This is a genomic window from Maledivibacter halophilus (assembly GCF_900167445.1).
Taxonomy (GTDB): Bacteria; Bacillota; Clostridia; order Peptostreptococcales; family Caminicellaceae; genus Maledivibacter; species Maledivibacter halophilus.
Window position 1 is genome coordinate 160,677 of the sequence record NZ_FUZT01000010.1, and the last position, 57,671, is coordinate 218,347.

The window sequence follows — 57,671 nt, forward strand, 5'->3', positions numbered from 1 at the left end:
TTTATTTCTTTTGATGGTTTCTCTTTGTATTTATACTTACTACTTAACTCATTCCCATGTTTTTCTATAGGTTCTGTAAATCCTTTTTCTTCCTCTTCTTCATCTTCTTTATATATCTCTTTTGAACTTTTCTCTATAACATTTATAATTTCTTCATACTTTTCTTTGTATTCTTTATCAATCTTATCATTCTCTTTCATAACATTTTCTTCATACATTAATATATTCTTCCAGTCAACCTTTTCTTTATCCATATACCCAATTAAAGGTCCGTATACTTCATTTTCATCTGAAGATCTTTCAATAGGCTTAGCTATTACTGCTACTACATTAAAATCTTCAATAGACATTTGACTTCCTTCAACATTATCTGGATTAAATTTTACTCTAAGCTCTCCTTTACCTTTTTCATCTATCATGAATGCACCTGTATCAACATATTTACCCTTTTGACCTTTAGTGCTTATCAGATAATTTCTGTAAATATATTTGGCATCCTTAAAGTATTTTAAATCTTGCACATAAACGTTTAGCAATCCCTTTCCATTTCTTACTTCTATTTTTGCATATCCTTTAGGCATTCTTTTATCAGTTTTTGCAAAGCCTCTATCTTCATTTTCTAATATAATAAAGTATCTTTTGTACCTCCTATCGCTAACCATTTATAGCCCCCCTTCAACAACTCATTTACTACTAATATATGTATTAAAGTTCAAATAGTTCACTACTTAATCTAAAAAACTTGTATGAATAGGGAAACTTACTAAAAAAATTAATTGAAATAAATTGAAGGGCGGTTTTTTATGCACTATATATATCTGAAAATTCTATTGAAATTCTTTCTATCAAAGTTTGATTTATAGAAAAATTATTATCTTTTTCTATTTCTTTTTCTGGAATAATTTGAACTGGTAATTTAATTATAAATTCTGTACCTTTTAACAATTCACTTTCTACGGATATTGTTCCACCATGCATCTCTACCAGAGACTTAACAAGAGACAATCCTATTCCACTTCCTTCACAGCTTCGTGATAATGTATTTTCTACTTGTTTGAATCTTTCAAAGACAATTTCCTTTTTTTCTTCTGGTATTCCTATTCCATTGTCCTTAACAATAATAGTAATATTATCTATGTCATCCTTTATCTTAACTAGTATACTGCCTTTTTCCCTAGTAAATTTTATAGCATTAGATAATAGATTCATCATTATCCTCTCTATCTTATCTAAATCACAAGCTATAATTTTTTCTTCAATATCAGTATCAAAAACTAGGGAAATATCTTTATTTTTTGTATAATCAACTACTGATAGAGTAATATTTTCAATAACATTCACTATATTACAATTTTGGAGATTTGTTTTATAAAATCCTGCATCAATTTTAGTAATGTCAATTAAATTGTTAACAAGTCTTAAAAGCCTGTAACAGTTTTGCTTAATAGTTTTTATACGTTTTTTCTCCTTTAAATATTTATTTTCAACTGATATATTAGTATTGTTCATTTCTATAAGCTGTATTGTTCCAAGTATAATATTTAATGGAGTTCTTAAGTCATGGGATATATTTGCAAAAAATTCATTTCTCAATTTTTCAAGTTCCTCTATTTTCTCTAATAATATTGTCTTTTCCTCAATACGTTTTTTAAGACTTTCTGATTTTTTGCGTTCAGCAATATCCCTTGCAACAAATAATACCCCCCTTCTATTATTATATGCAATAGGTGCTATAGCACTTTCAACTTCTATTTCTATACCTTCTAAAGTCTTAAGTTTTATTTCTTTAGGCTTTAGAGCTTCACTAGTTACAAATAATTTTTCAAATCTTTCTTCTTCATTTTTTAGAAAATCAGGATGTAAAAATTTCTTTATTTTATGTCCTTTTACTTGTTCCATATTATCAGCCTTCAAAAGTCTTAATGATGCGTTATTAGCAAAAACAATTTCATTATTCATTACAACGCCAATTGCATCGGGACAAATCTCTACCAACATCTTATATCTTTCTTCACTCTTTTCCAATCTCTTTAAAATTGTTTCAAAATATGAAATTAGAATCCCAAAGGCAAGGACATTAAAGATCAATGGATAAATAAACTTTGCTATTGTAATAAACCAAACTTTATTTTTAAAAAAAGAGAAAAAAATTAATTGTATTCCCCAAAAAATAAAATCTCCTCCAACTATATGCCTACCTATCCCCATATATTTCTTTGATTTAATGACATTAATACCATTCCATACAAGAATAATACTGGGAAATATGTATATTATGTCTCCTATAATATTTGGTAAGTTTATAATATTATCTAAGCTTTTATATACTATACATATTCCTAAAACTACTACCCACCATTTTTTTACTGGTTTTCGAATAAATAAATGTATGCCATAGATAAATAGAAATATCAAAACTAAATATAATACATAGGCCGAAAAAGAAAATGTTTCAATAGACTTTAGTATGCCCAAAAATCTTAATAACCTTTGAATAATAAATACTCCCCATCCTAATGCAATGATCCCTAGATATTTCTCCTTATCTTTATGAAATAAAAAAATGAATACGAAAAATATAATGAGTCCACTGCCAATACTGGAAATAACCATCAAAGATTTAGAATTCATAACATCCCCCCATAAAACTCCTTAAAAATCCAATATTTATTAATTCTGTGAAATATATATAAATTCCTTCTATTTTTTCTAAGAGATAGTTTTTTTCCAAAAATAAAATCACATTTCATGATAAAATCATATATCATGAAACGTGATTTTGTTTTTTATAAGCTTTAACCTAAATTATTCAGGGAAAGTTTAAAAGGGTACAAGTAGTTTTGAATTTTCTATGAATAATCTGGATTTAACTATACAGTTTCTTCATCTGATGCATAGGCAGGTTCTAATAATAATGAATTTCCTGTCATTTCCTCTGGTTTTGGTAGATTCATAAGATGGAGCAAAGTCGGTGCTATATCTGCTAATTTCCCTTCCATCAGTTCATACTCCTTTTCAGCATTAATTAGTATAAGGGGTACCGGATTTGTTGAATGTTTGGTAATGGGATTACCGGCTTCATCCAGCATCTCATCAGAGTTTCCATGATCTGCCGTAATAAGAAGCTGTCCATCCTTATTTACTAACAGCTCTACTACCCTTCCCACACATTCATCAACCACCTCTATTGCTTTTACAGCAGCCTCAAAATCTCCTGTATGTCCTACCATATCGGGATTAGCATAATTGACTATTATAACATCATATATCTCCCCATTTATTGCTTTGATTAATTCATCAGTTACTTCATAGGCACTCATTTCTGGTTTCATATCATAGGTTGCCACCTTTGGCGAAGGAATAAGAATCCTATTTTCTCCTTCATTTGGCTCTTCTACTCCCCCATTAAAAAAGAAAGTTACATGGGCATATTTTTCAGTTTCAGCAATACGAAGCTGCTTTAATTCTTTATTTGAAATATATTCTCCAAACGTATTAATAAGACTTTGTGGCCCATAGGCTAAATTAACATTTGGAAGGGTCGCATCATATTGAGTCATACAAACATAGTGAACAGGAAAATATCCATTGGCCCTTTCAAAACCTTCAAACTCTGGGTCTACAAAAGCTCTAGTTATTTCCCTAGCCCTATCAGGTCTAAAATTGAACATTATTATAGAATCATTTTCTGACACTATTCCTACTGGATTATTATTTTCATAAATAACAGTGGGTTTAACAAATTCGTCAACTACATTATTTGCATAGGATTTTTCTAATGCTTCTGTTGATGAAGTAACCTTTTCTCCTTCTCCTAAAACAATAGCATCATAGGCAAGCTTTACTCTATCCCATCTCTTATCACGATCCATTGCATAATATCGTCCAGATATTGTGGCAATCTTTCCTACTCCTATTTCCTTTATCTTTTTCTCTAACTCATCGATATATTTAACAGCACTTGATGGTGGTACATCCCTACCATCTAAAAAGCAGTGTACATAAGCCTTTGAAATATTTTGTTTTTTGGCAAGCTCCAAAAGCGCATATAAATGGGTATTATGACTATGAACGCCTCCGTCAGACAATAACCCAAATATATGTAGAGCTGAGTCATGTTTTTTTGCATTATCCATGGCTTCAATAAAAGCTTTATTTTCAAAGAAATCTTTGTCTTCAATAGATTTTGTTATACGTGTAAAGTCCTGATATACTATTCTACCTGATCCTATATTAAGATGTCCAACCTCAGAATTTCCCATTTGCCCTTCAGGAAGTCCAACAGCTAATCCACTGGCCTTTAGCTGAGTATTTTGATATTTTTCAAAATAACTATCTATATTTGGTGTATTAGCATTTTTTATTGCGTTCCCGTAACTATCATTATTTATACCGAATCCATCTAAAATCATTAGTACCGTTGGCTTTTTCATTTTGTCCTCCTTTATCTATATATCCTAATAGTATTTATTTTTAATTTATACTACTATTATATTTCAAAATATACAATAGGGCAAATTTTGTTCCTCGGGGTCGAATTGCGTCCATGAGAAGTGTTGCTTCATCCCAGAACAAAAGCGTCTTCGACGCGTTTTAAGTTCCAAGTTGCAAGTACTAGGGTCTTTCTAGTAAGTTTTAAGAGAAAATAATTCGAACCAATATTTTACTGGTAATAGTTTGTAATTTCTTGTACCACTTGAAATCACTTTGTCTAACACATAAAATTTCTTTAAAAAATGTTTGAGTTCCTATACAATAAAAAAGCTTAGAGTTCTACTCTAAGCTAAAATCAAACTAATTTTATACTATCTTACTAATATAATTTGAAAGGACAGCAAATTCTTCAATATCCAAGCTCTCTCCCCTTCTTTTAGGATCTATATTACAGCATGCTAAAATTTCTTTAATTTGATCCTTATTTAAACCTAGATTACTAAAAGATAGAGAATTTAATAATGTTTTTCTTCTTTTAGCAAAGGAAGCTCTTACAACTCTATGGAAAACTTTTCTGTCAATAACCTCTACCTGTGGATTGTCTAAGACTTTTAAACGGATAACTGTAGATTCTACATTAGGATTGGGTATAAATACTGATTTGGGTACTTTAGTCACTATTTCAGGCTTGCAGTAGTACTGAACCGCCACAGAAAGAGAGCCATAATCCTTTGTATTAGGTTTTGCTTTAATTCTATCAGCAACTTCCTTCTGTACCATTACAACTATATCCTTAACAGGTACTTCTTCCTCTAAAAACTTCATTATAATAGGAGTAGTAACATAATAGGGTAAATTGGCAACAACCTTAACTTTTTCACCGCAAAATTTATCTAAAACCATTTTTTTTAAATCCAGGTCTAAAACATCTGAATTAATAATTTCCACATTGCTATAACTCCCTAGGGTTTCATCTAGAACTGGTATGAGCTTCTTATCTATTTCTATTGCCAGTACTTTCTTTGCTGCTTCAGCTAAATACTGGGTAAGGGTTCCTATTCCTGGTCCAACCTCAATAATGAAATCATCCTTTTTAATTTCAGAACCCTCGATTATTTTTAGTATTATATTTTCATCAATCAAAAAATTTTGCCCTAAGCTTTTAGAAAATCTGAATCCATATTTATTTACAATTTCTTTAGTTCTTCTTGGGGACGACAATTTTTCCATAGTATACCTGCTCCTATTTTCTATATTTTTTTTAGAGCATTTTCAAACTCTTGACGAGTAACACCATAATTGTTTAACCTACTTAAAAACTGTTTTGAATTTCCATAGCCTATACCAAGGATTTTCCCGAGCTTATCACGTCTTTTAGAGGCATTTTGACATCCTTCTAAATCATTCATAATTAGATCAATTTTTTTGAACTCTTTTTCTTTATTATCCTCTACTACAGTTCTTACTTTTGAAAGGGCTGATCTTATGCTTTCAGGAGTGGCATTTTCTATTCCAATATCATCATCCTTAATGGCCTCTTCCCTAGGTAAAAAAGCATGTTTGCAGCCCTTTATTTGACTAGAAATAGTCTTTCTAATTCTTTCACCTGCAAAGTCAGGGTCTGTAAATATTATTACACCCTTCCTCTCTCTAGCAAACTTAATTTTTTTTAAGGTTTCTTTGGTAATACCAAATCCATGGGTAATAATTATTTCTGCATCTACTGCCCTTTTTACGGCAGCAACATCATCTCTTCCTTCTACAACTATTACTTCTTTTATGATCATATAGGTAACCTCTAATCTAATATGTATACTCTAACTTTTCTTCTACCGTATCTTCTTACATCTTTTGGATCTTCCATAAATAGATCTATTTTATTTCCCTTTATTGCTCCACCTGTATCTTCTGCTGAAGCAAAACCATAATCCTCAGTTCCATCTAATGATTCTACATATAGCTTTGCGCCTAAGGGTATAACTTTTGGATCAACAGCCACAACTCCTGGTCTGGCTCTAGTTCCACTACGGGTAATCCCATATTGAGGATGGTCTGGAGTTTTTCCGCAGCTCTCAACGGAAAGATCATATGCAGTGGCAGACATTGTTAATACTTTTCTATATCTAACCATCTTTCCCCTTGACGCCACAAGATACTTTTCAGATCCCTTTTCTACCAATTCATCTACTGGTTCTTCTATTATATTTTCATTAATTACTTCTCTAATGGCTTCGACTCCATTTTCATAAACTATTCTGTACTCTATTTCCTTTTTACCATTTTTTCCATCTCTTTTTTTCTCGATTTTTCCAGGGCCCAATTCATCATTATATGTTATTATAGATTTATAGGGAATATCGACTTCTTCATTCACCATTTTCTCTTCAACTCTGATTATATTTATTACATCCTTTGGAGAAATTACTGCATCAAGAGACGGATTGGTTTTATCCTTTTCACCTAATTCAATATTATATTCCTTCAATATATCTTCTATTTTTGTGTTTGCAGTTAATATGTCTAAGCTTTTCCCATCCACATTTACTTTTACATCAAATGCTCTTTTAACTTCTATTACCATTTTATCCTTTAATTTTGTGTTTCTATCTACACTTAGCTGATCATGTTCATTTAAGCCAACCTTTGCTTTTTTAAGTACATAGTCAACATTAGATGACAATGTTTCAACTGCAATTTTTTTGTCTTCATCCTTTATTGTTATTTCCTTGCTAAATAATATTTCAATAGAAATCACTGTCAACAAAAACATAATGGTTATGATAATAATCGTATTTTTTTTGTTAAATAGATTTTGAAGCTTTTTAAATGGCTCCATAAAAATACCTCCTTAACATATTAGGTAACTTTTATCTCAGTGAAACAAATTAGAGTTTAACATTGTTTCACTCTATAGATAACCAGCTCTAAAGTATTATAAATTCCAATATTGGTTATCCGTAAAAGGTTTTATTTGTATAAACTTTTGGTAATTTTATGAAATATTATTATAACTCACATTAGTCTATAACAAATAAAACTCTATGTCAAATACTATATAAATCTATAGTATCAAAACCTTTCAATATCAATATTAGAAAGACTTTGCCGAAGATTTTAGTAATAAAAGTTACCCCAGGAAATTTAAAACTTATCATCTACATTATGCTATTATTGACATAAATATTACATCCTATTCTATTCCTAAAGTCTTTGATGCTATGAGACAAATATTTACTTTATCTTTGTAAAATACAAGGATTGACACAGCTATTATATTTTTTATCCTAACATACTATTTATTTCCCAGGAAATTTTACATTTCCGACAATTTATTATATCTATTTTGAAATTCCAAAATATTTTTTAGCGTTCTCTGTAGTTTTCTCTGCAACCTCTTCAAAGGAAATTTCTTTTATCTGTGCAATTTTTTCTGCTACATATTTAACATAGCTTGATTCATTTCTTTTACCTCTATATGGCTCAGGAGTCAAGTATGGAGAATCTGTTTCCACCATTAAATATTCTATTGGTATTGTTTTTACAACCTCTACAGCTTTCCTGGCATTTTTAAATGTAAGTGGTCCGGCTATAGAAATATACGCTCCCAGCTTTATATATTGCCTAGCTAATTGGGCACTTCCAGAGTAACAGTGCATCAAAACACCATTGTCAAAGGCTTTTTCTTCTTTTAATATATTCATAACTTCGTTATTTGCTTCTCTATCATGAATAATAATTGGTAAATTAACATTTTTTGCAAGCCTAATCTGTTTTCTAAACCACTCCTTCTGAACATCCCTTGGAGAATTATCATAATAAAAATCCAAGCCTATTTCTCCAATTGCCATAACCTTTGGCTTTTTTGCTAAGCCTTTTATTAGCTCCAACATTATATCATCCATATCTTTAGTATCATGGGGATGAACCCCTACAGCTGCATAAATCATATCATATTTACTGGCAAGCTCTACAGCTTTTACTGAGCTTTCAAAATCTGCTCCTGGATTCATTATATAAGATATTCCACTTGCTTTAGCCCTTTCTACTACTTTATCCCTATCCTTATCAAATCTTTCTCCATCTAAATGGGCATGGGAATCAAATAACATTTTTATTCTCCTTTCATAAAAAATTATAGCTAGCAGCTTATAGAGTTTATATAAATCTCTATAAGCTGCTAGCTATATATTATATTAACATACTTTTGTTTTCAATATTTAGTATAGGAATTTAAATAAAAACTGTAATTTATACATGTCCAAAACTCCAAGAAATCTTAAGTATTTGTACATATATAAATTAACCTGTTGTACTAGTAAACTAAATATTTAATTTTAAATGTGATTTAAGGGATTTTAATATTTAATTTGAGTGATTTTAATAAAACTGTTTTTTTCCTTTAAGTTTATATAAAAGAACGGATTTATTACATGAACGAAAAGGAAATATTAAAATCCCTGATATGGGAACTAGCACAACAAATTTAATTAAGCTTTACTATATAAACCCTATATAAAAAATCATTTTTTATCTATGACCATCCAATTGCTATTCCAACAGCTATTGCTATAGTACCTATTAAAACCCATAGACCGAACAGCGGAATCATGTATCTAAACCATTTTTCATAGGGCACCTTTGCTACACCTAATGCTGCCATTAAAACTCCTGAAGTAGGTATTATAGTATTGGAAAATCCATCGCCATATTGATATGCAGAAACTGCAACCTGTCTAGATACATTAACCACATCTGCCATTGGAGCCATTAGAGGCATAACTACCATGGCTTGTCCTGAACCGGAAGGCACAAAGAAATTGAATATTAAATTAATATAGAACATTAAAACTCCAGAAATCATAGGAGCTACTTTGCTTAAAGGAAGGGACATATAATAAATTATAGAATGAATTATTTTACCATCTGTAAGCAATATTGTAATTGACTTGGCAAATCCTATTATTAGGGCTCCATAAACCATGCTTTTACATCCTGCAATGAATGATTTTGCCATATCATCGGGATGCATTTTAGCTATTAAGCCGCTTACCAATGCAACAGCCAGCATCATCGCACTTAAATAGCTTAGATTCCAATGTAATTTAAATGAACCATATGCATATGTTACAAAGCCTATTATAAGGGCAAGTAAAATAAGTCCATGTCTAAAATTAAAATCTGTTACTTCCTTTGCCGTTTCTGATTTTTCTATCCACTCTATTTTATCTAAAACACTATTATTAATATCACTTTTTACTTTTTTAGCATAACGCATTGTATACCATACAGAAACAATAAATACAAATGTCCACACTATGGTCCTAAATCCAAAACCCGACATTAAAGGAAGTCCTGCTATAGTTTGTCCTAATATCGTATTAAAGGGTCCCATGGGAGATGCACAAAATCCTGAATAGGCACCTATATACATTATTGATATACCGGCAATAGGATCGAGCTTCAATTTTTTAGCTAAGGCCACCCCAATGGGAATAAAGGCAATTGCAGCATTAACAACAATTCCCAAAGCTCCTAATATTGACATAAGTGCCATTACCATAGGTATAACTAAAAGAGCTTTATCTTGAAGCTTATTTATTGATGCATTTATGGTTGCATCAATTGTTCCTGTATCATTAATTATTTGAAAGAATCCACCTACTAAAAACGTAAGAAAAATAATTGCGGCTGCTCCATTCATACCATTAGGTATTGACAATAAGAAATCACCTATACTAACAGGATTCCTTTCTATAAACTGAAATGAATCCGGGTTGATTAAAGTTTTACCTGTGACTTCATCCTTAATCATTTCATATTCTCCAGCTGGTATTATATAGGTTAAGAGTGCTGCAACAATAACAAACATCATTATCAGGGTATAGGTATTTGGAACTTTAAACTTCTTTTTACTATTCGGATTTTTTACAGGTTTAGAATTGGCCATTTAAATTCCTCCTTTATTTTATTGTGAGACTTACTATCCTACCCTTTTAAGAACTATTCTTTTTAGAATTTCCTTTCCGTATTCTAATGCCTTTAAATCGAATTCCATTTCTGGGCTGTGCAATCCAGGCACTAGATTAGCACCTAATCCTATATAAGCTGATTTGATATCGAGAAATTTTGTGTAAAAGTGGAAGTCTTCTCCACCAGGTGTAACAATAGGACTCAGAGAACCTCCTAACACTTCCGTTATTGCTTCCCTTGCAAGATTAACAGTATCTTCATTATATTCTGCTGCGGGAACTCCAGTGCTAACTTCAATTTCTGCATCTGCACCAATTGCTTTAACACTATTATTAATAGCTTCCTTGATTTTTTCTACTAATTTTTCCATGACATCATTTGTTTGTGCCCTTAAATCCAGAGCCAAAGTTGCACTGCTTGGAATAATATTATAAGCAGAATCTCCTGTATTTATACTAGTCACTTTAGCAGAGTGGGGAACCCTAGGATCAACTTTAACAGCATTAATTGCATTAATGGCTAATGCTGATGCATCTATTACATTTACTCCCAAATGGGGTCTTGCTCCGTGGGCTGCTATTCCATTTATTTTCACTTTCATCATTTGAGACGAACCATGGCATAATGCTGGAGTAGCTTCTCCCAGCTTCGCTTCCTGAATTGGTCTTAAATGAATACCTATAATTTCATCTGCTTCATCCAAAACCCCAGATTTAGCAATTTCTTTAGCTCCACCCAAAATTTCCTCGGCAGGCTGAAATACAAACATAATCTTTCCTCTATTTATTCCTTTTTCAGCTATTTCCCTGGCTGTAGCTAAAACCATAGATGAATTTGCATCATGTCCACAGGCATGTATATTAACCTTTTCTCCATCCAATTCAAATTGCAAAGCATCCATATCTGCCCTAACAGCCAAAACCGGACCTTTAACCCCACTATCCAATGTTGCAACTAGACCAGTAACAGCAAAACCTTCCATAACATTATAGCCAAATTTCTTTAATTCTCCCGATATGAACTTTGAAGTCTTAAATTCATTGCATCCTATTTCTGGAATTGAGTGAAGATAGTTAAAAACTTCTTCTACATATTTTTTTTCTGTCATTTTTCTACCCTCCTTTTATGTTTTCTATATTTCTTCCGCTCTCAATATTAAATAAGCAATTTTTATGCCAAATTATTAAATCTTCTACTTAGTATTCCTATTCCCGTAAAATTCTATTACATTTAGTTAATAATTAATAAATATGCGGGAGATTTAAGGGTTATTCACCCTAAAGCTCCCGCATATCATCCCGCAAATTTATTTTCTTTGAAATTATATCATTACCGAATTTTGTCAGCTTAGCTCCTGTTCTCCCTTCACCATACTTTATAATTCCTTTTCCAAGTAAAAATTCCATTATTTTTCTTACCTTATGTTCTGATACATCAAAACCTTCCTGAATTGCATATTTATAAATAGTTCTCCTGCCTGCTGGTTTATATCTCAAAATATTTAGAATATACAATGCCAATTTATTTTCCTGTAGAGTCAATTCTAGAAATAGTTTATTTTCTTTTTTATCCTTAAAATGATTTTCTTCATTTTTAAAATCTGGAGGTAAATCATTAACTGTTAATCTATCACTGCCTAAATATATCATATATTCTATACAGTTTTTTAATTCTCTAATATTTCCATCCCAATAATGATTTATTAAAGCTTCTTTAAGGCTTTCATCAATTTTTTTTCTCTTGGTGCCGGTCTTTTTAAAAATATCTTTTATTAAATACGGAATATCCTTTTTTCTTTCTCTAAGAGGCGATAAATTTAAGGTTAAAACATTTAATCTATAATATAAATCCTTTCTGAATTTACCTTCCTGTACTAATTTTTTTAAATCCCTATTTGTTGCTGCTATAATTCTTACATCAATAGGTATTATTCTCATACCTCCAATTCTCATAACTTCCTTTTCCTGGAGCACCCTGAGAAGCTTGGCTTGCATATACATTGGAAGCTCACTTATTTCATCTAGAAATAGACTTCCTAAATGAGCAAGCTCAAAAAGCCCTTTCTTTCCACCTTTCCTAGCACCGGTAAAAGCTCCTTCCTCATAACCAAAAAGTTCACTTTCCAATAAGTCAGAGGAAAGGGATGCACAATTTATTCCTAAAAAAGGTTTATTCATCCTTTTGGAATTATTATGAATAGCCTGGGCAAATAATTCCTTACCGGTTCCACTTTCTCCCGTTATTATTACCGGAGCCTCTATCCCACTAATTTTTTTTGCTTTATTCTTGCTCTCAATTATGTTGTCACTAACTCCTACTATATCTTCAAATCTATACTTTGCTATATACCCTCTATCAACAAGCTGTCTTCTCAATTCATTCTCTAAATTCTCTATTTCTGTTTTATCTTTAATGATAAGGACATATCCATAAATTCTATTATCATCCATTATAGGCCTTTTAGTTATAATTAAGCTCTTATTAGTTTTATCATGCTTTAAAATTAAATCCTCTACATATTTTTCTTCTAGCACTTCATTCATTGTTGGATGAGAAGATATTATTTCTCTTACATTTTTATTCATAATGCTTTCTTCATTAATACCTAATATTTTTTCAATTGATCTATTATAATGTATAACTTTGTAGTCCTCATCTATGACTATGACACCATCATCAATTACATCTAGAATAATATTCAGCTTATTTTTTATTTCATGGGAGCTTTTAAAAATGTAATGTAATCCATGGCTGATTGGAACTATCGTATTTAAATAATTCTCTAATTTCTTATCAAGCTCCTCATCCAATATATCAAGTTTTGAAATTATACTCATTAATGTAGATACATCGAGAACTCTCCAGTCAATATTTATTATTTTTTCTACATTTTTGGGGACATGATGGGTTTGACCAGGGGTAACAGCACATTTCAAATCAGGTATATCTCGCATATTGGGGTATACCGGAATAAAATCCACATGTTTTATTCCCATTTCATATAAAAGAGATATGGTATCAAAGGCACCGATCTTACTATTATTTACAAGCATTGCCTTGGTTCCACTGGGTAAATCATATAATTGTTGAAAGCTTCCCTTTTTAAAAGTTCTATTGAAATAAATAATCTCCATTTCATCGGGAAGATATTCCTTTGCAATATTAGTCAGTCCCGAAAGACTTATTAATGCAAGATCTCCTTGAATAATTTTATTTATTCCTTCCTTTATACTATATCCTTCGATTTCTATATATTCACCAAAAAAATCTTTTAAATCCTTTAGGTATCTCTCCTTGGGAGCAACTTCAAAAGTAATAAGTATAAGCTTCTTTTTCAAATAATCACCCTTCTTTTAAATAACAGCTTTTGATATAAATATTTTGTATTTTAATTTTTTATTGTAACATTTTTTTGTATATGGAAGAAGACAATTTATGCGAAATATATTACTAAATAAATATAAAATTATTAATATAGTATTCTTGCTACATACTATTATATCAATAACTAATTACATAAACATGCTGTAAAAATCAGGTAATACCTTTAGAAGATGATTCTGAATCATTTTGTCTATTGGTTCAATTATTTTTTTCTAATAATTGAATAATTTTAAGATGCAAAATGTAGTAGAGAGGATCAGATAAGTTATCTACATATTCCATTTTAAAATTAATATCTAATTTATTTTCTTATTTATCTTTCCACAATCTTCTTTATAATATAAAAAATCCCCCTTTTGAATATTAATACTTCAAAAGGGGGATAAGGAAAGGATTAATTTGTTAACCAGTTTAAAAGATTTGTCCACAATGAATTATAGTATTTCCAATTTACAAATTCTTGTGGTCCCCAGTGAGGTGCACAATCCGATGTAAATGCTGCTGTTTTTCCATCTCCATATTCTCTAATGGCAATAAATGGATCATTGTTGATTCTTGCCAATACTGTACCTTCAGGTATTTCCATCGTTTTGTTATATCCTAAGAAAAATGGCCACTGCTTTGGAATATCTGATAAAATTTCGTGCTCTTTAATAATTTCTGGAACAATACCTTCTGGTGATTCAACACGGTCATCCTTTTCTAACATTTTCACTGGTAAAATATCGGCAATGGCTGTTTCGCCGTAACGGGTTTTTGCATCAATTCCAGTGAAGGACATATATCCACCAATCATACAAAAACCGCCACCTTGTGCAACATATTCTTTAATAAGTTCACAACGATTTGGCCTTTTTTCACTTTTTGTAAATGTAGCATGGGGTAAAAGTAAAGTATTTGAACCTATATCAGATAAAATAACTGCATCATATTCCTTAATTTCTTCAAGGGTAAAGGGAAATTTTTCTGGAGCAAGATGATTGGGTAAAAAGGTTACATCATAACCTCCCTGCTCTAAGGCTTCCTTAAGCCATTTTACCCCCTCTTCATAGGTTGAAGTATAAAAGGTGTCAAATCCTTTAATATGTGTTGTATAACTTACCCATGATTCACCGGCAATTAGCACTTTTTTTGTCATTAGTAATTCCTCCTTTTACTGGTTTTTACACCAATTTAATATAAGTTTTGCATAAATCAATATAAATTGTAGATAATCTTCAACTTTAACATATTCATTGACAACATGGCATTGTTCTAAGGATCCGGGTCCCATTACAACTGTAGGCATTTTGCCAATATTTTTTAAAAGTCTTGCATCGTTTCCGCCATTTGAACCATTTAAAATAGGTGGATTTCCCATAACATCTCCCATAACCTTCTTAGCTGTCTTAACAAAGGAATCCTCTGAGCTGATTTCAAATGCTCCTCCTGCTTGATAAATAGATATTTCAGGTGGATGCTTCATCAGCCATGAATCCCCCTGGGATCGCAGCATTAACGAATCAGTTACCTCTTTCACTACAGACTCATAGGTCATCAAATTAGGTAAATAATGGAGGCACAGCTTAAAGGTACATTTGTCAGGAACGGTAGAACCTGCTGTTCCACCTTCAATAACACCAATATTTAATGTGGGAGAAGGTAAAAATGGATGTTTATATAGCATCAGCCACCTATGCTCTAGTTCTTGAAGGGCATCAATTAAGAAAATGGCCTTTTCAATGGCGTTAACGCCCTTCCACTTTGTACCGGAATGAAGGGCTACACCTGTTACATCTACCTTGAAAAATATAAAGCCCATGTGCCCTATGGTCAAATTGTAATCAGTAGGTTCACATACCACAGCAGCATCTGCCCTATGGCCATTTAACATGGCCGCTAAACTACCATTTCCTCCTCCTTCTTCATCAACAACAGAGGTAATTTTAACATCTCCGGGAAGATCAATATTAGCATCCTGCAAAAGCTTTACTGCCATAATAGAAGCCATAAGTCCTGCCTTCATATCACATGCACCTAAGCCAAATAATTTTCCATCCTTTATTGTAGGCTGCCACGGGTTCTTATCCCAAAGACTCATATCTCCAGGAGGCATGGTATCCACATGACCATTAAATAAAATACTTCTGCCCTTTTTATCTCCTTCAAAGCATGCTGTAAGATTATATCTGTCTGCATAATTATGTCCTGGATTCCCTTCATTAAATAGTTTAATACCCTTTTGGATGAGTTTTTCATTTAAAAGTTCTCTTTTTACCTTGGCACCCATTTCAAGTAATATTTTTTCAAGAAACATTTGTCCATTTTTTTCGTATCCTCCATCGATTCCATGGCCTATTACTTGTGTGTCAAGGGCAACTAACTCCTCCAGATAGTGGATATATACTTCCTTATTTTTTTCAAGAACCTTTGTTAATATTTTATCCATATGATTGTTCACCTCCCTTTGAAGGTATTTTATGAATATAATTTAAGTGTTTCATATACAATATTCCAAAACTTATCAAAATCTAATTTTAAAGCTACTTCTGTATTTGCTTGTTTTCCTGATATATTAAAATAATCACAAAGAGTCCTTCCATAGCTTTTATCACTTCTTATATCTACTTCTACATACATGGGCTTAGTTTGTATTACACTAGGATCAATTAGCCATGCAATGGTTGTGGGATCATGTACAGGTGGACTGCTCCATCCAAAGACTTCCCTTTGTGTTTTTGTAAAAAACTCCATAAGCTCTACAAATAGTTTAGAGGCCTTATTGCCTATAGGCTTCATTTTTTTAATAACCTCTGGTGTAGCCAAGGCTTGACGTGTCAGATCCAGCCCCATCATAACAATAGGTCTTCCACAGCTAAATACTACATGGGCTGCCTCAGGGTCTGCATATATATTAAACTCCGCTGCCGGTGTTACATTTCCCAGCTGATATGCCCCACCCATTAAAACAATTCTTTCAATTTTTGGAACTATTCTAGGTTCCTTTCTAATAGCCATTGCAATATTAGTTAATGGCCCCGTTGGAACTAAAGTAATATCTCCATCTGATTTCATTAATACTTCTATAATCAAATCTACACCATGTCTATTGTCTAATTGAATTGAAGGCTTATCAAAACGTGGACCATCTAAGCCCGTTTCTCCATGAATATCATCGGCAATAACCTGTTCTCTTACCATTGGATTAGCCATACCTGCTGCAATAGGAACATCTGTGATTCCAACGGCAGAACATATATTTAAAGCATTTTTTGCTGTTTTTTCAAGGGTCTGATTACCTGCTACAACAGTAATTGCCTGTAGATCAATATGAGGACTTCTTCCTGCCAACAAAATACTGATGGCATCATCATGACCTGGATCGCAGTCCAATATAATTTTTTTCTCTTTATTGGCTCTGACACATATCTCATCCCCTTTATATACAAATTTTATACTATAATGAACTCTTCATTTTTTCTTCTGACCGAAGCTTTCGAGCTAAGGATATAGCTAAGATTGCAACAGTGGCTATATAGGGGATCATTAAAATAAACTGTGAAGGTAATCCATAGGACTGGAGCCTGGATCCAATGGAATCAGTAAGTCCGAAGATTAAACATCCAATCCAAGATAGTATAGGGTTTCCTCCTCCAAAAAACATAGCGGCAACCCCCATAAAACCTCTTCCATTCGTCATATTTTCAGCAAAAAGATTAGAATATCCTAAAGACAAATGAGCTCCAGCTAATCCTCCTAAAAGTCCTGAATAAAGCATTACCTCAAATTTTCTTTTGTAAACATTAATACCAGCCGTCTCAGCCGCCATAGGAAATAGTCCTACACTTCTTAATCTTAATCCCCATACAGTTTTGTATAATATGTACCATAGTACAACGACCATGATGATTCCTACAATTTCAAAGAGAGAATAATTGTTAAAAAGGCTGTTAATCACAGGATTCTTGCTTAAGAAATCAAATTTCAGCTTTGGAAAAGCTATAATTTGATCTGAATAAAAGCTTCCTGATGTATTTAAAAACTCGTTTAGCAAAAATCTTGTTAAGGCCAGTGCAAGCATATTAATTGCCATACCTACAACCATAATATCTGCTTTATATTTCAAATGGGCAAATCCCATAATAGCAGCGATTATAAGGCCTACAACCATTGACATAATCAAGGCAAGTATCCAACTTCCCGTAAAATAACTAACTGTAACCGCAGTAAAGGCTCCAAAGAGCATAATTCCCTCTGTTCCGATGTTTAATATATCCGCCTGCTGTGTAATAATAGCAGCTAGGGCCGCAAATAATATGGGGGTAGAAGCCCTTATGGTAGCATGAATCAAAGTATAATCAAATATCAAGGATAGATTATCTAACATAGTATCGCCTCACTTTTCTATATGTCAGCTTTGGCAGCATCTATTTTGGATGACTTATTCTTTTTCCATTTTTTTATCATAAATAATCCCTCCATAGCTGCAAGCAAAATAAACATTGCAATAATTGCATCCACTAGGGATTTAGGAACTCCTGTAAATCTTTCCATGCCTAGTGCTCCCGATTTCAAAACAGCTAAAAACAAAGCTAAAACTGGGATCATTTTTATATTATTTCTTGCTATTAATGAAGCCAGCATACCATCAAAGGCAATCCCCGGTGAAAAATTATCTAAAAAGTGACCATAGATTCCCATTACTTCAATGGCTCCTGCTAATCCACCAATAGCTCCACTCATCATCATCCCTATTACCATCGTCCTCTTTGCATTAAAGCCCATATAATCTGAATAATTTGGATTCAATCCAACACTTCTAAGCTTATATCCTATAGTTGTATGCTGAACTAGCCAGTAAACAAGTATAAGTACAGCAATTGCAATAAACAAACCTGTATTAGCTCGGCTTGGCTTTAATATTTTTGATAGTAAAGCTGTAGACTCCATATTAGGTGTTTGAGGAACCCCTGTTTTTGCAGATAGGGGATTATTTACAAGATAAGATGTAAAAAATATGGCTACATAATTTAGTAAAATAGTTGTACATACTTCATTTACCTTGTAATATGCCTTAAGTAATCCTGGAATAGCTGCCCATAGACTTCCAACCACCATAGCAAAACCAATACATATTATAATATGAACCCCTTTAGGAAGTCCTACAATTGAATAGCCTGCCCATGCTGCAGCAATAGCACCTAGATATAATTCTCCTTCAACTCCTACGTTAAAGACTGCAACCTTAGCTGACACTGCAAAAGCCAAGGCCGTTAACAGCAAGGGTACAAAGCGCTCTAGGGTTCCACCAAAATTAAATTTCCCAGCAAAGGCCCCTTTAAATAGCTGAATATATGCTTCAATGGGATTAAATCCCATAAAGATAATTACAACACCCCCAACTAGAAGTGAAATTATAATGGTAAACAATGTATTAAGATATTGATTTTTTGTCATCTAATTCCCCTCCAGTCATTAATAACCCTACCCGTTCCTCTGTTGCTTCAGAAGCTTGGAGGATTCCTGTTATTTTTCCTTCATACATGACAACAATACGATCAGATAAGGATAGGATTTCTTCTAAATCGGCTGATACTAATAAAATAGCCGTCCCTGCTTCCTTTGCTTGATTTAAGGTTTTCCGAATAGCTTCAATAGCTCCAATATCTACACCTCTAGTAGGCTGGGCTGCAATCAATAGATCGGTATGCATATCTACTTCCCTTGCCACAACAATCTTCTGGGCATTACCTCCCGATAAGTTCTTTGCTGAAATATCTTTATTAGAAGGACGTATATCAAAATCCTTAATCAATTTTTCTGCATATTTACCTATTTCTTTTTCATTCATCTTTATCCAAGTAGCATAAGGATTTTCATTTAGTCGATTGCCAATTAAGTTTTCTTGTATACTAAAATCTCTATTTAGCCCTCTTACATTTCTATCCTCTGGAATATGGGCAATTCCTGCTTGTCTAATCTTAAGGGGTGGTAAATTTTTAATGGATTTTCCTTTAAGAAGAATATCTCCCTTTTCCACCCCACGTAATCCTGTTATTGCTTCCACAAGTCCACTTTGTCCATTGCCATCTACTCCTGCAATCCCTACAATTTCTCCACTTCTAACTTCAAAGGATACATCCCTTAATTTTGAAATTTCCTTTTCTCCAGAAACATAAATATTCTTTACCGATAAAACTGTATCTCCTATCTTTGGTGCTTCTCTTTTTATATTTAAAAACACTGCTCTCCCTACCATCATCTTTGCAAGCTCTGGAATAGAAGTATCTTTTTTATTTACAGTGTCAATATATTCTCCATGTCGCATGACCGTTATACGGTCACTTATCTCCATAACTTCATTTAGTTTGTGGGAAATAAATACAATGGATTTACCGTCATTCTTTAATGAATTTAATATTTCAAAGAGCTTTACAGTTTCCTGGGGAGTTAAAACTGCTGTGGGCTCATCTAATATAAGAATATCTGCTCCCCTATATAGAGTTTTAATTATCTCTACTCTTTGAGCCTCTCCTACGGAAATATCTATTACCTTTTTATTGGGTTGAATCTCAAGTCCATAGCTTTCTATGTAATATTGAATTTTTTCACGGGCCTTTGCAAAATCGATCCTATTGTTTTTTTGTGGTTCAAAGCCTAAAATAATGTTTTCTAAAACAGTCAATTCCTTTACCAGCATAAATTCTTGATGAACCATTCCTATACCGTAATTAATTGCCTGCTTTGGATTTAATTCTTCTAACACATTTCCCTTTACTTTAATAGTTCCTGAGTCCGGTGCATACATTCCATATAAAATTTTCATCATAGTTGATTTCCCCGCACCATTTTCTCCAATAAGGGAGTGAATTTCCCCTGGATAAAGGTCAAATTTACCGTTGTCAATTGCTTTTACATTGGGGAAGCTTTTGTTTATTCCATTCATTTCAACTAATTTAGCTGCCAATTTAGTCCCTCCAACTCTATTCGCTCCTTTTAAAAGAGAACGAAGATATGAAATTTATAATACTTTAGAGTTGTTACCTTAGGATTGAAGTGATTCTTAGGAAAATTATGTCCTTAGAATCACTTCAATTATTTTAGAAATTTGCATAATTAATATTATGTAATTTCCTCATTTAGTCCTTATAAAAAGTTTATTTACTTCTTCTCAAAACCTGGATAAGATTCTACTTCAATTTCTCCGCTTTTTACTTCTTCTGTTAATTCCTTTATCTTGTCAAGAATATCCTGAGGAAACTTATCTCCTAAGGCTTCCTTCATAACAGACATATCTGTTAATCCAACACCACCATTAGATATGTCCATATTTACTACTTCTCCACCTTTGAATGAATCCTTTGCAATAGATTCAACCATTAAATAACTAGCTCTATCCACACGCTTTAACATAGAAGTAAGTATACTTCCCGGATAAACATTATCCTGATTTAAGTCAACACCTATTGCATAATTTCCTGTTTCCTTAGCTGCTTCTAAAATACCATTTCCAGTATTTGAAGCAACATTCATAACAATATCTGCCCCTTGGCTGTATTGTGCTAGGGTTAATTCTTTTCCCTTTAATGGGTCATTAAAGGTTCCTGCAAAGGAGGTTAAAATTTTCATTTCTGGATCTATATGCTTTGCACCTTGCTTATAGCCTACTAGGAAATCATGAAGTACAGGAATATCCATTCCTCCAACCCATCCTATTATCTTTTCAGAGTTCACATTTGGTATATCGGTTTTTTGTGTGAACATTGCTGCTGCAGCACCTGCTAGGAAGGATCCTTCATTTTGGGCAAATGTTGCTGACATAACATTAGGCTCATCTACTACGGCGTCAATAATACCAAATTTTACATCGGAAAATTCTGAAGCATGCTTTTTAATAATGTCCTGAAGCTGTGTAGAAACTCCAATAACAATGTCATAATCGGCTGCTGCCATGGCCACCAAATTAGATTCCCAATCGGAAGGCACTTTAGATTCCATAACCTTTACTTCAAGATTAAAATCCTCCTGGGCCTTTTTAATTCCTTCATATGCAGAATCATTAAAGGATTTATCCCCTAAAAAGCCTGCTAAAACCAATGCTACCTTAATAGGTTCCCCTGACTCCTTAGCTTGTCCATTTTCCTGGGATGTATTTGCTTCTTCTGTTTTTCCACTACATCCTGCCATCATAGATACTACTAATAAAACTGCCATTAACAATGCAATACCTTTAATTTTTTTCATTTTTCTTCCCCCTCTTCTTAATTACTAAAGATATTCTTAGACTTATTTAAAATTTCTATTGAAATTTCACCTCCTTATAAATATTAGCTGAGTCAAATATTCATTAATAAAACCTTTTCCTGCTTTATAATATTTTCTTGTTTTTGATAAACTATAAATCAATCTTTGTATCGCTCTTGTTCATAATTTCTTCAACTTCTTTTCTCATAGGTAATGATGTTTGGGCACCTTCCTTTGTCACTGTAATGGCTGCTACATGGGTAGCAAAATTTATAGCCTCACCTATCTCTTTTTCTTCGGCCAAAGCAACAGCTAAAGCCCCTGTAAAAGAATCTCCAGCAGCGGTTGTATCAATAGAATCAACCTTTATTGCTTCATGGAGCTGCTTTATACCCTTATTGACAAAGAAGCTTCCCTTGTCTCCAATGGTTGTAATTATATTTTCTACACCCCTTTCCATCATTTTGTAGGATGCAGATTCAATATTGGAAATGGTATCTGTTTTTTGACCAGTTAAAATTGCCAATTCTGTTTCATTAGGCGTTAATATATATGTATTCTTTAAAACATCCTCTGATAAGTCACATGCAGGAGCAGGGTTAAATATAACCTTAACCCCCTTTTTATTACATAAATTGATCACAAATTCTACTACATTTAAGGGGATTTCAAGTTGAATTACACAAAACTCAGCAGAATCAAACAAATAATTGAATCTTTTTACCTGCTCTACACTTAATTTTTCATTGGCCCCTGCATATACTACAATATTATTTTCTCCCTTATCACTCACATATATATAGGCTGTACCCGTTTGGGTATTATCATCAATCTCAATTCCCTCTACATTTACCCCACTACTTTTTAAATTTTCAAGGGACTGCTTTCCATATTCATCATTTCCTACTCTGCCTATCATAGAAACATTTCCATCTAAACGAGCAGCAGCTATTGCCTGATTTGCACCTTTTCCTCCACCAAAGCTTTTAACATCCTTTGCCAATATAGTTTCTCCAACTGCCGGTATATGGGAAACCCTAATTACCATATCCATGTTTATGCTGCCAATAACTAAAATGTTTTTCAAATTATCACCTCCTATCAATAGCACATGTGCTTTGACGTATAATTAACTGAGGCTTAAAGCTAACTATTTTTTTCCTTACCTTTTTTCCTTCAATCATATCTATCAGCATTTTAGCTGCTGTAGCTCCCATATCATAGGTAGGCTGTTTAATTGTTGTTAGCTGAGTCTCTAGCATCTGGGATATAAGTATATCATCAAAGCCTACAATAGAAATATCCTGTGGTATTTTATATTCACAAGCCTTTATAACCTTGTAGGCCCCATAGGCCATTAGGTCATTACATGCAAATATACTAGTAATCTTTTTTTCTCTTAGCAGTTCTTCTGCGGCTTTCATTCCACCATCCATTTTGTAATTGCTTTCAACAACGAAGCTTTTATCTAGTGTAATATTGGCATCCATCAAAGCTTTTTGGTATCCTTCATATCTCTCAATTGATGTTTTAGTATGTAAAGGACCTGTTATACAACCAATTTTTCTATGGCCTAAATCAATCAAATGCTTAGTTGCAATATATCCGCCCTCAAGATTATCTAAAAATACACCCTTAATATCCTTTGACTCTATAAATCTATCCATCATAACTACAGGAATACCACTTTTTATTAAATCAAGTATATGTTCATACTTAGGAATAGAAGCAAGTGTAAATATAATTCCATCTACATATTTTTCTTTTAAAGCATTAATATATTCACTTTCTTTATGCAAATCCTCATCGGTATTACATAGAAAAACATTATAACCATAATCATTAGCACTATCCTCTACTCCTCTAGCAATGTCGGGGAAAAAAGGGTTTGATATATCTGGAATAATGAGTCCAATAGTTTTAGTCTTTTTAGTAACAAGGCCTCTAGCTAGGGCATTGGGTTGATAATTAAACTCCTTTACCAAATCTAAAATTTTCTTCCTTGTACTCTCACTTACACCTTCGCTTTTATTGTTAATAACACGTGATACTGTAGTAGTAGAAACGTTTGCCATTCGAGCAATATCTTTAATTGTAACTCCCATATTTATTCTCCTCACTAGATTAAACGTTTTAGTTAAACGTTTTCGTAAAACCTTTAACTAAATGATAATTAATTTTTTAGTTTTTGTCAATAGTCATTTATACATTTTATTAAAAATATCGACAAAAACTTATATATCTAGACATTTATCATTATATAAGATCTTAAAAAACTATGGCTAGCAGCCTTTAATAGCTGCCAGCCATATATATTAGCTTACAGTACTTCCACTTTCGATATCTGCTGTAACAAGCTTCAACTTTCTTCCTGCAGTTGCTGCTAAAATCATTCCCTGGGATTTTATTCCTCTAAGCTTTACAGGTTTTAAGTTGGCTACAAGAATTACCTTCATACCTACTAAATCCTCTGGAGTATAATTTTGTGCTATTCCTGATACTACCTGTCTAGTTTCATCCCCTACTTTAATCTTTAACACCAGCAATTTATCTGCCTTTGGATGCTTTTCGGCTTCTATAACCTCAGCAACCTTTAAATCTACCTTATCAAAATCATCAATTGTGATTTCTGGTTTAACTTCTTTTTCTATCTTTTCCTCTTTCTTTTCATTCTTTTGTTTTTTTGATGCTTCGGCTTCAATTTCTTTTAATTTCTTTTGTATATCTATACGGGCAAATAAAATTTCCTGCTTGCCTACCTTAGACCCAATTTCTATGCCATTAAACTCAGAAAGACTTTCAAGGCTAGTTTTTGTAGTATTTAATTGTTTAAATATTTTTTCTGAGGTCTCAGGTAAGAAGGATTTAAGCATTACCCCTGAGAATCTTATGGATTCCAATAGGTTATATAGTACTGCTGCCAATCTATCCTTTTTATCTGGGTCTTTACCTAAAATCCAAGGCATTGTTTCATCTATATATTTATTACTCCTTCTTAGAAGCATAAATATTTCACTTATTGCATCGGCAACTTTCAAATCCTTCATCTTAGCTTCGACTTTTTTTGGTGTTTCAAGGGCAAGATTTATAAGCTCATCATCTATAGCTTCCTTTTCACCTGGCTTTTCTACCCTTCCATCAAAATATTTATTAACCATTGTAATTGTCCTATTAACAAGGTTTCCCAATATATTAACAAGGTCTGAATTTATTCTTTCCATTACCAGCTCCCAGGTTATTGACCCATCCTGAGCAAAGGGCATTTCGTGCAAGGAATAATATCTTACTGCATCTACTCCAAAATGTCTAGTTAAATCATCGGCATATATTATATTTCCCTTTGATTTACTCATTTTTCCTTCTCCAAATAGCATCCATGGATGCCCAAAAACCTTTTTAGGCAATGGTATATCAAGAGCCATAAGCATAATAGGCCAGTAAATTGTGTGAAATCTAAGTATATCCTTACCTATTAAATGTAGGTCAGCCGGCCAATATTTATTATATCTTTCTCCATGATTTCCTTCTGTGTCATATCCAATTCCAGTGATGTAATTAGATAATGCATCTATCCACACATATACCACATGCTTTTCATCAAAGGTCACGGGTATTCCCCATTTAAAGGATGTTCTTGATACACAAAGATCTTGAAGACCTGGCTTTAAAAAGTTATTAATCATTTCATTTTTTCTGGATTCAGGCTGTATAAAATCAGGATTTTCTTCAATATGCTTCATTAATCTATCCTGATATTTGCTTAGCTTAAAGAAATATGCTTCTTCTTTAGACTCTTTAACAGGTCTGCCGCAATCAGGACAATTCCCATCTACTAATTGGGATTCTGTCCAAAAGGATTCACAGGGTGTACAATAAAGCCCTTCATATTCTCCTTTATAGATATCTCCCTTATCATAGAGTTTTTTGAATATTTTTTGTACTCCCTTTTCATGGTAATCATCAGTAGTTCTTATGAATTTATCATAGCTGGTATTCATAAGATCCCATATTGATTTAATCTCCCCTGCTATTCCATCTACAAACTCTTTTGGGCTTTTCCCAGCTTCCTTTGCTTTGATTTCAATTTTTTGACCATGCTCATCTGTTCCTGTCATAAAGAAAACATCATATCCCTGCTCTCTTTTGTATCTGGCTATTGCATCTGCAAGTATAATCTCATATGTATTTCCTATATGAGGCTTTCCAGATGTGTAAGCTATGGCGGTTGTAATATAATATTTACCTTTACTCACTTTAAATTCCTCCTTGTGTATAGATTAATTCGTTATGCTAGTTTCTATATGGGGAATTTTAATATTTCCTTTTCCTTCATGCTATAAACCTGTTTTTTTATATAGCTTTTCAAGGAAAAAACAGGTTCATAAAAATCACTCAAATGAAATATTAAAACTCCCTAAGTTATATTTAAAAGTAATAAATTTGATTTACTAGCACAACAAGTTGAATTAACTGTTTTACTGGAATATTTATATAGATTTACTATATAAAATAAAATTTTAAACATCAAAAAACCCCGTCCCCATAAAGGGACGAGGATATCTCGCGTTACCACCCTAATTCATTATTATGTTACCATAATAACCTCGGCAAGTGACTAATTATCACCTTGCATTTTTAACGGCTGCAAATCCGACCTGCCCTAATGTAGATATCAATTTCAGACAGATAGTTCAGGGGCCATGTTCAGCATACTTTTTAGTACCGGCTTTCACCTCTTCCAGCTCTCTATAACTAAATTCATATACCTACTCTTCCCATCATTACTTTTATTAAATATTTATGTTTAGTATACTATTGAATATATATAATTATACATATTTTGTCAAGGTTTATGGGGCGAAAATATTTGGAAATTTATCTTTATTTTATTTTCAGTATAAATATTAATTTTCCAATATTTTTTTCATCTTTAATTGCTCATTTCATCCTTCCAATTTTCAAATCCCTCTAAAACAGCATCCTTAGTCTTTTGAGATATTTCGGGCAGTGATCCTCCCCATGCCTTTTCTGCTTCTTCAAACCCCTTTAGAAATGCTTCCTTTAGCATATCTGCTTTCTCTGGATTTCCTCCCGAAAGGGTTTTTGCAAACTCTAATATTCTGTCTGCGGTTTTTGAAGCACTCCAATAGCCACCTTCTGATACATCAATTTTAGCTTGCTCAATCATTTCAGGTTGTATTTTATTTTCTTTATCCTTTAATATAGCTTCTAAAGCAGTTTTATATGTGGTATTCTGATTACCAATAGAATCCTTTGCCATTTTCAGAAAGCTGCTTTTCATTCTTTCATCCAGTTCCATTTTCATACGTTCTATCTTACTTTTATCAATAGTATATTTCTTAGTTTTTAAATGGGAATAATCAGAGCTTGTTTTATTGTTTTCTTGCTGTTGTCCCTTTTCATAAACTACTTTTCCGTTTTCTTTGTTTAAATTGGACTTTTCCTTAGCTTCTCTTTTGTTTTGAGTCCTCTTACTTAAGGAACTATAATTTGAAATACAATTACCAATTTTCACTTGTTTATCCTCCTTAATGCTAAATATTTACAAATCTCCTCTTATAAGATTTATCGGTTCTTTATCTCATTTATTTAATATTATTTGACTGAATAAATTGAATAATTACATCTCTAATATTTATTGAATATAAAAAAACAGACAAATTAGTTAATTTACAACTTGTCTGTTTCTCTTGACTATGTTTAATTGTACATAAGCTTTTAGCAATTATTAAAATGGCTGTATCGTACCATTAGATATTAATACCAAAGATATCACTGCAAATGCTAATATGATTATAAATGTTAATTTTTCCCACCATTTTTCAAAGATTATATTCCCATTCTCTTTTCTTGACTTAGTATATACAATAGTTCCCGGGATATATAATATCGCCGTGATTAACATATATTCTAGTCCGCCTGAATATATAAGCCATAATGAATAAAGGGTTCCCAATAAAGCAACTATGAAATTATTTGTTTTTTCACTCTTAGAAGAATTTTCAAAGGTTTCATTTGTTATAACTAATTTTAAATAATAAGCAGCACTTAGTAGATAAGGTATTAATACCATACTAGCAGAAAGTGTATAGAATATTTGATATGTACTTTCGTTTAGATAAGTTATTATTAAGAATAGTTGTATGATTCCATTTGTAAGTAGCAGTGCATTCACTGGTGAATTGTTTCTATTTTGTTTTTTAAAGGCCTTATTAAAAACACCATTTTGTGCTGCCACATAGGGAAGTTCTCCTGCTATGATTGTATATCCAAGTGTAGATCCTGCAAGGGATACTATTACTCCTATATTTATTACAGCAGCTCCCCACTTTCCTACAACACTTTCTAAAATATAGGCCAATGGAGGGTTCTTTAAAGCTGCAAGTTCAGGAGTTGTCATTACTCCCATACTCAATATAGACACTAGTAAATATATTAGCAAAATACCTAAAAAACCTCCAACAGTAGCCTTTGCTACATCTGTATTTTTCTCTGCTCTACCTGAAATAGCCACCGCTCCTTCAATGCCTATGAAAGCCCACACAGTAGTATACATGGTGGCCTTTATTTGTTCCATTAATGGCATTCCTCCTGTCTGTCCCCAGAAATTTTCTTTAAATATGGAAAAGTCAAAGGATCTAAAAGCCACTAATGCAACAACAAATATTAGTATTGGTACAAGTTTTCCCAGTGCTATTACAAGGTTTACGCTTGCAGCTTCTTTTACTCCCTTTAATACTAAAAAATGCATAGTCCAAATCACTAAAGATGCACAAACTATTGATAATAAATTATTTCCTTGTCCAAAGGCCGGTATAAAATATCCAATAGCTGAAAAAAGTAAGGTTGCGTAGGAGACATTGCATAATAAAACACTTATCCAGTATCCCCATGCTGAATTGAAACCTATATATGTTCCAAAACCTTCTTTTGCATAGGAAAATATTCCACCAGTCAGCTCTTTTTTTCTCAAAGATAACCCATAAAAACACATTGTAAGTCCTAACATTCCAATTCCACAAACAGACCATCCTATAAGCACAGCTCCGGTATTTGCTCCATTTGCCGCCATATCACCTGAAATACTAAAAACTCCTCCACCTATTGTTGAGCCTATTACTATACCTATAAGTCTTATCAAATTCAGTTTATTACCCTGTAAAGATTGTTTTTCTACTGAATCCATTTTCTAACCTCCCATAGTTAGCACACTTTCTCAGTATCCTCAATCAATCTCATGAAAACGTTATCCTGCTAGAAATAGCTATATCTAGAGTTCCTAGTAAAATTAAATTTATAGATATTCAAGCAAAACAGTTAATTTATACATATCAAAAACTCCTAAGAACCTTGAGTATTTTGATATGTATAAATTAAAATCCTTAGGATCTCTATATCTTAATTTACTATTTGTTAATTTAAACCAGATATATAGAACATTTAGAATCTTAATGATAAGCAGCTTAATCCACCATCTACCTTTCTATATTCAGAGGTATCCACTAACTTAACTTTGTAACCTGCATCTTCAATTTTCTTTTTAGTCTTTTCATATCCCGCAGGTATTAAAACATAATCATTTACCCATATACAATTAGCTGCGTAAAGTTCATCTTCATCAATAACTATTTTATTAAATTTCTCAAAAATTGGATTATCCACAAACTCTCCTGCAACTAATAAATTATTATTTTCTAGATATGCAAGTCCTGTTTTTAAATGAAGAACTTTTTCCAAAGAAACTGCAGAACCTGTTAATCCATATTTTTCTAATATGTTTATAAATTGTTTTGCTCCCTCTTCATTGGTTCTAGCTGAAAGCCCAACATAAAAATGATCTCCAACCATCATTACATCTCCGCCCTCTATTGTTCCTGGGTCCTTTATATATTCGATTTTACTTTCATCATAATATTTCTTTAAAACTTCGACTATTTCATTTTTTTCTCCATTCCTAGTCTTTGCCCCTGGATTAGTTACTATAGCGCATTTTCTATTAAGAACTGCCACATCTTCTACGAAGCAAGAATCCGGATAATCTTCTAATGGCTCTAATACTTCTACCTTTACTCCACATGATTTAAGAGTTTCTACATATGTTTCGTGCTGCTTAAGTGCTTTTTCGTAAATAGGTTTTCCTAGCTCCGGTGCAGAAGTAATTCCCTCTGATATAGATTTACCTGGTTTTCTTACTATAACATTTTTAAACATTTAATTACCTCCCCAATTATATATTATATATAATATATTGTATACAATAATATTAGCACATATTTTTGAAATTGTAAATACTTTTAGAGTTTTCTTAAAAATTAATCTAATATGTATATTTTTATAGGTATTTGAGGGAATTCCATAATTCTAACTTGGCTGGGTTGCATATGCGAATATTATCCTTAATTTAATTATTTAGAATTAAATATATTTCGATGGTATGTCTTTGGAGATTTTTAAACTATATGTAGTAGATAGTTTTTACAGAAGGTAATTATGCAATTTGCTCATTTAAGTGAAGACTTTAAGGTCCAATAAATTTCAAATAAAAAATACAGGGGAAATAGTATATATATATCTTACTATCTACCCTGTATTGATTTTACTTTGTTTAATTATAATATAAATATACGCCTTTAAAAGTTTTATTGGCGTATACTATATAGATGTGTGACTGAGAAACTAAAGAAACGGAAGTAGACTCTGAGGTTTCCTTGCGGGCGATTTTTATAAACCAGTTTATCCTTTTTCTTTAATTTAAATAAAAACTGGTTTATAGCATGAGCCAAAAGGATTCTCAGTGGCTACTGGAGTTAGTTAAATTTCTTAATCACATATCTATATAGATGTACATCAATAAAACTTTAGAAATGAAGATATCGTTGATAAAATAAAATTCATAATTATACATTTTCTTCACTTAAGCAAAAACAAATCCTAATACTCCAGACATAATAATTAAAACTATTGGATGAATTTTTGACTTTAATGATAATATTAAAATAAAAACACTTATTATTATTGCAATATAATTAATTGAAGATAAAGATATTATCCCTTCTTCAAAAAAGGATGTTTTAGCTATAAAAAATGATGCCGATATTATAAGGCCAGCGATAACAGGCCTTACACCATAAAATATAAGCTTTGATAAAGGGCTATTACTATTTCTAAAGAAAAAGCCAGATATAAGAAGTATTATTAATAAAGATGGAAGGGCAACTCCTAAAGTGGCTACAATAGAACCTAAAACCCCTACTGCTTTAGCACCAACAAAGGTGGCGGAATTTACAGCTATGGGACCAGGGGTCATTTCTGCTATTCCTATAATTTCAACAAATTCTGAAGGTGTTAACCATCCGTGGGATTCTATTTCCTTTGATATTAAAGGTATCATTGCATAGCCCCCTCCGAAACTAAATAATCCTATTTTAAAAAAAGAAATAAATAATTCGATATATATCATTTGGATCTAGTCCTTTCATTAAAGATAAATATTCTTAGGGTTTAATAAATATGAAATAAAAATGCAGTAGCCTTTATTATTTTCTTTCAAATTTATTTATCTACATTAGTGAATTTTTCAATTTTATCAGGTATAAATTTATATATTAATAATCCTGGCAACGCACCTGCCAATATAATAAATATAGGATTTATATCAAATATAACTACAGCAATGACAGTTGCAATAGTAATCATAAGGGTTAATTTATCCTTTATTGCAGTTTTACTTATCTTTATTGATGCCGTTAAAATCAGAGCTACTACCGAAGCCGTTATTCCTACAAAAATAGCCTTTACCTGTGGCAAATCTGATATTTTAGTAAAGATACCAGCAATCACTGATATAATTAGAAAAGAAGGTAAGACCACACCAAAAGTTGAAGTTAAAGCACCTCTTTTTCCAGCTATTTTATAGCCTATTAAAGATGAACTGTTTATGGCAATTGCTCCAGGTATTGATTGGGCTATTGCAAATAAATCAACTATTTCTTCTTTTTCCACCCATCCTTTCTCATCAACCATTACCTTTTCTATTAAGGGAATCATTGCATATCCACCTCCAAAGGTAAAGGCACCGATTTTGAAAAATATAAAAAACAATTCAAAATATCTTTTTATACTATTTTCTTTGCCCATTATGTCCTCCTAACATTTTAACCAAAACGGTTAAAAGTCTATAATTTTATTCTTACTTTAAATAATATATTATTCAAGATATAAAGTCAACGAATTATAAAAACTATGTTTGTTCAATTTAAACTTCTTGCTAATTTGGTCATAAAAGTATAAAATTAGATTGAGGTGAAAGTCATGGATCATTATTATGAAAATATAAAGGAATTGAATAGTGAATCAAAAACGATTCTTTCAATTGTTCAAAAAAAGGGTCCCTTATCAAAAAAAGAACTGACCATCCTAACCGGATACAAACTTACTACCTTAAATAGATTTATGAAAAAGCTCCTTCAGATTAAATTAGTTGAAGAAGTAGGTACTAATGATTCTACTGGTGGAAGACCTTCATCGGTTTATGATATAAATAAGAAGGATTTTTATGTTATTGGAGTTGATATTTCAAGGCTCTACACAAAAATTTGCTTGAGTAATTTAAAAATAGATATAATAGAATGTATTGATTTTAAAATGGACAACAAAAGTACTCCTGAAAAGGTTATTAGTAATATTATTGATATTATATGTCAATTTGAAAAAAAATATAAAAATAAAACAATATTGGGAGTAGGCATTGGAACTGTTGGTCCCATAAACAGAGATAAAGGTATAATCTTAAACCCTAAAAACTTTCCTTGTGAAGGCTGGTACAATATAGATATTGTAGATATTATTAAAGAAAAAACTTTCCTTCCAGTTATATTGGACAATGGCTCAAATTTAGCAGCCTTATCAGAATACTATTTTGGAAGTGGCAGAGAATTTGATAATATAGCCTATTTTAATTGTGGGGTGGGAATAAGAACAGGAGTTATTATTTCCGATAAAATTATAAGAACAATAAATGACAATGAAGACTCCTTTGCCCATATGGTTATAGATGTAGATGGGAAAATTTGCAGCTGTGGCGCTAAAGGATGTATAGAAAGTATCTGCAGTATAGTATCTATAGTAGATTCTTTTAAAGACAAGGTTAAAAAAGGAAGCAAAACCCTTATTGATAAACCTTTAGATGACATAGATTTTACAGATATTTGCTGGGCTGCAGAAAACTCCGATGAAACCGCTAGTAATGTTATTTTACATGCCGCCGAGGTAATGGGAACGGGTATTTCTAATTTTATTAAAATATTAAACTTGGATTATATAATAATGAATGGGCCTTTAGTAAATAACTCTATTCTATTTTATAATAAAGTAGTTTCCACTGCCATGGACAATTATTACAAATTGTATAAAAACCCTATTTATTTTAATCGTGGCGGTAAGTTTAACCAAAATTCAATAGCCCTTGGGGGATGTGTTAATATTATTAAATTTTTATTTAGGAAAGGATAGGTGCTAATAATGCCAGAATTAAGCTTTCTCATAAAACCTGCTTCTAGCTCATGTAATTTAAGCTGTAAATATTGTTTTTACCATTCCTTATCTGAGCAAAGGTCTGTAAAAAATTATGAAATGATGGATCTTAAGACTTTAGAAATTATTGTGAAAAAGGGACTGGAAGAAGGAGAAAGAAAGGTAAATTTCTCTTTTCAGGGCGGTGAGCCAACCTTAGCAGGTCTAAATTTTTTTAAAAAGCTTATAGAGTATCAAAAAAAATATAATTTCAAAAAATTAACTATAGAAAATTCAATTCAAACAAATGGAATTTTAATAGATGAAAAATGGGCTGAGTTTCTCAGTATTAATAATTTTCTAGTAGGATTATCCTTAGATGGTCCTAAGGATGTCCATGATATGCATAGAATTGATAATAACAATAAGGGTTCCTATAACAGGGTTATGAAGGTAGTAGATTTATTAAATAAGCATAAAGTACAGTATAATATCTTATATGTTGTAACTAAGTATTCGGCCAAGCACGGAAGAAAAATTTATAATTTTTTTAAAAAACATAAGTTTAGATACATTCAATTTATACAGTGTCTGGATGCTTTAGGAGAAAATTTTGGCACAAACCCATATTCACTTGATCCTAAAATTTACGGTAAATTTTTAATTGATACCTTTGATTGTTGGTATAAAGACATAACCGAAGGCAAGTACATGATGAGTATTAGATATTTTGATAATATTGCAAGTATGCTTCTAGGGAATATGCCAGAAGCCTGTGGAATGATGGGAAGCTGTTGCTGTCAGTTTGTAATTGAATCAAATGGAAATGTGTACCCCTGTGATTTTTATGCCACAGATGATTATTTGATGGGAAATATTAAAGAAATGGACTTTAAGGAATTGTACGAATCAGAAACTGCTAAAAAATTTATAACCGACTCCTTACCAGCAGATGAAAAATGCATCCAGTGTAAATATAAGAATATATGCAGGGGTGGATGCCGAAGACATAGAGAACCCTTTAAAGATGGTAAGCCTGTATTGAATTATTTTTGCAGTTCCTATAAAACTTTCTTTGAATATTCTATACCTAAATTTCAAAGAATTTTATAGTAATAATGAAACAAATTTACCCGTTGTGCTAGTTCCTATATAGGGAGTTTTACTTAAAAGCAAAAAATTTGATTTACTAGAACAACAGATTAATTCAAGTTTTAAGATTGTTTAAACAGAAAAAACCAAAGTGATAAGTAAAAATTCACTTTGGTTTTTTTGCTAGTTTGGCAACTGCTCATAGTCATTTCTATCCTTTGAGCTTGGAGAAATACATTCTTTTTTGTTTACCTTAGCCTTCTTTGGTATTGGTATATCTTTCTTTAAAATAGGATCATCTGTTTCCACCTGCCAATTATATAATTTTTCCTTTAGTTCCTTTATAATTTTCTTATAACCTTTATTATTAATTAAATTATTCCTTTCATATGGGTCAAAATACAAATCGTAAAATGCTTCCATAGGCTTTTTTATACTTTTAAGACCATTATTTAAAAGAAATTCTTTAGGTGATGAATCATCAATATTGGAATAGTTAATTTTGTTATAATCATCATAATATTTTATATACTTATATCTTTTGGTTCTTATGCTTCTGGCTGGCTCATATGAGGTATGATAATTTATTTCAGCAAAAACTTCTTCTCTAACCTCTTTTTTTTCATCTTCTAATACATCAGCTAGGGATTTCCCTTGGAGCCATTTTGGTCTATCAATCCCTAAAAGATCACAAATCGTAGGAAATATATCAATATGTGAAACCAATGAATCAGTTACCTTTCCCTGGCGGTTTTGTTTTGGATTTCGTATTATTAATGATACTCCTATTCCTGAGTCCAGTAAATTGCATTTATTAAAGGGGTTTGCAATGCCGTGGTCAGTGGTGAATATAATTAATGTATTATCATACAATCCATTCTCCTTTAAAGCCTTAATTACTATATCTATGCATTTGTCAGCATACTTGGCAGATGTATGATATTTCGCTGTATCTTTTCTATTTTCTTCATTATCAAAGGTTAAATAAGGAAGTGAAACATATCTTTCATCTATTGTATCATCTATTTCAGTGGGATAGTCTCTATGGGTTGCAAACATTCCAAAGGAAAGAAAGAATTTTTTATTTTTAGCTTCCTTTATATAATTTGCTGCGCTTTTGGCATTTTCCAAATCCCAAAACACCAAGTCCTCATTGGCCCTTTTCTTATAATCTTCAGTTATATTTTTACTGTATCCTATAATTGGTACAGCTATATGGCTTTCTGTACAGCCAGCTGCTTCATGCTGAACTCCACATAAAACAGTTTCATAGCCATATTCCTTTAAATAATTAGCTAAATGCATTTTATAATCCTTTAATTTAAATCCCCTATGGGCAAGGCCATACATTCCATTGTTATGGGGATATGTTCCAGTTAATAATGCAGCTCTACTAGGTGAACAAGTAGAACCTGCACAGTAGGCATTTCTAAACACAATACTATCCTTTGCAAGCTCTAATAAATTGTCGGTGGGAACATTGGCTCCATAGGGACTTAAAAATCTACCTGAATCATGGGTGTGAATATATATAATATTCATTCATACACCTCCATTTTTAAAATCTTAAATTCTCTTTTTCTTAATATACATAGTTGTTAAAACTAGTGGAACTGCAATAGTTATAACACTTTGAATCAAATATAAAGGTAAACCCTCTCCTATAAAATAAAGTATTCCTGGAATTCCTGCTGCACCCATTCCTGGGGCTGCCAAGCCTATTAAAGTCGAAAACATACCACCTACTGCACTTCCCAACATTCCAAATAAAAATGGAACTCCATATACTAAATTTGTACCAAAAATTGCTGGTTCTGTAATTCCAAATAACGCTCCCACCGTTGAAGCAACTGAGCTTGATTTTAGCTTTCTATCCTTAGCAAATAAAGCGAAGGCCATACATGCCCCTGCTTGTCCTAAAACTGAAGCATTACGAACTGGCTGGTATAAATTCATTCCAAATTGTTCTAGGAAATTAATATCAATTACCCATAGGGCATGATGTAATCCTGTTATAACTAAGGCCTGCTGTAATCCCCCTACTATAAAACCACCTATACCAAGGGGTATTGTGAATAAAAATCTAAATGCTGAAACTAAAAGTCCTTCTAGTATTTGAACAATTGGTCCTATTCCAAATATGATAATGAAGAATGATATGGCTAGTGTCAATATAGGTGTTAAAATCATATCAACTACATTTGGTATAATTTTTCTAATTTTTTCTTCAGAAAAAGAAACAAGCCATCCTGCAACTACTGCAACTAATACGGAGCCATGATAGGATTTTAAAGCAAAATTTATACCTAATAAATCCACCATCAACGGGTCAACTTTTCCTCTACCTACTGCCCCAGCTGCCGGCAAATTTGGACTTATAAGCATTAATCCCAGTACAATTCCTAGAGCAGGTGATCCTCCAAATTTCTTAGTGGCAGACCAGGCAACTAATGCAGGTAAAAATGCAAATCCTGTATCAATTAAAATAGCAAGAACTTTATACCATGAAGAGTCAGCAGTCAAAATGCCTGCTCCTAATAGGTATGACCTTACCCCCATTAATACACCACTTGCCACTATAACTGGTATAATAGGTATAAATATATCTCCAAACAATCTACTTATTCTTTGAAAAGTATTTCCTCCCTCAGCTTTAATTTCTTCCTTGCCCTCTGCCCTAAAAATCTTATTAACTTCTTTATAGACTTTGTTTACTACTCCTGTTCCAAAAATAATCTGCAGCTGTCCTGAGGAATCGTTTACCCCCTTTACAAATTTAAGCTCCTTTAGCTCCTCATCCTTTACCAGTGATCTGTCTGCAAGGGTCAGTCTGAGCCTAGTCATACAATGGGCAACGGATTGTATATTGTCTAGTCCCCCGACCTTTTCAATTAATTCTTTTGAAACCGATTGAAACTCGTTCATCTATTATTCCCCCTTATATATTTTTTGTGTCAAAAGCCATATGGCTTTTGACATTAGAATGGACTTTTTATCCAAATAGGTGAACTCCATGCTATATCACCATTTTTTTGTATAACCTTTATAAAGATATTATCTTCTTTAGATTTTAAGTTTTTGAATTCATATTTATAATTAACCCTATAGGCATCTAAGGGACTGGCCTTGTGTAATAAGAACTTATATGCATTATGCCACCATGGGTCTTCTCTGTAATATTTATCAAAATCAAATCTATCCTTTAACAGTTTATGGACCTTATCTTCCTGAGCTTCTAAAATTGATTGATTTAATAATTTTCTTATGGAAACATTATATTCTTTGCCGTCAATATTAAACATCAGGCTATTATCAATATGGTCTTCTATCTCAAAAATTATTGATTGATTTTGTATATAAGGAGTTAAATAATTTTTTTGTGATAATTTAGCATCTCCTTGAATACTCTTTCTTGTTATAATTTCTGCTTTAAACTTCTTTTCTTCATTAACCTTGATCTTTGACCCTGGAGAAGTCCACAGTTTTTCAATATTAAGAATTTTTCCCTTTGTTTCTAAAGAAACATTCCACAATTTTTCTTTAATATCAGGGAAAACCCTTCTATCGGGGCCCCAGCCAAGCTCTAATTCAAATTTGAATCGCACTACATCTTTTAGCTTCTTTTCTTCCCATTTACCATTATGGACAAAGGTTTTTTCTGGGGTTCCATTTCTTATAATTTCTATCCTATCTATTGCACTACTTCCAATTACATTTATATCAACAATATTATTTTCCTCTGCTGTTATTTCACTGCCCATAATTTCGTTGTTTATTCTATAATCCAGTAAAATTCTACTTCTACTGACACCATAGGTATGTCTGTTGAGAATTGCATTAAATAAGCTTTCTCTATTATACTCATCTGAAATTACCGCCATAAATCCATTCCCGCTTATAGCAGGGCAAACATGATTGTCACCACTTGCAATTATCCCAACCTTTATTCCCTTTTTTAATGCATATAATACCGTTCCCTCTTCACTTCTTGGTCCCATATGAATATGAACATTTAACGGAATATTTGAATCACTTGCCTCAGAGCTTCCGTGGGAAGAATATATTTCTACTACTGGGGATATTGATTCATTATGGGTATCCCAATTTTTACCACGATGCCCACTTTTATATCCTGGATGATGGGGTATAGCAATTGAATCCTTTGGGGTTAATTCATCACACAATTCTTTATATTTTAAGGGCATTTTCATATCACCTTCTAAATCTTTATAGAAGACATTATGATCTCCATCCCTTCCATCACCCTGCCATTCATATCCCATATATAAAATAAAATCATCATCCTTGCCTTTACAAAACTTCCTCAGCCTTTCCCAATCATTTTGATGTTTTTCCGGACTATGTGTATCTTCATAATGAAAGCCTTTTTCATTTGTTTTTACAAAATAGGGATAATAAACCGGTGCCCAAAAATCCAACATATCCTTTGCAAAATCATACCAACTGTCTAAATCATCAATATGCTTGCTGTGTACATTGGTATGGAAATCACTCCAATAAATATTCTTCATTATTTCACCTTCACTTTCTTAATTTAGGCCAGTAATTGATATTTGCTTCTATCATTTCACCTAAAATATTCTTTGCTGTATCTACATTTACAATTGTTCTATTTAAAATTAAAGCCTTTAATGCAGCATCATAATCATTATTGATTAATGCATCTACTGTTAATTTTTCATAGCCGTATTGATTTTCCATAAGAGCTTTATAAAATGTATCTATTTCACCTATATGCATTGGCTCCCATCCATTTGAGTTTACTATACATGGAACTTCAACCATTGCATCCTTAGAGAAGTTAGAAATAATTCCATTATTTTTTGTTATTATTAAAAAGGTTTTGTTTTCATTGTTTATAATTGAAGTAGCAAGCTCAACAATATATGTTCCATGGACCCCTTCTTCTAATCCCGATCCTTTTATGGTTTTGTTATCTATAACATATTTAGATATTCTTTCAACTTCTTTTAATCTATTGTCCATAACAGCATTTGCCCTTGTATAATTTTTATCTTCCTTCTCAACCATTTTCTTAGGATAAAAATAATATTGTAAATAGGTATTTGGAATATGACCTTCGATATCCTTTACCATTACACTTAATTGGTTAAATGTATTTACCCAATCTTTATCCTTTTTTAATTCCTCTGGCATCAAGGAGCCATCCTTTAACATTTTTTTAATTTTAGGTAAAAGGTCTACTCCCTTTTCATCATATAAATTAGTAAACCATCCGAAATGGTTGAGTCCAAAATATCTGGGAGACAAGCTTTGCCTCTTGACTCCTAGGGCTTCGGCAAATCCCTCCATAATTGCTATTGGCATATCGCATATATTAATTAATCTTTTATCATTTGGGAAAAATCTTTTTGTTGCCTCTGCAACTATGGCTGCTGGATTAGAATAATTTATAATCCAGGCCTTTGGAGAATATTTTCTAATTCCATTGACTATATCAATTACATCGGGAACTGATCTGAGTCCATAGGCAAATCCACCGGCTCCACAGGTTTCTTGACCAACACAGTCATATTTTAAAGGAATTTTTTCATCCTTCTCACGCATTTTTAAGCCACCGGAACGAATTTGCATAAAGGCAAAATCGATTTTATCAAAGGCCTTTTCAGGCTTGTTACTTATTTCAACCTTAACTCCATCCATTAATTCTTCAACCATAATTTTTGTTGCTTCATAAATTAAAGCTGTTTTTTCTAAATCAATATCATAAAGTACAATTCTTTTTATTGGAAGTTTATGTTGATAGTCACATAATGTTTTTATCATTGGTAAAGTATAAGTACTTCCACCGCCACATATTGCTATTGAGTATTTCATGAAACCACTCCTTTCAAGGACATTATATTATAGTCCATAAGGATTTAATATATTTTTAAGGCATTTAAAAAAAAGTTCCGACAATTCGAAACTTTTTACTGGAATATCTATATGCAATTCTGCCAAATTATAATTATGCAATTTCCTCACATATAACTATTATGCTTTAATATATCGTTAATCTCTTTATTATTAATATTTATATAGCTGTAGTAAATTAAATCTACAATATACAGAAGTGTCAGCCTCGATGTGGTTGTTATTAATCTATTTCTCATATCGGTAGAACTTACATAAATTACTACATCAAAAATTTCTTCAAAGTAATCATTTTTTTTATTAGTAAATAGAATTGTCTTTGATTTTTGCTCTTTAGAAATTTTTAAGCTTTCTATTATGCTCTCTGTTTCTCCCGAATAGGTAATTCCGATTGCTAGGGTATCGCTATTGGAATTTTTTGCTGCAAAATACTGTAAGTTTTTATCATTGTATGATTTGCAATATTTGGCTATTCTATCTAGTTTCAATTCTAAATCCCGGGCCACTAAGTATGTAGAGCCTACAGCATACACATTTACCAGCTGAGCATTTTTTATAAAATTCACTACTAGCTCCAATTTCTTATCCGTTAATAAATCCCTTGTTTCTACAAAAGACATTGTAATATTTTTAAGATATTCATTTGCTGTTTCTGCCAGTCCATGATTACCAGCAATTATATTTTTTTCATTTTCCTTTATATTTTGTGCTAATTTATATTTTAATTCTGAAAATCCGCTAAGTCCAAGGGCTTTACAAAATCTTATTATGGTGGTACTTGATACATGACATGTATGCTGCAGGTATTTAATCTTTAAATTTTCTATTTTTTCTACACTTTCTATTTTCAAAAGATAATCAGCTATACCTGCATAGGAATAGTTTTTACCCTCGGTTAAGTCTTCCAACTGTTTTATTAGCCGTTTCCCCATCTTTTTATCATTTCCTTTCTTAAAGGAATAGATATCCTTGTTACTTTATTTTTCCTCAGTATAGCACTTCTTTGTTTTAGTGACAAGGTAAAACAATGGAATACCAAAAATAGAAATAATAAAATAAGACTAGGAGCTGTTTAATCTTGTTTTTGAACAATATTAATCATTCCTAGCCTTTCTAACCTTTACTTATATTTTTTTGCTTTGTCATCTGTCAATCGAAAAACTTGCATAATTGAGCAAATTGGAGTTATGCAATTTCCTCAATTATGTATAGTCCTAATAATCTAAGTCCTACTTTTATTGTTTCATTATCTGCAAAAAACCTGTCGCTATGGAGGGGATATTTACTATCACATCCTAAATGAAAATATAAAGATGGCTTATGCTTGCAAAATGCTGAAAAATCTTCTCCTATTAGTGAAGGTTTAATATTTGTTTTTACATTTTCCCCACCTAAAATTTTCTCAGCACTTTTTATAAAGCTTGCTGTTAGCTGCTCATTGTTTAATACAGGATTATATCCATTTATTATATCAATATCATAATCTGCACCATAGGAATTACTGATTCCCTTTACTATTTCCTTTAATCTAGATTGTATTTTTTTTCTACTATCTTCTGATAAGGTTCTAATAGTTCCTTCAAGCTCTGTATGATCACATATTATATTATACCTTCCTGTTGAGTTTATTTTACCAATACTAATTATACAAGGTTCGAAGGCATTTATTTCTCTTTTCAATTTAAATTCTACTGCATTTATAATGTCTGCTCCTATGGATATAGCATCTACCCCCTTATGGGGTTCAGCAGCATGGGCATTTTTCCCTTTAATTATTATTTTAAATCTATCGGAGGCAGCCATAATTGCTCCGGGCTTTATTCCTATTTCTCCTATTTTGTAACTTGGCCAAACATGAAAGCCATAAACCTCAGAAACCTTTGGATTGCTTAACACTCCCTTTTCTATTAAAAGCTTAGCTCCTCCCCTTGGACTGCATTCTTCTGCCGGCTGGAAAATAATTTTCACGTTAACTTTAAGATCTTCTTTAAATCTGTTTAACAGTACTGCAAGGCCCACTCCTATTGATGTATGGACATCATGGCCACAGGCATGCATAACTTCTTTATTCTTTGATGTAAAGGATAATCCTGTATTTTCCCGTATAGGAAGTGCATCTATATCTACTCTCACTGCAATTGTTTTCTCACAATTATTGAAGATATTTGCTATAGCCCCTGTAATATTTTCAAATCTATATACCTTTACATTATTTTTTTCTAGTATATTAACTATTCTATTTGTTGTCTCTATTTCTTTATAGCCTAATTCTGGATACATGTGTATATTCTTGCGAAAATCTACAATATTATCAAATATATTGCTAATTTCTTTTTCAATTCCTTCTTTAAGTCTGCTCATTCTACCACTCTTTCTTATTTAAAAATGGATTCATCCACTTCAATTCCCAGTCCAGGTTTGTCAGAGCATATTACTTTACCATCATTAATTTCAAATTGGTTTTTGATCAAATCATATTCATGTAAAGGACCTCCCAAAAGTAGGTCATTGGGCATATTTACAGTTTTACTGCTGGCTACAAAATGTATGCTGGCAGCTGAACCTATGCCTACCTCCAAATTACTGCCGGCAGTTCCAGTGAGACCACTTATTTCTAGAGCATCAGCTATTTTTTTAGCTATTGTAAGCCCACCTACTTTTCCCACCTTAATATTTACTATATCTGCCGCCCTTTCTTTTATTATTCTATATACATCATGGAGGCTGGATACTGACTCGTCTGCCATAATTGGAGTTTTAAGATGCTCCTTTACATATTTCATTCCTTCGATATCCCATCTTCTTACAGGTTGTTCAATACTCTCTAAGCCAAATTCTTCAATTCTTCTAAAAACCTCTACAGCAGTTTTGTAATCATATCCCTGATTGGCATCTAGTCTGATAGGTACATCCTTTCCCACTGCTTCCCTTATACCTTTAACTAAGTTGTAATCAATCTGTGGAGTATTCCCAACCTTTACTTTTAAAGTTTTATAACCCTGTGCAAGCTTTTCCTTTGCTTCTTGTATAGATCCTTCTAAATCCTGCATACCTACTACCCAGCTAAGTTCTATTTCCGATCTATATTTACCGCCTAATAATTTATAAGCCGGCACACCTAAAGCTTTGCCCATTATATCATATAAAGCTATATCTATAGTTGATTTTGCAGCATAATTTCCATATATGGCCAAGTTCATTCTCTCATGGATTAAGTCTACATCAAATGCATTTAATCCGATTAAAGCAGGCTTTAAATATTTATCAATCACTAGTTTAATAGTATCGGCTGTTTCTCCCATAAAAGCTGGTGAAGGAGAAGCCTCACCATATCCTATTACCCCATGATTTGTTATAATTTTAACAACAGCATGCCCCCTTGTCTTGGCAGCATAAAGAGCTATCTTCCACTGTTTTTTTAAAGGTAATTCTATTACTTTAACTTCAACATCCTTAATTATACTTTTATTCATCAAAATCACCTAACCTATTTATAATAATCATATACTGCTTTTCCTATATTGTTGTTAAGTTTAATCCCTTCAATATTATTCTTAAGATTTTTTGTTAATACAATAATAAATACAGCCTCTTCTTTTATAAACAATATCCCTGCATCGTGTTCAACACCTGGCAAATCTCCTGTTTTATGGGCAAGTTCCATAGAATCACCCATTAAAACCGGAAGCTTATTATTACATTGCTGTCTTTTTAAAATATCTATTATTTCCTTCTTTTGTAATGACTTTTCCAAAATTTTTAAAACATCTATTGAAGATGTATAATTATCAAGTCCCTTTTCTTTAGCCTTTCCATCCATCATTTTTCTTTGAAGCACTGTATGCTTCAGTTTATTATTTTCAATAGTCCTATTTATATTGTCCATACCCAATAAATCTATAAGCATATTGGTTGCTGTATTATCACTTAAAACAATCATTAAAGTGGCAAGGTCCTTTACAGATAATTTAATTCCAGAATGTAATTCCTTTAATATTCCAAAACCATCTACTTTGTCTTTATCTTCAATTGATATCTCCTGTTCTAATGTAAATTCGCCTTTTTCTATTCGCTCAAACAGTTCCCATAGAATGTATAATTTTATAACACTTGCAGCAGGAAATACTGTATCTTCATTAATCATAATACTTTCATTTTCTTTAGGATTTTTTATGATTACACTTACATCGCCCTCTGCATCCTTTATAAGATCATCGATTGTTTTTCTCAGCACATGACCCCTCCTTTTCCACCTTTAATATATCATTGGGATAGCTTTGAGGCCTTCGGTCATAATACATTGGAATTATATTTCTGACTTCTTTGACTTTTTCAAAGTCTACTTCTCCAATTAATATACTTTCTTCTTCATCTCCTTCTTCAAGGACATTTCCCCATGGATCAATTATTAATGAATGACCAAAGTAAGATGAGTTGCCGGCTGATCCAACTCTATTACATGCAATAATATACAGCTGATTTTCTATGGCTCTGGCTTGAAGTAAAACCCTCCAATGGTTCAATTTTGGATTTGGAAAATTGGATACTACTATAATAGCCTCTGCCCCCCTTAGAGCATAGGTTCTAGATAGTTCTACAAATCTAATATCGTAACAGGTCATTAGACTAATTTTTCCAAATTCTGTATCAAATACTGGCATATCCATTCCATTTTTAAAGCCTATATCTTCATCCATAGCACTATATAGATGCATTTTTCTGTATTTACCTTTTACTTCTCCATTTCTATCTATTAAAAATATGGTATTATATATACCATTTTCATCCTTCTCAACAATGGAACCGCCTACAATCCAAACCTTATTTTTAAATGCCATTTCCTTTAATGAATTAACGATTTTTCCATTTTCATATTCTCCATATTTTTCTACGCTATGAAAAACTTCTTCTGAATAACCTGTAGTCCATGTTTCAGGCAAAACAATCATATCGGGTTTATCCTTCATTGCTTTTTTTAAAAGGTCCTTTACCTTACTTAAATTTTTATCAGGGTCTTTGTAGACAATGTCCAATTGAATCATAGCTGCCTTAAAGGTCATATCGATTCTCCTTTCACCTTCTACTGATGGTAAACCCATGATAACCTTGTATTAATTTGATTTACTAATACAATATGCTATTTAAAAAATAAAGGAATTATCATGGGTTTATAAAATCTTCAAATTGAAATATTCTAGAATTTATAGGTTACAGCCCTAATAACAACTAATAAAACAGTCAGTGCCGTAATTAGCAGTCCATTTTTTATCATGCTTTTTAAATCCTTTGATCTAGCTAATCCCATCTGCCCTACCATATCTCCGGTAGGATATGCAAAGAACGTAATTTGCGATCCAACTAATAATACTAAGGCCCATAAATGCATAGGTATATCTAAATCATTAACAATTGGTAAAAATAAATCGTATAAAACCTTTTCCTGGGCAACAGCCGCTCCAGATACTCCAAATACACCAACAAGTGTACTGATTATCATAAAGCCAGCCTCTCCACCAGCATCAATTAATGGTTTTAGGTATCCCGCTAAAGCATCAAAGGCTCCTGATTCAGTAACAAATCTTAAGAAGGGATCATATAAAACAAATAGGAAAAATAACCAGTACATTCTAGCACTACCTCTTAACAAGACTTTTAAGGTTTCAGTGGCACTAAGTCCAGCTGACCATCCAGTAACAAATGCAACAGCAGTCATAACAACAAGTGCATAAGCAGCTCCTGCCTTTGCAATAATTCCATAAACAATTAGTGCTATCATCGCTAAAGCAAATCCAGTAGTTGCCTTTTTAATCCGTGGTGTAAGGACGAATTCTGTTGTATCTACCATATCTTCTTTGGAATATGTTACTACATTTTCATATCTTTTTTGTGTTCTTAATGCTATAATAAAAGTAGATATCCAGATAAGGATTGAAACAGGTAAACCTACATGGAGCATATATGTTCCATAGCTAATTCCTGTTAGAGCCATGGTAGTAACTACGGGAGGCACAAAGGGTCCTAGGAACAATCCAGTAGCTCCTGCTCCATGTAATAATACGCCCAAGGTATTTGGAGAAATCCCAAAGCTCGCAACTATGGGAATAATAATTGGGGCTAATATGGCATTTGAACCTGCCATAGATCCTAGTAATCCCACTAAAATAACAGATGCAGCCATAGTGGCTATCATGGCTTGCTTCCTTGTTTTAACTCCTGTTTTAGTTACTACTATGTTTACAATATTTTGAGCAACCTTGGTTTCACTTAAGACTTCACCAAGTCCTGCCCCCATTAAAATAATAAAACCAATTAGGCCTAAAAATGAGCCTAGGGCTTTTTGAAGTGCCACCCCAAAGGTAACGGGAGTCTGACCTGTCAATATTGCCCCTATAATAACACATAAAAATACCACCATAAGCATATCCTTCCCTCTAAAGGACAATATGATATACACCAGTAGAGGTAAAAATCCTATTATTGCAGGTAAATCAAATATCATTCACTACTACCTCCTTATTTATTTAATCAGTAAAAAGCTTCTTTCCTCCTTTCCTTACTGTATTTAGCTTTATTATATAGCTGTGTAATTAAGAAGTTTAATCTATAAAATACCAATCTAACTATATATACCACTATCTATTGCTATTTTTTCTTGATTTTTTAGTTTTTCTAAGGTTTTTTCTTTGTCTATTTTACCAAGTTTTACTATTAGGGCATTAAGTATAGTCATTGCTGAAACAAAGGAAAAGGTGTTGGTGGCATTTTTGGCAAGTAGAGTTGTATTGGCCTTTATAGCAATAGGTGACGAATAGCTGTCGGTAATAGCAATAATTTTATTTCCATTATCCTTAAAAAATTTAGTAATATCAGAAGTAAACTTTGTATATTGTGAGAAACTTATTGCAATGAGCACATCATTTTTTCTTACATATGCCAGCTTATTTGAAAAATCCTGATGTCCAGGATTAATAAACTCAATATTTTCCATAAAACCCTGAAGCATAAATCCAAGATAATAAGCCACAGTGTAAGTAGATCTACATCCTAATATATAAACTTTCCTACTCTTTGTAATAAACTCAATGGCTTTATTAAAATTTTCATATAGTTCATCTGAATAAGTGGCTTGCAATATTTTAATATTAGAATCAATTGTTTCCTGTAGAATATTCTTATCATCACTGCTTTCAATAAAGTGTTTAACCTCTCTCATTGGTACAATTTCTTTTTCAACAATCCCCTGTATCTCTTTTTGAAGGTCAGGATATCCTTTAAATCCCATATGCTGAGAAAATCTTGTAATACTAGCAGTACTTACTCCTATTTTTTCCTTCAGTTCCTTTATTGATAGGAAGGGAATAATTGAATAATTATCCTTGACAAAATCTGCTATTAATTTAAATGTCTTGGATAAGTTGCTGTATTGTTTATCTATTTGGCTAAAAATACTTTTTGATCCCATAATTCACCCCTAAGTGTAATTTTTTTTACAGTTCATTCTATATATTTAATATATTTTTCTTTAATTTAAATTTTCTGAATTTTTCTGTCATAAATATTATATCATCCTCGATTCATGTTGTAAATATATTTTGTAATATTTTTTTCATTTTTTGATTAAAATAAAAATATTATTACATAATTTTGTAAAAACACCTCCTTAGTTTAATATTTTCACAAATTCCTCAGCAGGTAAAGGCTTATTAAAAAAATATCCCTGTCCCAAATCACAATTTATTGTTTTTAAATAGTTATATTGTTCTTCAGTTTCTATTCCTTCTGCAACAACCTGCAATCCTATGTTATGGGCTAATCTAATTAAACATTTAGTAATGGCCTGATCTTTACATTCTATTGTTACATTGTCAATAAATGATTTATCCAATTTTAAAAAGTCAATAGGCAACTTTTTCAAGTAATTTAATGAAGAATATCCTGTTCCAAAATCATCTAATGCAATTCTTATACCCATCTTTTTTAGTTCATTAAGTACATCAATGGTATAATCCAGATCTTCCAGTATAGTATTTTCAGTAATTTCAATAACTAAGTATTTCTTCTCTAATCCTATTTCTTCTAAAATCCCTTTTATATTTTTAACAAGTTTCTTTTGTCTAAATTCTATAGCAGACATATTTACTGATATCTTATTGGGATTATATCCTTTATCTATCCAATTTTTATATTGAGTACAGGCAGTTTCCAGGGTCCATTTTCCAATGTCTTTAATAATTCCTGTTTTTTCAGCTGTGGGAATGAAATTATTTGGTGGTATTCTGCCTTTTTGGGGATGATTCCATCTAATTAATGCCTCTGAACCAATTATTTTATCCTCTTTCAAATCAATTATTGGTTGGTAATAAAGAATGAATTCATTATTCTCTACCCCATGCTTTAAACTTTTTTTCATATCAATAAATTCTATTTTCTGCATATACATTTCTTCTTTGAAAATTTTATAACCTTTTTTTCCTGCTTCTTTTGCAGAATACATTGCAGTATCAGCATTTCTTAGTATTGTTTGAAAGTCCTGTCCATGGTCGGGATAAATAGCTATTCCAATACTTGTTGAAATATAAAACTCCTGATCATTGAGTATCCATGGTTTTTCCAAAGAATTTATAATCCTATTTGACAATTTATACAGTTGATTTAAATCTTTAATATCTGTTACAATCAAGGCAAACTCATCGCCACCAAGACGAGCCAATGTATAATCTTCTTTTTTATATTTTATAAGTTCATTTGTAATTTTTTTCAATAACATATCTCCATATGTATGTCCAAGTGTATCATTTACATTCTTAAAATCATCTAAATCGAAGTATAATAATGCACATTTTTTATTAGTTCTTTTAGCCCAATATATTTTTGAAGTTAATTCTTTTTCAAACATAGCTCGATTAGGCAATCCTGTTATTAAATCATAGTAGGCTAGACTTAAGACCCTCTCTTCATTTCTTTTTTGCTCAGTAATATCCGTATATGAACCTGCTATTCTGATTGGTTTATTATTTTCATCCCATATAGCTTGTCCTTTGCTCAGTATCCATTTATATTTACCGCTTTCTGTCCTCAATCTGTAAATACTTATATAATTATTTATATTTCTGCTTAAATAGTCGCTAAAAACCTTTACTGCATCATTTCTATCATCGGGATGCAAAAGACTTTTCCACGTGCTAATAGTATATTCCCTTTCAATATCTTCATATCCTAATATCTTTTTTCCCCTGGGCGAAAGATACATTTTATTATTTTTCACATCCCAATCCCAAATGCCATCATTTGCTCCCTCAACAGCTAATTGGTATCTTATTTCGCTCTTTTCTAAAGCTTCTTCGTTTAGCTTAATTTCTTCAAATCTATTTTCTAAATCCTCTTCTGCAGTAATTAATTCTTCATAGGCTAAATTAAGCTCTTCATAGCTCCTATATAATTTATTTGAAACTAATTCAATCTTTGCTAGAGAATTTTTAACAACAAAAAATAAAAGAACTCCTGTTATTAAAATATATATAAAGCCTTTATAGGTTTGTATTATTTGAACTTGTTTTATATCATTAACTAAGGCTTGTAAAATTTTATCAGACAATAATATCCACAAACACCCTATTAATGTATATAATATACAAATTTTAAGAGCTGTTTTAATTGAATTTACAGAAATGTATTTAAATCCTAATAAATTGAATATATCTGATTCATTATCTTTATTTACTTTTAGTTTCTTTCTTAAATTAAACATAATAGATACCCCCTAGAAGAATGTGACCAAATAAAATGATTGTAGGTTTGTAGAAACTTGTCTCTATTTGTAAACATTATATTCTATCCCATTAGAATTTATCAAGAAAATATATCCAATAAACTATTTTATAAATAAAGAAAACTTGAAATTTTATCCATATTTTTCTTTAATTTGAAATTTATGTTTTGTTATTTTTTATTTAATACCCTACATAGAAGGTCTAAAACATTACTGAAAGAATATAAAAAATCCCAGGTTTTAATTACTACCCGGGATTTTTTAATCAAAAAATATATATTATTTGGTTGTGAAAAAAATCAGATTATAATGTTTTTAAAGAGAGATTTTTACAGTTTTTATAAAGGAGAATCAAAACCTTTGGCAAAATGTAACTTCTGATTATTTTTCATCAACCTACTGAAACACGTAATATTGTTCTAGTTAAATCAATTCTTCTTTTTTAAGTTTTTCTATAAAATCATTATTCAAATGACTTGTATTGATTTTTTTATCAAACAGCTTACCATCCTCAACAATTTGAAGTCTAGCTTTTTTGTCTGGGAAATTAAATCCATCTTCATCTCCATAAAGTATAGGACTTCTTTGAGATGGCCAGAAAATATATTGTTCCATTTCCTTGTTAACCTTAAAGTACTCTGGTATATTTACTGATATTTCCTTCAGTATATCCTCTGGACTATTATATTCCATATCACTACTTAATACTTCTGCAAGCTTTAATACTGTTTCCCAGTTTTCTGTCTTTGTAAGAGGAGGTATAGCTTGATTTATTCTTTGAATTCTTCTTTCACTGTTTGTATAGGTTCCTCTAGATTCTGCAAATCCGACTGCTGGTAAAACAACATCTGCTTTTTTAGCGGTTTCACTTAAATTAATATCTGCAACCATCAAGAACTCTAGATTTGTTAAATCTACATTGGATATATCCTCTCCAAATACAAGTAATCCCTTAATATTCTTTTCTTTTATACCTGCTATAACTTCCTGTGAATCCTTTGAGATACCCATATCCACAAGGCCTTGACTGTTATTATTAGCTTTGAGCTGTATAATACCATTACGAGCTTTTCCTATATGTCCAGATATAACTGCCATATTTGCAATCATCTTTGCTCCATCGGCTGTAATACCATTTTGATCAAATACAAGCATAGCTTTTTTAGAACTTCCATAGATATTAGCTATCTCCTTAGCTTCTTCACTTACCTTAACTCCTTCAAGGCTTGCTTTTAATTCTTCAAAACCTACTGCTCTCTTATCAGATGGCATAAATCCATTATCAATTAGGGCCTTTGTTATTTCCTTTAAGAATGATACATTATTTTCAGGAACTACTTTTTTATATGCCCACTCATCTATTCTTGTCTCCCTTGGATTAATGGTAATAAGCTTGGCTCCATTTTCTACAGCTTTTTTAATCTTAAGTCCAACAACAGTATGATCATTCATTATATCAGACCCAATAAGAATTATTGTTTCTGTAGAAAGGATTTCTCCAAAGGTATTTGTTGAAGCATCGTATCCAAGTACATCCTTTATTCCATTTTGTAAACTGTTAAAGGAAACTACATTATCAGTATTTAATACTTCCTTTGCAAACTTGGATATCAAATAAATTTCTTCATTTGTATATTTATCTGAAACAGCCACAGCCAAGGAATCATTGCCATAAATAGATTGTAAGCTTTTAGCTTTCTTTCCAGCATGAAGGGCTGCTTCTTCCCATGAAACTCCCTCAAGTTTATCTCCTTTGCGAACTAAAGGCTTTATAATTCTTGTGTTTTCTGAAGCAATATCAAATCCAAATCTACCCCTTACGCATAGTAATCCATCATCAACCTTGCTTTCTCTATTTGGAAGGGCTCTCACAAGCATATCGCCCTTTGTATTTAAATTAATATTACATCCAACACTACAGTGGGAACAAATTGTAGGAGTTTCCTTTGCCTTAACAGGAACAGATTTATCTATAGATAATTTTTCTCCAAGAGCTCCCGTTGGACACACGCTAATACATTGTCCACATGATATACAATCTGTATTTCTCAAAGGCTTATCCAAGGCCGGTTTAACGATTGTATCAAACCCTCTATCTACTAAGCCAAGGGCTGAAATACCCATTACTTCATCACATACCCTTACGCATAAACCACAGAGAATACATTTATCTGCATTTCTTTGAATAAATGGATGATCATCATCTGTTTGACGTTTATGAACTTCACCACTGATTCTTTCAGGTTTTACATCATATTCATTTGAATACTCAATTAATTTACATTCAAAGAAATCATGACATCCACATTCAAGACATCGCATAGCTTCTTGCTTAGCATCTTCTTCACTATATCCGAATACTACTTCTTCAAAATTAGTTTTTCTTGCCTCAGGAGAAAGATGTGGCATTTTAGGTCTACTTTTCTTTTCTACATAATCAAAATCTTCTTCTGTTAAATCATGTCTTTCTACATAATAAGGTTTTTTATAGGGAATATCTTCTCCCTCAAGATACCTACAAATAACTCCAGCCGCTCTTTTAGATTCTCCTATAGCTTCTATAGCAATACTTGCTCCCTTATTAGTTGCATCTCCACCAGCAAAAACTCCATCTAAATTTGTTTTAAAACTATTTTCATCGGCAGAAATTGTTCCTCTTTTTGTAAGCTCTAATTCTTCAAATCCTGCTGGATTAACTTTTTGTCCTATCGCAGAAATAATAGAGTCCACTTCCATTATTTCTTCTTCTCCTTCAATAGGTACAGGTCTTCTTCTTCCGCTTTCATCAGGTTCTCCCTGCTTCATTTTTTGCAGTCTAATTTTACTAGCTTTTCCATTCTCATCTATTACCTCTATAGGGCTAACTAAAAACTTAAATATTACCCCTTCTTCTTTTGCTTCAATTATTTCTACCTCATCGGCAGGCATTTCTGCCTCTGTTCTACGATATAATAGATAAACTTCTTTAGCTCCAAGTCTTACAGCAGTTCTACATGCATCCATAGCTGTATTTCCTCCACCAACTACGGCTACTTTATCCCCGATTTTAATAGACTGTCCTAAGGAAACCTTATTTAAGAAGTCAATTCCGCCTATAACCCCTTCTAAATCTTCACCTGGACATCTTAGCTTTCCACTTACCCAAGCTCCTATACTTACATAAACTGCATCAAAGGTTTTTCTTATATGATTAAAGTCTATGTCCTTGCCAACTCTTATATTATTAACCATTTCTACGCCCATTTTTTCAATTATACCTATTTCCTTATCAAGAACTTCCTTTGGAAGACGGTATTGTGGGATACCATATCTAAGCATTCCTCCCATTTTAGGCATAGCTTCAAATATTACTACTTCATGGCCTTCCTTGGCAAGATAATATGCTGAAGTAAGTCCTCCAGGACCGCCACCTATAACTGCCACTCTTTTTCCAGTATCCGGCTTAATTTCCGGAATAAAAGCATCTTCATTTTTTAAATCTATATCTGCTACAAAGCTTTTAAGCCATGCTATAGATATAGGCTCATCGGCAAGTTGTCTTCTACATGCATCTTCACATGGATGGGGACATACTCTTCCTATACTTGCAGGTAGAGGTAATTCTTCTTTTATAAGCTCAAGAGCCTGATCATATTCTCCATTTGCAATAAGTCCTACATATCCCTGACAATCTGTATTGGCTGGACATGCTAGTACACATGGTGGTCGACAATCTCCAACATGGTCTGAAAGTAAAAGTTCCAGGGCAGTTTTTCTTGACTCTCTTATCCTTTGAGAATTTGTTTTAATAACCATTCCATCTCTTATTTCCGTAGCACATGCCCTTAGAAGCTTTGGTACTCCTTCTACTTCTACAACACAAAGTCCACATGACCCATAAATTTCTATTCTTTCATCATAGCAAAGAGTAGGTATTTCTATATTATTTTCCCTTGCCACTTGAAGTATAGTCTGACCTTTATATCCTGTAACTTCTTTTCCATTTATATTCAATCTTATTTCTGGCATATTTTTTCACCCCTATCTAGTTAACTTCTATTGCTTCAAATTTACATGCTTTTTTACATGCACCACATTTAATGCATTTTTCAGTATCTATAACATGAGGCTCCTTCACATTACCAGTTATTGCTCCCACTGGACATTTTCTAGAGCAAAGAGTACATCCCACACATTTATCCTTGTTAATACTGTATGTTAATAGATTTTGACATTGTTTAGCTGGACATTTTTTATCATATATATGCTTTTCATATTCTTCTCTAAAATAACGAATTGTACTAAGAACCGGATTTGGAGCTGTTTGTCCAAGTCCGCAAAGAGATCCTTCTTTTATTTTAGTACCTAATTCTTCAAGAAGTTCTATATCTCCGTCTTTTCCTTCCCCTTCACAAATTCTTGTAAGGATTTCAAGCATTCTCTTTGTACCAAGTCTACAATATATACATTTACCGCAGGATTCTTTACGAGTAAAATCAAGGAAGAAACGAGCCATATCTACCATACAAGTTGTTTCATCCATTACAACCATACCACCGGAACCCATTATAGCACCAGTTTTACTTATTGAATCATAGTCAACAGGAGTATCTAAAAGCTCTGAAGGAATACATCCTCCCGATGGACCACCCATTTGAACTGCCTTAAATTCTTTATCGTCTTTAATACCTCCGCCAATATCAAAGATGATTTCTTTAATTGGCATTCCCATAGGAACCTCAACTAAACCGCCTTTTTTAATTTTACCTGTAAGGGCAAAAACCTTAGTTCCTTTACTCTTTTCTGTTCCCATTGCAGCAAAGGCATCTCCTCCATTTGCAAGTATCCATGGTACATTGGCAAAGGTCTCAACATTATTTATATTGGTAGGTTTTCCCCAATATCCTTTTTGTGCTGGAAATGGAGGCTTAAGTCTTGGCATACCTCTTTCTCCTTCTAAAGATGCAATAAGGGCTGTTTCTTCACCACATACAAAGGCTCCTGCACCAGCTTTTATTCTCATATCAAAATTGAAGTTTTCATCGCCAAATATTCCTTTTCCTAAAAAGCCTCTTTCTCTTGCCTGCTCAATTGCAATTTTAAGTCGAACAATAGCTAAAGGGTATTCTGCTCTAACGTAAACAACTCCTTCTTTAGCTCCCATTGCATATCCACCAATAATCATACCTTCAATTAAACTGTGGGGATCTCCTTCTAAGATACTTCTATCCATAAATGCCCCTGGATCTCCCTCATCTGCATTACAGACAATATACTTTTCATCTCCCGGAGATTGTCTTGCTGCATTCCATTTAAACCATGTAGGGAAGCCTGCTCCTCCTCTACCTCTTAAGCCTGCTGTCTTAATTTCTTCTATTACTCCATTTGGTCCCAATTCTTTAATTGCTCTTTTAGCAGCTTCATATCCGCCTTTTTCTATATATTCTTCAATATGCTCAGGATTAATAATTCCACAATTTCTAAGGGTTATTCTCTTTTGCTTGCCTATTGCTTTTTCATCTATTTCCTTTATTGTATATTCACTGGCCTTTTCTTTTCCTACAACATGCTTTGTAATTATTTCATCTATCATTTCCGGCTTTACCTGTACATATGTTGTCTTCTCTCCATTATCGTCTATAATATCCACTATAGGTTCTAAATGGCACATCCCTATACATCCAGTTAAAGTAAGCTCTACATGAAGATCTTTACTTTTTATCTGCTTTTCAAATTCTGAATGCACTTTATTTGCTCCTGCTGCTATTCCACAGCTTCCTTGTCCAATAACTATCTTCATGCTTTATACCCCCTTACTTTCGTTTTCCTTGATTTCTCTAATAATCTTTCTTGCCTTATCCGGTGTAAGATTTCCATAGGTTTCTCCATCGATCATCATAACGGGAGATAAACTGCAGCATCCAAGACAGGCAACATTTTCTAATGTGAATAAATTATCCTCTGTTGTTTCACCTTCTTTAATGTTTAGCTCATCACAAACGGCCTCTTCAATAGCTTTTGAACCATTTACATGACATGCAGTACCTTGACAAAGCATAATAATGTGTTTTCCAACGGCATCTAATCTAAACTGAGTATAAAAAGTTGCTACACCATATACCTTAGCAGGTTTTACACCTATTTCCCCGGCTATATAATCTAAAACTTCCATAGGCAAATAATTGTAAATTTCCTGTACTTCTTGAAGAACACTGATTAATGTTCCTTTTGTTCCCTTATATTTACTTACTATAGGTGCTAATTTTTCAAAATCAACTTGCATTTCTTTTGCATTTTCATTTTCTTTGCCACAACAACAACTCATTTTTTCCACTCCTCTCAATATTTAGTACGAAGCTATAGCTATATAATAAAGCCTAAGGACATCAAGCCCTTGTATTTAAACAAAATCCAATTTTTTGAAATGCTCTATATATGAATTAAATGTAATAGATATTTCTAATTTCGATTATATATTAATCATGATTATGTTGTTTGTAAAATTTTATAATAGTTGACTGAGTTAAAGACCAACAAAATTATTTAATTGGCAAAATCCTTTTATTTACTCAGAACTATTAATTCGTATACTTTTTTTAATTAAATACATCTAATACCAAGTAGTATTTTTATCTACATTTCAACATCTATTATATACCTATTATATAAACTTTGAAAAGTATAAATATGAAAACTCATAACATTATTAAAAGTTTATAGTTTAACAAATTTGAGTAAAATGTAGAAAAGTTAATTATTTTCTTTAAAGTCTATTTTGTCTATCAATATTTTTATCTGCATATCCTATCAAAAAAAGAATACGAATAACATAATAGTCATTCATACTCCTCTGTCTCTTTGCCTGAGAGATTCTACATTTCTAAAGATATAATGTATTGCTCCTTCGGCGCCATTTAGGTCTTTCCAGAGTCCCATCAGATAGCGATCCTTTTGCCTGAAAGATTCTATATAGATTTGACAAACTATATATTGCTTCTTCGGCTACCTAGAAGGTATCTCTCACTACCATCATATGGATATTTATAAATTTTTTAAATATATTTATAAATGTCTATTGACATTATTTATCTTATCATGTTTTTCAAAAAATTTCAACATATGTAACAACATAAAGCACAACAATAATCTGTATATTTAGATGAATAATAATTACACTATAGGTCATTAGTTGGCTATATATCAACATTAGTTCTAAGTTCCTAAAAATCATAACATAGGACCACATCAAATAAATGTTAATTTTCATAAAAAAAGGTAATATAGTCATCCTTTATATCTTTAATAATATGTTTAAATTAAGAAAATACTACTCTACACACAATGACAGAAGCAATAACCCCTGCTACATGGGCTATCATAGCACATGTTA

Annotated in this window: 43 protein-coding genes, 2 riboswitches and 1 other annotated feature (1 of these 46 only partly in view); of the genes, 2 read left to right on the forward strand and 41 right to left on the reverse strand. The window is 32.1% G+C overall.

The window, feature by feature from the left end; all coding sequences use genetic code 11:
* The 25 genes from B5X81_RS18925 to B5X81_RS19045 form a co-directional block, all read right to left on the reverse strand.
* The coding region (locus B5X81_RS18925; RefSeq protein WP_330397414.1) for a DUF7922 domain-containing protein at positions 1-662 on the reverse strand (662 nt) is incomplete at its 3' end.
* A 139-nt stretch (positions 663-801) separates the two neighbouring features.
* On the reverse strand, positions 802-2,631 hold the full coding sequence (locus tag B5X81_RS18930) for a PAS domain-containing sensor histidine kinase (RefSeq protein ID WP_079493969.1): 1,830 nt from the start codon (positions 2,629-2,631) through the stop codon (positions 802-804).
* Between the two features lie 239 nt (positions 2,632-2,870).
* Entirely contained in the window at positions 2,871-4,433 is a 1,563-nt protein-coding gene (gene gpmI, locus B5X81_RS18935; protein WP_079493970.1) for a 2,3-bisphosphoglycerate-independent phosphoglycerate mutase, read from the reverse strand.
* Positions 4,434-4,800: 367 nt separating this feature from the next.
* Positions 4,801-5,664 (reverse strand): 16S rRNA (adenine(1518)-N(6)/adenine(1519)-N(6))-dimethyltransferase RsmA, encoded by an 864-nt coding sequence (gene rsmA, locus B5X81_RS18940; RefSeq protein ID WP_079493972.1) that lies wholly within the window; start codon positions 5,662-5,664, stop codon positions 4,801-4,803.
* 20 nt (positions 5,665-5,684) lie between these two features.
* Positions 5,685-6,218 (reverse strand): ribonuclease M5, encoded by a 534-nt coding sequence (gene rnmV / locus B5X81_RS18945; protein ID WP_079494077.1) that lies wholly within the window; start codon positions 6,216-6,218, stop codon positions 5,685-5,687.
* Between the two features lie 14 nt (positions 6,219-6,232).
* Complete coding sequence (locus B5X81_RS18950; protein WP_079493973.1) at positions 6,233-7,270, reverse strand: 3D domain-containing protein; 1,038 nt, start codon at positions 7,268-7,270, stop codon at positions 6,233-6,235.
* Between the two features lie 502 nt (positions 7,271-7,772).
* Positions 7,773-8,543, reverse strand: coding sequence for a TatD family hydrolase (locus tag B5X81_RS18955; protein WP_079493974.1), 771 nt, complete (start codon positions 8,541-8,543; stop codon positions 7,773-7,775).
* A 422-nt stretch (positions 8,544-8,965) separates the two neighbouring features.
* Positions 8,966-10,381 carry a YfcC family protein gene (locus B5X81_RS18960; RefSeq protein ID WP_079493976.1) on the reverse strand — a complete coding sequence of 472 codons (1,416 nt, stop codon included), beginning with the start codon at positions 10,379-10,381 and terminating at the stop codon, positions 8,966-8,968.
* Between the two features lie 33 nt (positions 10,382-10,414).
* Positions 10,415-11,512, reverse strand: coding sequence for an amidohydrolase (locus B5X81_RS18965; protein ID WP_079493977.1), 1,098 nt, complete (start codon positions 11,510-11,512; stop codon positions 10,415-10,417).
* Between the two features lie 169 nt (positions 11,513-11,681).
* The gene (locus B5X81_RS18970) at positions 11,682-13,742 is read right to left on the reverse strand and encodes a sigma-54 interaction domain-containing protein (protein WP_079493979.1); all 2,061 of its coding nucleotides are present in this window, start codon (positions 13,740-13,742) and stop codon (positions 11,682-11,684) included.
* Between the two features lie 440 nt (positions 13,743-14,182).
* Complete coding sequence (locus tag B5X81_RS18975; RefSeq protein ID WP_079493980.1) at positions 14,183-14,926, reverse strand: glutamine amidotransferase; 744 nt, start codon at positions 14,924-14,926, stop codon at positions 14,183-14,185.
* Positions 14,927-14,941: 15 nt separating this feature from the next.
* Positions 14,942-16,216, reverse strand: a complete 1,275-nt coding sequence (locus tag B5X81_RS18980) for a M20 family metallopeptidase (RefSeq protein ID WP_079493982.1) — start codon at positions 16,214-16,216, stop codon at positions 14,942-14,944.
* A 29-nt stretch (positions 16,217-16,245) separates the two neighbouring features.
* Positions 16,246-17,160 (reverse strand): nucleoside hydrolase, encoded by a 915-nt coding sequence (locus B5X81_RS18985; RefSeq protein WP_244282161.1) that lies wholly within the window; start codon positions 17,158-17,160, stop codon positions 16,246-16,248.
* A gap of 64 nt (positions 17,161-17,224) precedes the next feature.
* On the reverse strand, positions 17,225-18,154 hold the full coding sequence (locus B5X81_RS18990; protein WP_079493985.1) for an ABC transporter permease: 930 nt from the start codon (positions 18,152-18,154) through the stop codon (positions 17,225-17,227).
* 17 nt (positions 18,155-18,171) lie between these two features.
* Positions 18,172-19,224, reverse strand: coding sequence for an ABC transporter permease (locus B5X81_RS18995; protein ID WP_079493986.1), 1,053 nt, complete (start codon positions 19,222-19,224; stop codon positions 18,172-18,174).
* Positions 19,202-20,734, reverse strand: a complete 1,533-nt coding sequence (locus B5X81_RS19000; RefSeq protein WP_330397416.1) for an ABC transporter ATP-binding protein — start codon at positions 20,732-20,734, stop codon at positions 19,202-19,204. Before B5X81_RS19000 ends, B5X81_RS18995 begins: the two co-directional genes overlap by 23 nt.
* Positions 20,735-20,928: 194 nt before the next feature.
* Entirely contained in the window at positions 20,929-22,011 is a 1,083-nt protein-coding gene (locus B5X81_RS19005) for a BMP family lipoprotein (RefSeq protein ID WP_079493988.1), read from the reverse strand.
* 151 nt (positions 22,012-22,162) lie between these two features.
* Positions 22,163-23,098, reverse strand: a complete 936-nt coding sequence (gene rbsK / locus B5X81_RS19010; RefSeq protein WP_079493989.1) for a ribokinase — start codon at positions 23,096-23,098, stop codon at positions 22,163-22,165.
* A gap of 4 nt (positions 23,099-23,102) precedes the next feature.
* Entirely contained in the window at positions 23,103-24,116 is a 1,014-nt protein-coding gene (locus B5X81_RS19015) for a LacI family DNA-binding transcriptional regulator (RefSeq protein ID WP_079493991.1), read from the reverse strand.
* Between the two features lie 210 nt (positions 24,117-24,326).
* A complete protein-coding gene (metG, locus tag B5X81_RS19020) occupies positions 24,327-26,264 on the reverse strand; it encodes a methionine--tRNA ligase (protein WP_079493992.1) in 1,938 nt (645 codons plus the stop codon).
* Between the two features lie 290 nt (positions 26,265-26,554).
* Positions 26,555-26,802 (reverse strand) — a binding site (T-box leader).
* Positions 26,803-26,941: 139 nt separating this feature from the next.
* Complete coding sequence (locus tag B5X81_RS19025; RefSeq protein ID WP_079493994.1) at positions 26,942-27,547, reverse strand: hypothetical protein; 606 nt, start codon at positions 27,545-27,547, stop codon at positions 26,942-26,944.
* A gap of 213 nt (positions 27,548-27,760) precedes the next feature.
* Positions 27,761-29,218 (reverse strand): basic amino acid/polyamine antiporter, encoded by a 1,458-nt coding sequence (locus B5X81_RS19030; RefSeq protein WP_079493995.1) that lies wholly within the window; start codon positions 29,216-29,218, stop codon positions 27,761-27,763.
* A 254-nt stretch (positions 29,219-29,472) separates the two neighbouring features.
* Positions 29,473-30,243: a dimethylarginine dimethylaminohydrolase family protein gene (locus B5X81_RS19035; RefSeq protein WP_079493997.1), complete on the reverse strand. Its 771-nt coding sequence runs from the start codon at positions 30,241-30,243 to the stop codon at positions 29,473-29,475.
* Positions 30,244-30,946: 703 nt separating this feature from the next.
* Positions 30,947-31,492, reverse strand: coding sequence for a chromate transporter (locus B5X81_RS19040; protein WP_079493998.1), 546 nt, complete (start codon positions 31,490-31,492; stop codon positions 30,947-30,949).
* 92 nt (positions 31,493-31,584) lie between these two features.
* Positions 31,585-32,169 (reverse strand): chromate transporter, encoded by a 585-nt coding sequence (locus B5X81_RS19045; protein WP_079494000.1) that lies wholly within the window; start codon positions 32,167-32,169, stop codon positions 31,585-31,587.
* 174 nt (positions 32,170-32,343) lie between these two features.
* Here B5X81_RS19045 and B5X81_RS19050 point away from each other — a divergent pair, with 174 nt between their 5' ends.
* Complete coding sequence (locus tag B5X81_RS19050; RefSeq protein WP_079494001.1) at positions 32,344-33,543, forward strand: ROK family transcriptional regulator; 1,200 nt, start codon at positions 32,344-32,346, stop codon at positions 33,541-33,543.
* A 9-nt stretch (positions 33,544-33,552) separates the two neighbouring features.
* Entirely contained in the window at positions 33,553-34,656 is a 1,104-nt protein-coding gene (locus B5X81_RS19055; protein ID WP_079494003.1) for an anaerobic sulfatase maturase, read from the forward strand.
* A gap of 162 nt (positions 34,657-34,818) precedes the next feature.
* Here the strand turns inward: B5X81_RS19055 and B5X81_RS19060 are convergent, their stop codons facing one another.
* The 16 genes from B5X81_RS19060 to B5X81_RS19135 all read right to left on the reverse strand — a co-directional run.
* Positions 34,819-36,177, reverse strand: a complete 1,359-nt coding sequence (locus tag B5X81_RS19060) for a sulfatase family protein (RefSeq protein ID WP_079494004.1) — start codon at positions 36,175-36,177, stop codon at positions 34,819-34,821.
* A gap of 24 nt (positions 36,178-36,201) precedes the next feature.
* Entirely contained in the window at positions 36,202-37,560 is a 1,359-nt protein-coding gene (locus tag B5X81_RS19065) for a PTS transporter subunit EIIC (RefSeq protein ID WP_079494005.1), read from the reverse strand.
* Positions 37,561-37,613: 53 nt separating this feature from the next.
* Entirely contained in the window at positions 37,614-39,167 is a 1,554-nt protein-coding gene (locus B5X81_RS19070) for a CehA/McbA family metallohydrolase domain-containing protein (RefSeq protein WP_079494007.1), read from the reverse strand.
* A 10-nt stretch (positions 39,168-39,177) separates the two neighbouring features.
* Positions 39,178-40,494, reverse strand: coding sequence for a family 4 glycosyl hydrolase (locus tag B5X81_RS19075; RefSeq protein ID WP_079494008.1), 1,317 nt, complete (start codon positions 40,492-40,494; stop codon positions 39,178-39,180).
* A gap of 146 nt (positions 40,495-40,640) precedes the next feature.
* Positions 40,641-41,465 (reverse strand): MurR/RpiR family transcriptional regulator, encoded by an 825-nt coding sequence (locus B5X81_RS19080; RefSeq protein WP_079494010.1) that lies wholly within the window; start codon positions 41,463-41,465, stop codon positions 40,641-40,643.
* Between the two features lie 253 nt (positions 41,466-41,718).
* Positions 41,719-42,894 (reverse strand): M20 metallopeptidase family protein, encoded by a 1,176-nt coding sequence (locus B5X81_RS19085; RefSeq protein WP_079494011.1) that lies wholly within the window; start codon positions 42,892-42,894, stop codon positions 41,719-41,721.
* A gap of 14 nt (positions 42,895-42,908) precedes the next feature.
* Positions 42,909-44,006 carry a mandelate racemase/muconate lactonizing enzyme family protein gene (locus B5X81_RS19090; protein WP_079494013.1) on the reverse strand — a complete coding sequence of 366 codons (1,098 nt, stop codon included), beginning with the start codon at positions 44,004-44,006 and terminating at the stop codon, positions 42,909-42,911.
* 14 nt (positions 44,007-44,020) lie between these two features.
* Positions 44,021-44,767: a serine hydrolase gene (locus B5X81_RS19095; protein WP_244282163.1), complete on the reverse strand. Its 747-nt coding sequence runs from the start codon at positions 44,765-44,767 to the stop codon at positions 44,021-44,023.
* On the reverse strand, positions 44,745-45,632 hold the full coding sequence (locus B5X81_RS19100) for a carbon-nitrogen family hydrolase (RefSeq protein ID WP_244282164.1): 888 nt from the start codon (positions 45,630-45,632) through the stop codon (positions 44,745-44,747). The genes B5X81_RS19095 and B5X81_RS19100 overlap by 23 nt, the downstream gene beginning before the upstream one ends.
* Positions 45,633-45,727: 95 nt before the next feature.
* Positions 45,728-47,032 carry a citrate transporter gene (locus B5X81_RS19105; RefSeq protein WP_079494016.1) on the reverse strand — a complete coding sequence of 435 codons (1,305 nt, stop codon included), beginning with the start codon at positions 47,030-47,032 and terminating at the stop codon, positions 45,728-45,730.
* Positions 47,033-47,149: 117 nt separating this feature from the next.
* On the reverse strand, positions 47,150-47,995 hold the full coding sequence (locus B5X81_RS19110) for a MurR/RpiR family transcriptional regulator (RefSeq protein WP_079494018.1): 846 nt from the start codon (positions 47,993-47,995) through the stop codon (positions 47,150-47,152).
* A gap of 198 nt (positions 47,996-48,193) precedes the next feature.
* The gene (locus tag B5X81_RS19115; RefSeq protein ID WP_079494019.1) at positions 48,194-50,281 is read right to left on the reverse strand and encodes a putative bifunctional diguanylate cyclase/phosphodiesterase; all 2,088 of its coding nucleotides are present in this window, start codon (positions 50,279-50,281) and stop codon (positions 48,194-48,196) included.
* A 444-nt stretch (positions 50,282-50,725) separates the two neighbouring features.
* Entirely contained in the window at positions 50,726-54,310 is a 3,585-nt protein-coding gene (locus B5X81_RS19120; protein WP_079494021.1) for a molybdopterin-dependent oxidoreductase, read from the reverse strand.
* A 16-nt stretch (positions 54,311-54,326) separates the two neighbouring features.
* Entirely contained in the window at positions 54,327-56,081 is a 1,755-nt protein-coding gene (locus B5X81_RS19125) for an NADH-quinone oxidoreductase subunit NuoF (RefSeq protein WP_079494022.1), read from the reverse strand.
* A gap of 3 nt (positions 56,082-56,084) precedes the next feature.
* Positions 56,085-56,606, reverse strand: a complete 522-nt coding sequence (gene nuoE, locus B5X81_RS19130; RefSeq protein WP_079494024.1) for an NADH-quinone oxidoreductase subunit NuoE — start codon at positions 56,604-56,606, stop codon at positions 56,085-56,087.
* 523 nt (positions 56,607-57,129) lie between these two features.
* Positions 57,130-57,211, reverse strand: a riboswitch (glycine riboswitch).
* 3 nt (positions 57,212-57,214) lie between these two features.
* A riboswitch (glycine riboswitch) is annotated at positions 57,215-57,314 on the reverse strand.
* Positions 57,315-57,597: 283 nt separating this feature from the next.
* On the reverse strand, positions 57,598-57,671 hold the 3' end of the coding sequence (locus B5X81_RS19135; protein WP_079494025.1) for a spore maturation protein. 460 nt of this gene lie beyond the right edge of the window; the window shows 74 of its 534 coding nt (coding positions 461-534); the start codon falls outside the window, past its right edge; it ends in the stop codon at positions 57,598-57,600.

Excerpts from the sequence above, each read along its gene's own strand:
- B5X81_RS18930 (WP_079493969.1), bottom strand. The coding sequence starts at position 2,631 with ATGAATTCTAAATCTTTGATGGTTATTTCCAGTATTGGCAGTGGACTC.
- gpmI (WP_079493970.1), bottom strand. The coding sequence starts at position 4,433 with ATGAAAAAGCCAACGGTACTAATGATTTTAGATGGATTCGGTATAAAT.
- rsmA (WP_079493972.1), bottom strand. The coding sequence starts at position 5,664 with ATGGAAAAATTGTCGTCCCCAAGAAGAACTAAAGAAATTGTAAATAAA.
- B5X81_RS18950 (WP_079493973.1), bottom strand. The coding sequence starts at position 7,270 with ATGGAGCCATTTAAAAAGCTTCAAAATCTATTTAACAAAAAAAATACG.
- B5X81_RS18955 (WP_079493974.1), bottom strand. The coding sequence starts at position 8,543 with ATGTTATTTGATTCCCATGCCCATTTAGATGGAGAAAGATTTGATAAG.
- B5X81_RS18960 (WP_079493976.1), bottom strand. The coding sequence starts at position 10,381 with ATGGCCAATTCTAAACCTGTAAAAAATCCGAATAGTAAAAAGAAGTTT.
- B5X81_RS18965 (WP_079493977.1), bottom strand. The coding sequence starts at position 11,512 with ATGACAGAAAAAAAATATGTAGAAGAAGTTTTTAACTATCTTCACTCA.
- B5X81_RS18975 (WP_079493980.1), bottom strand. The coding sequence starts at position 14,926 with ATGACAAAAAAAGTGCTAATTGCCGGTGAATCATGGGTAAGTTATACA.
- B5X81_RS18980 (WP_079493982.1), bottom strand. The coding sequence starts at position 16,216 with ATGGATAAAATATTAACAAAGGTTCTTGAAAAAAATAAGGAAGTATAT.
- B5X81_RS18990 (WP_079493985.1), bottom strand. The coding sequence starts at position 18,154 with ATGTTAGATAATCTATCCTTGATATTTGATTATACTTTGATTCATGCT.
- B5X81_RS18995 (WP_079493986.1), bottom strand. The coding sequence starts at position 19,224 with ATGACAAAAAATCAATATCTTAATACATTGTTTACCATTATAATTTCA.
- B5X81_RS19005 (WP_079493988.1), bottom strand. The coding sequence starts at position 22,011 with ATGAAAAAAATTAAAGGTATTGCATTGTTAATGGCAGTTTTATTAGTA.
- B5X81_RS19015 (WP_079493991.1), bottom strand. The coding sequence starts at position 24,116 with ATGGGAGTTACAATTAAAGATATTGCTCGAATGGCAAACGTTTCTACT.
- B5X81_RS19030 (WP_079493995.1), bottom strand. The coding sequence starts at position 29,218 with ATGGATTCAGTAGAAAAACAATCTTTACAGGGTAATAAACTGAATTTG.
- B5X81_RS19035 (WP_079493997.1), bottom strand. The coding sequence starts at position 30,243 with ATGTTTAAAAATGTTATAGTAAGAAAACCAGGTAAATCTATATCAGAG.
- B5X81_RS19040 (WP_079493998.1), bottom strand. The coding sequence starts at position 31,492 with ATGATATATATCGAATTATTTATTTCTTTTTTTAAAATAGGATTATTT.
- B5X81_RS19045 (WP_079494000.1), bottom strand. The coding sequence starts at position 32,169 with ATGGGCAAAGAAAATAGTATAAAAAGATATTTTGAATTGTTTTTTATA.
- B5X81_RS19050 (WP_079494001.1), top strand. The coding sequence starts at position 32,344 with ATGGATCATTATTATGAAAATATAAAGGAATTGAATAGTGAATCAAAA.
- B5X81_RS19055 (WP_079494003.1), top strand. The coding sequence starts at position 33,553 with ATGCCAGAATTAAGCTTTCTCATAAAACCTGCTTCTAGCTCATGTAAT.
- B5X81_RS19060 (WP_079494004.1), bottom strand. The coding sequence starts at position 36,177 with ATGAATATTATATATATTCACACCCATGATTCAGGTAGATTTTTAAGT.
- B5X81_RS19065 (WP_079494005.1), bottom strand. The coding sequence starts at position 37,560 with ATGAACGAGTTTCAATCGGTTTCAAAAGAATTAATTGAAAAGGTCGGG.
- B5X81_RS19070 (WP_079494007.1), bottom strand. The coding sequence starts at position 39,167 with ATGAAGAATATTTATTGGAGTGATTTCCATACCAATGTACACAGCAAG.
- B5X81_RS19075 (WP_079494008.1), bottom strand. The coding sequence starts at position 40,494 with ATGAAATACTCAATAGCAATATGTGGCGGTGGAAGTACTTATACTTTA.
- B5X81_RS19080 (WP_079494010.1), bottom strand. The coding sequence starts at position 41,465 with ATGGGGAAACGGCTAATAAAACAGTTGGAAGACTTAACCGAGGGTAAA.
- B5X81_RS19085 (WP_079494011.1), bottom strand. The coding sequence starts at position 42,894 with ATGAGCAGACTTAAAGAAGGAATTGAAAAAGAAATTAGCAATATATTT.
- B5X81_RS19090 (WP_079494013.1), bottom strand. The coding sequence starts at position 44,006 with ATGAATAAAAGTATAATTAAGGATGTTGAAGTTAAAGTAATAGAATTA.
- B5X81_RS19100 (WP_244282164.1), bottom strand. The coding sequence starts at position 45,632 with ATGGGTTTACCATCAGTAGAAGGTGAAAGGAGAATCGATATGACCTTT.
- B5X81_RS19105 (WP_079494016.1), bottom strand. The coding sequence starts at position 47,032 with ATGATATTTGATTTACCTGCAATAATAGGATTTTTACCTCTACTGGTG.
- B5X81_RS19110 (WP_079494018.1), bottom strand. The coding sequence starts at position 47,995 with ATGGGATCAAAAAGTATTTTTAGCCAAATAGATAAACAATACAGCAAC.
- B5X81_RS19115 (WP_079494019.1), bottom strand. The coding sequence starts at position 50,281 with ATGTTTAATTTAAGAAAGAAACTAAAAGTAAATAAAGATAATGAATCA.
- B5X81_RS19120 (WP_079494021.1), bottom strand. The coding sequence starts at position 54,310 with ATGCCAGAAATAAGATTGAATATAAATGGAAAAGAAGTTACAGGATAT.
- B5X81_RS19125 (WP_079494022.1), bottom strand. The coding sequence starts at position 56,081 with ATGAAGATAGTTATTGGACAAGGAAGCTGTGGAATAGCAGCAGGAGCA.
- nuoE (WP_079494024.1), bottom strand. The coding sequence starts at position 56,606 with ATGAGTTGTTGTTGTGGCAAAGAAAATGAAAATGCAAAAGAAATGCAA.